Below are 57671 nucleotides of genomic sequence, written 5' to 3'. Positions count from 1 at the left end.
TCTAAATCAAAAAAACAATCGACAGGTTATCAAGGAGAAGCCTTATGAAGTTTAAAAAGCCGCTTTCCATTGTCCTCGGCTGCGTGGCGATACTCGCGGCTTTAATTCTCGTGGACGAGTTAGAACCCGCACCGGTGCTCCCAGAGTCCAAAGAGATTGTTCTTGCGCCTGTATCCATTATTGAAGTTGAACCGAAATCCTACGAGGCGTCTCTGACCTTGTTGGCTGTGACTCAATCGCGCTGGCCAATACAGTTGAAAGCGTCAAGCAGTGCTCAATTAGCCTGGGTTAATTTGGAAATGGAACCCGGTACTTTAGTGAAAAAGGGCGATGTGCTAGCCAAATTAGATAATAGTGCGTTGCGTTCCAATGTGGCGATGACACTGAGTCAGGTCAAACAAGCTGAGCTGAATCTTAAGCAGATAGAGCATGAACAAACTGTGGCACTCAAAATGCTAAACCCTAGTAAAAGCTCAGCGTTTGCGCGCAAAGAGCCGCAAGTAGCTGCGGCCAAAGCAGAGTTAACACAAGCAAAACAGGCTTACCAAAGCGCAACAAAACTATTGGAAGAGTCGACCATTGTGGCTCCCTTTGATGCAGTGATTATGAGCCGTCATGTGAGCCCTGGTGAATGGATAGAAGCGGGGCAAGCTACCTTTGACTTAGCAGCTAGTGATTCGATTGATGTTGCTCTTCCTGTGTCGGAATTGCATTGGGCAAGAGTGCAGCAAGCGGTGATTACTGGGCGTGAAGCTTCTCAACCAGAGATTACTGTGGTTGGTCGCTCTGGGCAGAAATGGCCTGCAGAAGTGCGTTACGTGTCTCCAAACATTGATAGCGTTACTCGCCAAAGACAAGTGGTGCTCTCGGTTCAAAATCCGTATCAGGTACCACGTTTGTTCCCGAATCAACAAGTCGAGGTAAAAGTGAATCTTGGTGAGCAGAGCGATGTGAGCTCGCTTCCTATGAGCAGTTTAACGCGTGATGGCTATGTCTGGACGCTAGACAGTCACGATCAACTACAAAAAGAGCGCGTGACCTTGGTAGAAGAGACTCAAGATCAAGTGCACGTGAAGTTTGCTCAACACCAAAACAAAACTCGTTTTGTGGTTAAGTATCCGCTGTCTTCAATGTTAGCAGGTAAGCAAGTTGCGCCGATTCGCACGGTAGAGAGCTTTGAAAGCAACACGGCTATTGCTTCTAAAGCACCTCAACAAGTGGAGGTAACCCCATGAGTTGGTTAACCAGGTGGTTTATTCATAACCCTGTCGCCGCCAACTTACTCATGATGGCGATTGTGGTGAGCGGAGTGCTCTCATTTGGGCACTTAAGAGTAGAGTCTTTTCCGCAGGTCGCTCCTTCTTCTGTGGTCATCAACGTCGCGTATCCTGGCGGTACCGCGAAGCAGATTGATGAGAGTGTTACGCAGCGAATTGAAGAATCGATAAGTGGGATTGCGGGTATTAAGCAGATCACCAGTCAATCCAGCGCTGGTGAGTCTCAAGTGGTGGTGCGCAAGACCAGCTCCACCGATCTTGATAAGCTGTTGGATGATGTGCGTAACCAAGTGAATGCCATCAATGGCTTTCCTGTTCAGGCTGAAAAACCGCAAGTCGTGCGCAATGAATTTACCAACTTAGCAGTGTTTGTGATTGTCTCTGGCCCACGGTCGGATGCTGAACTGCAGCCTATTGCTAGGCAAGTCGAGCAGGCGTTAAAAAAGCATCCACAGATCTCAAAAGTATCGAACTGGGGATCTCGCAGTCCTCAATTAATTATTGAGCCTAAGCCGCAAGAGCTAGAGAACTTAGGGATTACCCTAGAAGATCTCGCAGGGATGATTGAGCAGCGCTCATTTGAGTCCCGCACCGGTGAGCTGCTTAGCAGTAAAGGACGTGTGATCATTCGTGGTGACGGCTACGCCGATGACTTACAGAAGCTAAATGATTTGGTTGTGATCGCCAATGCAAACGGCAAGGTGCGATTGGGCGATATTGCAACGCTTAGCCGAGGCTATGAGCAGAGCGGATCGATCGTGCGTAACAACGGTTCCAACGCGATTGCCTTGCTGATCAGCACGAGTCAAAGCGACAACCTATTAAAGGTGAGCGAAGCCGTACAATCGGTACTCGATGAGCAGCGAGCAGTGCTACCGTCGGATATTACGCTCGACACTATGGCGGACATGGCACCCTACATTGAAGATCAGCTGTTTCGTTTAGGTGATAATGCTTGGCAAGGCTTGCTGATTGTTATCGTCCTGCTTGGCTTATTTTTGGAGCTTAAGCTCGCATTCTGGGTTGCAGTCGGGATTCCAGTTGCATTGGCCGGCACTTTGGTCGCGATGCAACTTGCTAACTACAGCGTCAATGACATTACCTTGTTTGGTTTTATCTTAGTGCTCGGGATATTAGTGGATGATGCCGTGGTTGTGGGGGAAGCAATACATGAAAAACGCGCGTCAACACCAGCGGGGAAACCTATCGATCCTAAGCTCGCCGCTTGGCAAGGCGTACATTCTGTTTCGATTGCAACAGTCTTTGGTGTGCTGACGACCATAGCAGCGTTCTCACCGATGCTTTGGATTAATAATGAACTAGCCAAAGTGTTGGCGGGTTTCTCTGCGGTGGTGATCTTTGCTCTGCTTTTCTCATTGGTAGAGAGTAAATTCATATTGCCATCGCATCTGGCACATATCTCGGCCAAGCCGAAAGAGAACTGGATAAGTCGAATTCAGGGTATGGCGCAGAGTGGTTTGCAGACGTTCAACCTTAAAGTGTACAAGCCAGTTCTAGAGCATGCATTGAACTATAAACTGGCTTCACTAATGGGTTTCGTTGCGATGATCACCTTGGCTTATGGCATGTGGTCTAATGGCGCGATACGCAGCTCACTGTTTCCGGAAATTCCAGGGCGCTACATCACCGCCAAAATCGAACTGGAAGATGGCGCGCCAATTCCACTGCAACAACAGGCTTTGTCTCAAGTTGAGTCTGCGATGGATAAGGTAGAGAAAAGCTTACTCGAAGACTACCCATTGAGTGAGTCACCTGTTGTTAACTTGCTGGCATGGTCGGACGGGTATGGTGAGGTTGAGGTAACGGCGGAGCTTACCAACGAATCACTGACCGTTTTACCGAGCAATTTGCTGATCAACCGTTGGCGAGAAACGACGGGTGTGATTGAAGGCGCTTACTCAACCCAATTTAGCGCAGCCGAAGAGCCTGCTGGTGGAACCTTCATTACGGTGTCCGCTGATGATAGAGCTCTGGCTAAGTTGGTGAGTAACCAGCTTGCACAAACGCTGGTGAACTTAAATGGTGTTTCAGATGTGTATGACGATGGTCAAGCTGGATCGCCTCAGGTTCGAATTGTAGTAAACCAATTTGGTGAGCAGCTAGGCCTGACTCAGGAGAAGCTCGCTAAGCTGGTGGGGCAAGCTTACGGTGAACGAGAAGTTCATCGCCTACTTGAGAAAGGGCAGGAAACCAAAGTACTACTGCAATATGCGCGAGAGCAACGTCAGACTCTGTCTCAACTTGAGCAAGCCTTGATTCGCTTACCTAATGGAGGTTCGGTATTGCTAGGTGATGTGGCGACCCTGCAATATGAGCAAGAACCAGAAGTGGTTTATCGCCGTAACCGTGAACAGGTGCTTAACCTATACTGGAAGCAAAACCGAGACATACAGTCGCCTGAGCAGACGTTGAAGCAGCTAGATGAAACTATTGTTGCGTTGGAATCTCAGTACCCAGAGGTGACGATAAAGGCAGGTGGCGAGTTTGAAGAGATTGGCGAGGTATCATCTGGCTTCAAAACCGCAATGGTTCTGACCTTGTTACTGATTTATATTTTGTTGGCAGTACCGCTTAAATCTTACTGGCAACCCTTTATCATTATGGCGGTAATTCCGTTTGGGTTTGCTGGTGCGATCTTCGGCCACTACATTATGGGTTTGCCAATCAGCTTGCTCTCGATGTTCGGTATGATGGCGATGACAGGCATTGTTATTAATGACTCATTGGTATTGATCACGCGCTTCAATAGTGAGTACCGAAGTGGTGTTCCACTGCAACAAGCTTTGGTGACGGCTGGAACGAGCCGTTTAAGGGCGATATTCCTAACAACAATTACGACGGTTTGTGGTTTGTTACCACTACTCAGTGAAACTGCTGAGCAAGCGCAGTACCTCAAGCCTGCAGCGGTATCCTTGGTGTTTGGTGAATTGTTCGCGACCGCTGTAACCTTGATTCTGATTCCGGTGTTACTGGGGCTGTTTTGCCGCAAAGCACCTAAAGTCGAGCGAACTGAGTTGGTATTGGAGGGGGCTTCATGAAAGTTGAAGCGCAAACAAAGCAATATAACCTAAAGAACCACATACGCCGCAACGGGAAAGATATGAGTCGCAAGGAAGAGAATGAGTTAGACAATTCGACAAGGCAGCCAGCATTTCAGTTAGTGCCAGAGGTAGCTTTGTTGAAGTCGCTTCCAGAGCACTTACAAAAGCGCTTTACACAAGCATTGACTATGATGCATGAAGAGTGGGCTGATCGTCGCTCTTGGGAAGAAATCGCGACCGAATCAGCGATCTCGCCTTACCATTTTCATCGTCAGTTTTCTGAGCTGTTCAATGAAACTCCCGGTCAATATTTAGCGCGAATTCGCCTGCAAACGGCGGTAGGGTTACTGCTGAATGATGAACCTTGGAGCACCATGGAAATCGCGCAATATTGCGGCTTTTCATCATCCCAAGCTCTCGGCAAAGCTCTAAAAAGAGATCTTGGCGTGACGGCAAAACAGATCCGAAAAATGGGCTACGAAGCGACGCCACGAGAGACGGCAGATTTCCTTAAGCAGCTTGCTCACCCAAGTGGCGAGGAGTCAATGGAGAGCGAATTAGCTAAAACGATTCCGACTGAATTGAAATGGTTTCCAGAACGAGGTATGAAAGACCTCAAGCTGGATGATCCGGATTGGGATACGGTATTTGAATTGTATGGTAAGAAGTCGACCAAGTTGATGAGTATTACACCGCTGCATCAAATGCGAAAAACATGGGATGAAATTGACTTGTGTGTGGGAAACAGGGATGTCGATCCTGCGCTGTATGATGTGGTTATTCCTGAAGGGCACTACTTGTGTAGCGAAGTGTATTTGGTATCGGATGTCGGCTATAGCGCTGCGTTGGAATCTTTGTTTGACTGCGTTGAGCAGCAAGGGCTAGAGCTAGACCCAGAGCGCCACTTAGTTGAAATGATCTTAGGTATAGATACGACAGGAGTGGAGGGGGTGACCTTTTCTTTCCAGTTACCTGTTTCAACCACACAAAGCCGCGAATAATAAAAAGGCTCCTCAAATGAGGAGCCTTTGTTCTGCTAACGAGCAGCTTTATAGGAGCTTAATGGAGTGGGGGTTAAGCTTCTGCAGTTACCTTTGAATCGCTCATCTTTTTAAGCGCTGCGTAACCGAAACCAGTTACCGCTGTACCCGCTGCAATCGCCACTAGGTACATAAGTACAGGAGAGATAGCACCTGGAATCAGTAGAACGAATAGACCACCGTGTGGAGCCATCAGTTGTGCACCGAACAGCATTGATAGCGCACCAGTCAGAGCGCCACCCGCCATACACGCTGGGATAACACGCATTGGGTCTTTCGCTGCGAATGGAATCGCACCTTCAGAGATGAAACATAGACCAAGAACGAATGATGCCTTGCCTGCTTCACGCTCGCCCGCTTCAAACTTGTCTTTCACTAGGAAAGTCGCAAGGCCCATGCCTAGAGCTGGAACCATACCTGCTGCCATGATAGCTGCCATTGGTGCGTAAGTTTGAGAAGCCAGTAGACCAACACCAAACGTGTAAGCTGCTTTGTTTACCGGACCACCAAGGTCGAAACACATCATTGCACCTAGAATCACACCCAGAAGAATCGCGTTAGACGTACCCATGTTGTTTAGGAAGTCTGTCATCGCGCTCATCACGCCAGAAACAGGGCCACCTACGATGTAAACCATCACAAGGCCAGTGAACAAGCTCGCGATAAATGGAATGATAAGAATTGGTTTCAGTGCTTCCATAGATTGTGGAAGTTGAACCTTGTCAGCAATGAATTTCGCTGAGTAACCTGCAATGAAACCTGCCGCGATACCACCCAGGAAACCTGCGCCTGTTGAGCTAGCAAGCATACCACCGATTAGACCCGGAGCCAGACCCGGACGGTCAGCAATTGAGAACGCGATAAAGCCAGCAAGCACCGGAATCATCAGTGCGAATGCTGAACCACCACCGATAGTCATCAGTGCTGCAGCTAGCGTACCTTCTTCTTTAAACGCTTCGATACCGAATACGAAAGAGAGTGCGATGATCAAACCACCCGCTACAACAACAGGCAGCATGTGAGATACACCTGTCATTAGGTGTTTGTACACGCCTTTCTTCTCGTCAGCAGGTGCTGCTTGTGAAGAAGATGCTGTGTGTTGGTAAGGTTTTGCTTCAGCGAACGCTTTTTCAAACTCTTGAGTTGTCTTTTTAAGCGCAGGACCCGTTGTTGTTTTGTACAGTGGCTTACCATCAAAACGGTCGAGTGGGACGTCGATATCCGCAGCGATGATGACAAGATCCGCCTCTGCAATCTCTTGATCCGTCAGTTGGTTCTTCGCACCTACAGAGCCACGAGTTTCAACCTTGATTTGGTGACCAAGACGTTGGCCCTCGTTCTCTAGCGCTTCAGCAGCCATGAAAGTATGCGCAACACCTGTTGGACAAGCTGTAATCGCAACAATCTTCTTAGCGCCGCTTGCTGCTACTTCAGTTGCAGCGGTCGTTACTTGTGAAGCGTCCAACACAACTGCGTTGGCTACTGCGCTTTTAAGAAATGCTTTTGCGTCTGCAGTACATTCAGAGATTGGCGCTTGGTAAACCTTTTTGCCAACAAAGCGCTGTGTGTCTACGTCTGTGTTTGCGGCAATAACGACAGCGTCGCTGCTTGCAATCGCTTCTTCAGAAACGGCTTCACTTGGAAGAACGCTTGACTGGCACTCAATATTGGCACTCCAACCTAGCTCTTTTGCGGCTTTCTCAAGCAGCCCTGCTGCGATGATGCTGTTTGCAACGCCACTTGGGCATGCGGTGATAATGGTAATATTCATAGTAAACCTTTGTCCTATTTGCTTGACTCAAACTGGTCAGTTGGAGTGGTAAGCGCCTGTAATTGGATATTTTGTAGTACTGAGTCCAGCTCTTTTTGGCTAGTTAAACCCACGCCGACTTGAGACACAGCAAGTGCCGAAAGGGCGGTGGCAAATTTGATTAATTCTGCTTTAGGCATCTGTTGCATGTGACCCCAACATAGGCCAGCAACTAAGGTGTCGCCTGCGCCAACTGTGCTCACGACTTGCATACGTGGTGGCTGTGAGTGAATCCACTCACCATTGTTTAGCCACATCACGCCATCTGCTCCTAGAGAAACAACAATGTTCTCAATGCCTTTTTCGCTCAGCGCTTGGCCTGCTTGTTGGCACTGTTTAGGCGTTGTAAGTTCTGCATTGAACAGTTGAGACAGCTCTTCATCATTTGGCTTAATCAGCCATGGCTGAGCGTTGATACCTGCTTTTAGTGCGTCACGGCTGCTGTCAAACAATACCTTTTTACCTAGGTCGCGTAGGCGTTGTACCCAAGAAGCGCAAAGTTCTGGAGATACGCCTTGAGGTAAGCTACCTGCAATCACGAAGTAATCGTGGTCTTCTGCAAGTTCTAACAGTGTTTTTTCAAATGCGTTGATCGCATCTTGATCAACGGGTACACCCGGGAAGTTAATGTCACTCACTTGGCCGGAGGTTTCCACTAGCTTCACGTTGATGCGCGTTGCGCCGTCGACACGAATGAAGCGGTCGGTTGCACCCATTTCTGCAAACAGTTGGCAGAACGCTTCTTCATTGTTGCGACCCAAAAAACCCGTAACGGTTACTTTTGCGCCCAGCTCAGACAGCACTTTTGCTACGTTTACGCCTTTGCCCGCAGCGTGTAGCGAACCTTGGTTTACCAAGCTCACTGAACCTACGTTTAGCGTATCAACGCTACCTGTCAGGTCTAATGCTGGGTTCAGCGTTACCGTAACGGCTTTGATTTGCTTTAATTCAGTCATTACCAATCCTTAACCTTCACCAAGGCCAGAAGCGATAGCTTTACCAATTGATTCAATAGCTTGTGCTGCATCGTCACCTTCAGCCGTGAATTGCAGCTGGTGGCCATGTTTCACGCCAAGCGCGATAACTTTCATTAGGCTCTTTGCGTTCACTTCTTTTCCGTCGCCGTCTAGGTTGGATACACGAATTGCTGCATCGAATTTCTTCGCTTCTGCAACCAGCATCGCGCCAGGGCGAGCGTGTAAGCCGTGTGCGTTTTTGATCTTAAAGATTGCTTGGTTATCTGAGCCTTCAGCAGCAGTGCTTGGTGCTTCGCCTTTTAGTTGAGCAATCACACCTTCGATGTCTGAATCGATCAGTGCGTTTTGCTTACCTTCAAAAACCAGTTGGCTTAGATTAGATAGAATGTTCTGGTGTGCGCTGTTACATGCTGCGAATGCGACAAGCGCTTTCACTTGAGTGCCTTCAAACTCACAATCATTAGCTGTTGAAACAAATGACACAGCAGTGCGAGTCACGCCTTTGTCGCTACCGATAAGCCATAAACCTTGGCCTAGGTGAGTTGGTGCTTTAGTCACTAGGTCAGCAACGAATGCATTATCTGCACAACCTGTGTTTTTCAGTAAACCACCTGCAACGGCAGACATTTGTACCATGTCGCTTGCTGGGAACTTAAGTTGAACTAAAGAAGCGTCTAGGTCTGCTTCAAGCTGAACTTCACCGTGAAGTAGGGCGATGATTTCGTCTTCTGTTTTTGCTTGTTTCAGCTTTTGCTCAACGCCGTCAGCAGAAAGAACTTTGGTTAGCTGCTTTAGAATGCCTAAATGCTCGTCTGATTTTGCTGCAATACCGATCGCTACGTAAACACGGTTGCCATCTGCCCAGTCGATGCCTTCAGGGAAGTGGTGTACTGCAACGCCAGTCTCTTTTACTAAACCACGAGTGTCTGTTGTGCCATGAGGGATAGCGATACCGTTACCAAGGAAAGTTGAGTTTTGATTTTCACGGTTCAGCATTCCTTCTACGTAACCTTCATCAACCAGACCTTTGTCAGTCAGTTTGCCAGCGATGTTACGAATAGCTTGGAACTTATCTTGCGCAGATTGACCAAGCGAAATGTCAGATTTAGTTAATTTAAGCATGTTGCCTCTTTAGCTTATTGCTTTGTTTGAGCGTGTCGCTTCATTGTTGCTGTTATCCCGATTCAGGTTCTGCTTATTGAGTGCTGAACACCTTGCTGAACGTTAAGCTGAATCGGTTCAGCAAAAAGAGTAAAAAAATTCAGCAAAGCCCAGTTATCTTCATAAAACTGATATTGCTGCTTAGCGTGCCTCGTTTCCTTTTAAAGATAGTCTTAAAAGATAGTCATCAATCTCAAAGTCGCTAAAAAAGATGATTGGAGTCACTTTTCAGATTTTGCTGAATCCTTTCAGCTTTCATACTGAATCGATTCAGCATATAATTCAACTATTCTGAGGATCCGAACTTTGGTTATATGATCCTACGCACAAAATACAGGCCCTTGATATGACACTTGATGAAATAGCGAAACTGGCGGGTGTATCTAAAACCACCGCAAGCTATGTGATTAATGGTAAAGCTCAGAAGTACCGTATCAGTGAGAAAACACAGCAAAAGGTGATGGCTGTGGTGAACGAGCACAACTATCGCCCAGACCACGCAGCATCGTCATTGAGGGCAGGTAACAGCCGTTCATTTGGTTTGATTATTCCAGACCTAGAGAACAGCAGTTATGCACGTTTAGCTAAGTTGATTGAGCAAAACTCTCGCAAAGTGGGGTATCAGATCTTAATTGGCTGTTCAGACGACGATGCTGAAACCGAGCGAAAAGTGGCGGAAGCTCTTGTTAGCCGTCGTATCGATGCTTTGCTTGTCGCAAGCTCGATGCCGGACGCTAACGAGTTCTACCTGCAACTTCAAAATTCAGGAACGCCAGTTATCGCCATTGACCGTCCGTTAGACGATGAGCACTTTGCCTGTGTGATCAGTGAAGATTTCGAAGCTGCGTTTGAACTGACGCACTCCATTCTTGATGACAATATCCAAAGCATTGGCTTGATTGGTGCCTTGCCTGACCTAAACATTTCGCGCGAGCGTCAGTTGGGTTTTGAAGCGGCCAATAAAGCGCATACCCAACAAAACGGGCTGAAAGAGAACAAACCTACGGTTGTAGGTTATGGTGAACACTTCGATAGAGAATCAGGACGCGAAATCTTTGAAGAGTGGATTGCGAAAGGCACGATACCTGATGCGATCGTCACTATGTCCTACACCTTGTTAGAAGGGGTACTGGATGTGATGGTTGAAAAGCCTGAGTTGGTTAATCAAGTTAAGCTAGCGACTTTTGGTGACAACCGTTTGTTGGATTTCCTACCGTTTAAAGTACATTCACTGCCGCAACAGTTTGAGGTTATTGCAGACAGCGCATTCGCCTTGGCATTGAACGTTTCAGCAAAACGTTACCAGTCAGGTATTGAACTGGTGCCGCGAAGCCTTGTAAAGCGTAGCTAACCTAGTCAATGCAGTTAGCGTAAGCTCTAATTTCTTATCAAAGCCTCAGTGCCATTAAAGTGCTGAGGCTTTTTTATTGGATCAACAAACCGAATTCGACCAGTGCAACAATCCCTAATAACAGGGTCAGCACCTTCCAAAACTGGATTGGATTGCGGTTCAACAAGGGTTGTCTAGTTTTACGCTTCACCAGCTTCGAGTTCGGGGTATAGAGATCAGAGATAAAGTCACCGAGCACTGAGTAACGCTCTGTTGGCTGCTCTGCACAAGCTTTCTGTAACACCAAGTCAAACCAAGCGGGTAAATCTGAACGCAGGCGCGTAATAGGCTGATAGTGCCATTGGTGATGACGAGATTGAGCCAAAGATCGCGGCGTCATTTCTGGATAAGGCAGTTGTCCTGTCAGCATTTCATAACCAATTACCGCTACTGAGAACAGGTCGGAGCGCGTGGTCGCAACATTCTGCTTAATGGTTTCTGGAGCGATATAATTTACGGCGCCAAGGGGAACCGCATCTTCTTCAACGGGTAAGCCCTCTTCGATGCCGCGAATCAATACTGCACCAAGGTCGATGAGCTTAATATCGCCATTCGGTAATAACATAATGTTTTCGGGCTTCAGATCGCGATGAACCATGTCAGCACGCTGCAGTACACGAATGCCCTGAATGATCTTTTCTAGAATCGTGCGCACTTCTGGCAGGCTTGGTTTGGGATTGTCGTACATCCATTGTCTTAAGGTTACGCCCTCAACCATCTCACACACTTGATAAAGAAACTGCGAACGTTCGTCAGTCGGATATACCTTCATAATGCGTTTGTTGTTAAGCAGCATGCCTGCCCATTGCTCGTTGTAAAACGCTTTGAGCTGCGCTGGATCGTCGTGATATTGCATTGAAGGTATTTTAATCACGAACTCGGTTTGGGTCTGGGTTTGCATCACACGATATACGTGGCTGCGGGTGCCAGAGTAGAGCACTTCCAACACCTGAAACTGGTCGATCATCTGCCCAAGTTTTAATACCGGAGGAATGACGCGTGTCGCGAGCTTTTCATGAAACTCAATCAATGATGGCTTAGGCAATTGTGTTACTTCGATCATCAAGCAGCTGACGTTGTCCTTGCTGTGCATTGCCAGGGCTTTATTGCAGATCGCCTGAGTTGCCAGTTCAAAGTCATGCTGGTTATTAGTTCCTTCGATCAGATCCTCTTCGTCAATAAACTCATGCACACCGTCGGTTGTCAGAATGAACCGGTCCTTTGCCTTAATAGGCAGGGCTTGGTAATCAACGTTCAGTTGGCTATCCATACCGAGAGCGCGCGTGAGGTAGTGGGTATTCACCAAGTTTTTACGAGTATGATCGCGGGTTAGCTGCTGAATTTTGCCATCACGCAGTAAGTAGATACGACTATCGCCAACATGGAAGATATGAGCAGTATTAGATTTGATGATCACCGCGCTGAAGGTCGAGACCATGGTGTTGTGGGCGAGCTGCTTATCGTCATCCAGTTCAGAGAACGAGGCGTTGAACAGCCAAGAGTTCAGCGACGTCAGCACCTTCTGGGCCGAGCGTTGAATGCTCCAGCTTTCCGGCGTTGCGTAGTAGTCAGTAATGAACTGCATCACGCTGGTGTGACTGGCTTTTTGCCCCTGTTCACTGCAACTCACACCATCGGCAATACATGCCACGCTGCCTTTGAACTCTTGTTCGGCACGGGTTTTAGGGTGCTTAACGATAATCGCATCCTGATTTTCGTTTCTTACTCCTTGATGTGAGTAACCACCATAGTTGAGCTTGAGTTGATTGCTTGCCTGCGGATGAATACCTTGTTCCGCGTCTGGCGCTGCTGTTTGGCTTTGGCTAAATGAGAGAGTCATAACGTCCTTGCTCCTATCTACTCATTGTTTGAAAAGGAAGGGAAAGAACAAAAGCTCCGGTCATAAACAAGAGCTTTTGAACGAAGTAACCGAGTGTCGCAGTCCCGGTTACTTCTCCCGATATCATTCAATGAGTGATTAGCTCGATACGTTAATCAGCGTCACACTACCATCGTCATTTACTTCAGCAATTTGACCATTTGGCTCTTCCATAAACATCAGAGTTAGGAAGCCAAGTACCGCCGTTGCTGCAATCACAAGGAAGAACGTTTGGTAGCTAACAAATGAAAGCACTGTTAGGTAAACTACCGCACCCACGTTACCGTAAGCACCTGTCATACCTGCGATTTGACCCGTCATACGACGCTTAATCAGAGGTACTGTCGCAAATACTGCACCTTCACCGGCTTGTACGAAGAAAGAGCACGCCATTGCTGCCACAACCGCTAGCCATACTGGCCATGTGCTGTCGACTTGACCCATTGTGAAGTAACCCACAGCTAGACCTGCAGTTAGGATAAGCAGCGTTGGCTTACGGCCGAATTTATCTGAAATCCAACCACCACCTGGGCGAGACATGAGGTTCATAAAGGCGTAGGCCGAAGCCACCATACCTGCTAGAACTGGCGTGAGCTCGAAGGTTTCAGAGAAGAACAGTGGCAGCATAGAAACAACAGCCAACTCTGAACCAAATGTCGCGAAGTAAAGTACGTTAAGTACCGCAACTTGCTTAAATTTGTACTGGTGAATCTCTGGTACTTCTTCCTTGAAGACGTTCTTATTCACTTTCCAAACTTGAGATACTTCATACACATACAGCGCAGCCAGTACCGCATACACACCATATACTGCTGAGTCTGACAGCATGCCGATACCTGATGGAGAGAGTTTCCAAGCCAGTAGCGCAAGAGCCGCGTACATAGGGATCTTCATGATGAGTAGAAAGAAAAAGTCACCCTTTGACGTTACTTCCATTGCTGTAACTTGCGCAGGTTTGAAGTAAGTAGAACCTTTTGGTGTATCCGATACGTTTTTGTAGAAAATAACTGAGAACAGAAGGCTCATTGCACCTGTCACACCAACGGCATAACGCCAGCCATCTTCGCCGCCGAATACTAGTGCTAATGTAGGAAGTGTAAATGCCGCAGCTGCTGAACCAAAGTTACCCCAACCGCCGTAGATACCTTCTGCTGTACCTAGTTCGTTATGTGGGAACCACTCAGACACCAAGCGAATACCTACTACGAAACCAGCACCGATGAAGCCCAGTAAGAAACGTGCGATAGCTGCTTGCATGAACGAATCAGCGAGCGCGAACATGAAACACGGAATCGAACAGATTGCGAGTAGAGCAGAGTAGACCAGTCTTGGACCATAGCGGTCGGTCAGCATACCGATGGCGACACGCGCCGGAATGGTTAATGCTACGTTTAAGATTAAGAGAGTTTTGATCTCTTCAGTGGTTAAGCCTAAAGAGGTTTTTACCATTTGCAGTAGTGGCGCAAAGTTGAACCAGACTACAAAGGTGATGAAAAAGGCAATCCAGCTAAGGTGTAAGATTTTCATCTTACCTGTAAATGAGAGCAGCGAAAATTTTGAGTTATCCATGTATTAAATCCTTTAAATATGGAAAGTGTCTAGAGTTCTTCTAGCCGTTCACATGCCAACTCCGTAGCGAGCCTAAATTCTTAATTATAGGCGGCTAAGGCATGAGTATTGGGTGATTCTGAAATACGACCTAATCCGTGATTAGCTTGCTAACGCTTCGGGTGCCAGTACTTGAATATCGTTACCTTGTCTGCGCACTTCAAAGCGAGTCAGAGCGTGTTCAGGCTCTTCCAAGCAAGCTCCTGTCTCTAGATGGTAATGCTGCTTGTAAAGGGGAGAAGCGACGTACGGCTCTCCACTTAACGAGCCAATAATACCACGTGACATGACATTGGCTTTACCAATTGGGTCGAAATTTGAAAGGCCATAGATCTTGTCACTGCGCTTGCAGTAAAAGATCGCGACTTGATGATCAGCCACTTTGGCACACACACCCGCGTTGGGCGTTAGATCCTCTTGGGAGCAAACAGTGGTCCAGTTTTCCATGACAGTCTCCTTGTCAATTTGTTGAGTCTTAGATTTTGTTCAATTTCCTAAAAATGAAGGTCGTAAAGAAAGAAGGTCGCTAGCAGAGTATTGCGTAGTGAAGGGCCTGCTAACGACCAAACTGGCTACGAGACTTCCGTAATTTCAATCTGTTCAGAGCTATTCAATGCTTGAGTGCGTTCGGCATCGTGGTCAGTGTTGATGCTTGGTTTCGGGAAGCGCTGTTCGCGTTCGGTAATGAACGACAGGCTCTTATCCATCTCGTCACTGTTGATGTAGTGTTGGAAGCGTTTCATCTTCACTGGATTCTCGATGGTGGTCTTCCACTCACATTGGTACTTCTCGATGTTGAGCGCGATGTCCGCTTCCAGTTCAGCCGCGACATTGAGTTTGTCTTCAATCACCACTTCTTTGAGGTAGTCCAAGCCGCCTTCTAGGTTCTCCATCCACACAGAGGTACGTTGTAGGCGGTCGGCAGTACGGGTGTAGAACATCAGCACGCGGTCGATGTATTGAATCAGCGTTTTCTCGTCGAGGTCGGTTGCGAATAGGTCGGCGTGACGTGGACGCATACCGCCGTTACCACACACATATAGGTTCCAGCCTTTGTCGGTAGCGATAACGCCAATGTCTTTGGATTGCGCTTCGGCACACTCACGAGTACAGCCAGATACGGCGAATTTGATCTTGTGAGGTGAACGTAGGCCCTTGTAGCGGTTCTCTAGTTTGATTGCTAGGCCGACACTGTCGTTAACGCCGTAGCGACACCAAGTGCTGCCGACACAAGACTTCACTGTACGAACCGATTTACCGTAGGCATGGCCGGTTTCAAAGCCTGCATCAATCAGCCTTTTCCAAATAGCGGGTAGTTCATTAAGTTGAGCACCAAATAGGTCGACACGTTGGCCGCCAGTGATTTTGGTGTAGAGGTTGTACTCTTTTGCTACTTCGCCGAGCACAATTAGTCTGTCTGGGGTGATTTCGCCGCCAGCAATTCGTGGAACCACAGAGTAAGTGCCATCTTTCTGCATGTTGCCAAGGTAGATGTCGTTGGTGTCTTGTAGCTCGATGTGCTCATCTTCAAGGATGTAGTCATTCCAGTAAGAGGCGAGGATAGAGCCAATCGCAGGCTTACACACAGTACAACCTAAGCCTTGGCCATGAGATTCCAACAACTCGTCGAAGGTCTTGATCTTGTTGACGCGGATAATGTCGGTCAGCTCTTGGCGAGAGTAGGCAAAGTGCTCACAGATATCGTTAGAAACCTCAACACCTAGGTTGCTGAGTTCGCTGTCTAATACTTGTTTTGCAAGAGCAGAACAGCCACCACAACCCGTCGAAGCATTGGTCGACTCTTTCAGTGCAGCCATTGTTGTACAGCCAGCTGAAACCGCTTCTTTGATATCGCCTTTGGTTACGTCGAAACATGAACAGATCACGGCGCTGTCTGGTAGCGCCTCAACACCCATCGCGCTGCCAGAGTCGTCTGCAAGGTTCGGGAGAATCAGTACCGATGGGTTCTCTGGCAGTGGCATATCATTTTGCTTGATTTGCAGCAGTGAACCGTAAGCTTCCGCGTCACCCACTAACACCGCACCAACGATCTTTTTGCCATCAGCAGAGATGATCAGGCGTTTGTAAACCTGTTCGATTTCATCGTTGTAGGTGTATGACTGCGCACCTTCTGTTTGGCCGTGTACTTCACCGATACTGGCTACATCTACGCCTAGAAGTTTAAGTTTGGTGCTCATGTCTGCACCGGTGAAGCTGCTTTCATCTTCACCATCAGAAAGGATGTGGCTAGCCGCAACCTTCGCCATAGAGTAGCCCGGTGCCACTAAGCCGAAGATCTTGTTATCCCAAAGGGCACATTCACCAATCGCGTAGACATCATCGATGTTGGTTTGGCAGTAATCATCAATCACGATACCGCCACGCTCGCCAATCGCGATATCAGAACTACGAGCCAATGCGTCTTGAGGGCGAATACCGGCAGAGAACACAATCATATCGGTTTCAAGGTGTGTACCGTCTGCAAAGTTCATACGGTAGCGAGCGGTTTCACCGGCCACAATCTCAGAGGTCGCTTTCTCGGTGTGAACCTGTACACCCAAGTCTTCGATCTTACGTCGTAGCAGTGCGCCGCCACCTTCGTCGAGTTGAACCGCCATTAAGCGAGGCGCGAACTCGACCACATGCGTTTCTAAGCCAAGGTTTTTAACCGCGTTCGCTGCTTCTAAACCGAGCAGGCCACCGCCGATTACCACGCCCGATTTACTCTGCTTACTCGACAGTTCAATCGCATCTAAGTCTTCAATGGTACGGTAGACGTGACAGTGTTCTTGGTCGTTACCCGGGATTGGTGGAACGAATGGGAATGAGCCAGTAGCAAGTATCAGTTTGTCGTAGCTTTCACGATGTCCACTGTCGGTTATTACCGTTTTGTTTTCGGTATCAAGCTCAGTCACCTTGGCATTCACCAAGTACTTAACGCCATTCTCTTGATAGTAGGCTTCGCTGGTGAGGGCTAAGTCGTCTGCTGACTTGCCGTTGAAGTAAGCAGTGAGCTGAACACGGTCGTAGGCAAGACGCGATTCCTCACTAAAGGTGATGACTTCATATTGTTCTGAGTCAGCTTGAATGATGTTGTCGATAAATTTGTGGCCAACCATGCCATTACCAACGACGACAATTTTCTGTTTGCTCATAGTAAATTCCTTTTTTGCTGGCTTCCTAGCGTTTCTAAAAACAGTCCACTCTCAGTGGTGGGTAATTTGCTGTTCTTCCAATGAACTTAAAAACTGTGAATTTTGGGTTGTTGGTATTTAGGGCAGCAAGTAGGGTGCCAGATAAAAAAGGCGTTCGTAAAAAATAATAATAGCTAATAAATTCAATCAATTAACTAAATAACAAACGACTCAATTACCCCTAAAGTGGTAGATTTAAAAAGTGAGAGATTTATGAAAATGAGCCTTTGTGGTGCAAAATTGATCAACATGGTGCAAATATCTCAATATTTCTTCGGTTGGATTTAATTAACCTCAAGCTTTGTAATTGTATGGATTTTAAATTATTGTAATTTAACTGGTTTTTTATTGTCTTGCGTTGGGTTAAATAGTGGTGCGCAAATTGCTTTATTAAAAAAGAGAAATTTTCACTACTGAGAGAGAGCTGAAAATGGCTTTCTGAATACTCTGGTGGAAGAGATAAAAAAGAACATTGCACGAGGGAAGAGTGATGAGTTCAAACAAGGATTGGATCAAATCAACGTGTGCTTACTGTGGCGTAGGTTGTGGCATTGAAGTAAGGCCAACTGCTTCAGGTAAATTGGAAGTGCGTGGCGACAAAGAGCACCCATCGAACTATGGCAAGCTATGTACTAAAGGCGCAGCACTGGGCGATACCGTCACGCCGATAGGCCGTTTAACCCAACCGATGAAAAGAGTCGCAAGCGGACAGCAACTCTTACCTTGGGGCGAAGCGTCGCAGCTGGTGGCAGACAAGTTCAAACAAGCCATAGAAGAGCATGGCCCAGACTCGGTCGCCTTTTATGTATCAGGCCAACTTCTGACTGAAGATTATTATGTTGCCAACAAACTGATGAAGGGCTTTATTGGTAGCGCCAACATCGACAGTAACTCACGTCTTTGTATGGCTTCGAGTGTGGTAGGGCATAAACGCGCATTCGGCAGCGATACCGTTCCAGTCTGTTATGAAGACCTTGAACAAGCGGAGGTGGTAGTGATCACAGGCTCAAACCTCGCTTGGTGTCACCCTGTTCTGTTTCAACGCCTGCGTGCGGCTAAGCAAGCTAACCCAGCAATGAAAGTGATCGTGATTGACCCGCGCTATACCGACACCTGCGAAATTGCCGACATCCACTTGGCGTTAGAATCTGGCTCTGACGTCGCTCTGTTTAATGGTTTATTGGCTTATCTCGATGATCACGATAACCTCGACCAAGACTACATTGATAAGCACACCCAAGGCTTTACCGAAGCGATTCGAGCAGCGACGCGATATCGCTATACCGAAAATGGTTGGGGTGACAAAAGCGTTTCAAAGCTAACAGGGTTAACCGAAGCGCAGCTTAAGCAGTTCTACTCTCTGTTTGCATCTAACGACAAGGTGCTCACTATTTACTCTCAAGGCGTAAACCAATCGACTCAAGGGTGCGACAAGGTTAACGCCATTCTCAACTGCCATTTGGCGACAGGCAAAATCGGTAAGGCAGGTATGGGGCCATTCTCGGTTACAGGCCAACCGAACGCGATGGGTGGCCGTGAAGTAGGTGGCTTAGCCAATACCCTAGCAGCGCATTTTGAATTTGGCGATCCTGAATCACACCAAATGGTGAGCGAGTTTTGGCAGACCAACAGCTTAGCAACCCATGCGGGCTTAAAAGCCATTGACCTATTCGATGCCATGAACGACGGCAAGATCAAAGCGGTGTGGATCATGGCGACCAACCCAGTGGTGAGCCTGCCTGATAGTGAGAAAATCAAAACCGCATTAGAGAAGTGCCCATTTGTGGTGGTGTCGGACTGCATTGCTGATACGGAAACCACACGCTTGGCTGATGTGGTGTTACCCGCCCAAGGTTGGAGCGAAAAGTCGGGTACTGTAACCAACTCTGAACGCAGAATCTCGCGCCAGCGCCGAATATTGCCAAGCCCAGGTGAAGCCAAGCCAGACTGGTGGATACTAAAAGAAGTGGCGCAAAAGATGGGATTCCAAGACCAGTTTGATTACCGTCATGAAGGTGAAATCTTTAAAGAGTATTGCGAGATGACCGCACTTGGTAATGAAACAGGCAAAGCACGTGATTTGTGTTTGATTGGATTAACCAAACTCGATGAGAAGGGCTATGGCGAACTCACCCCGCAGCAGTGGCCGGTGCTTGAGTATCAACCAGAGATCATCGAGCAGCGCATGTTCACCGACGGCGAGTTCTTCACAGAATCTGGCAAAGCACAGTTCATCGCGGTGGAGCATGACAAACCCATTGCCGATACCAGTGTCGAATTCCCTCTCATCATGAACACTGGTCGTATCCGCGACCAATGGCACACCATGAGCCGAACTGGTTTGGCAGCTGGCTTAGGCGAACATACACCAGAGCCGTTTGTTGCCATGCACCCAGATACGGTTGCTGAATTAAACCTTGATGAATTTGGCTTAGATGCTTTCAACCACGCGACCGTGAACCCAGTTGTGAAAGTACGTAGCGCACAAGGGGAGTGCCAAGCGCGTTTAGTGGTCACCAAAGAGATGCGCCGCGAACAAGTGTTCATGCCGATTCACTGGAACGCGCCAACCGCCAAAGACAGCAAGCCGTGCGATCTTATTCTGCCTCACACCGATGCCGCATCTGGTCAGCCGGAATTCAAGCACACCCCAGTCATGGTAGAAGCGTGTGGTTATCGCAGTGAGGCTGCTCTGGTGAGTGACAAGGTGATGGATTGCAGCGGGTTTGATTACTGGGTAAGACAAAGAGTGGAGGGCGGCTTTTTGTATCGCATATCTTCATCTAAGAACCCAATGGAGCTGGTGATTCAGTTGGCAAATACCCTTGATGCACTGCCAGAACCTGACGCCGATGCGATTAAGTCGCTTCACTACCACGGCAATAAATCATTTAAGAATTATGGCTCTGCCAAGTTGGATCAATTCGGCGTGAAGCAGGCTTTTGTGGTTAATAGTAAGCTCGACCATGACAGCATTGACTGGCTGGTGGCGTGCCTGACGCGTGAAGCTGATGAAGAGTTTGAAGCAGAGTTTTTAAGTACGTTAGCCAAATAGTCGATGCGATGAATGATCTCTAGCACGTAATATTGGCCTGATAAATCAATGATTAGTGAGCTTTTACAACGGAAAATATTGATTATTAACTTACTAATGAGTTGAAAAGTAGAGGAATCTTCTATTTGTAGTGATCTTGTGAACAACCTTTGTTAAATCTTAGGCAGTTAGATATCTAATGATTGCATTCTTTAATAAGCGGTGATATTCAATGCGCTGAACCAATTAAAGAATCAGACTTATCCTAAACTGATATTGATTGGATACTGAGAAGCGCTGTTGAACCATGACAGCGCTTTTTTGTTGTTGTCTTGCTGCTTGTAAGCGCAGTTACGATAGGTAGAGTTCATGAGTCAGTTAAAGGCTTTATTCCATAAATACACCCACTTGATGTCTGATCAATCAAAAGGGGTGGCAGCATCGATACTTTGTTCAATGCTGTTTGCTTGCATTCCTGCCTACGTACAAATCCAACCGGATATGGGGCCAAGTTTAATTTCTGGTGGTGAGAGTCACTGGTTGGCTACGCAACGTATTATTTGGAGTACGATGCTGTTCTTCATCTTGCTGTTCTTCACCAAGCGACTGCCGCTGTTGTGGGATGCATTGAAGCAGTGGCGTAAGTGGCCAAAATACATAACTTCAGCTGTGCTTGTCACGCCGCAGTACTGGATATTTGTTTGGGCTCCAGCCAATGGGGAAACGCTTAACCTTGCACTAGGCTACTTCACCATGCCTATCGTGATGGTGCTGATTGGTTGCTTTTATTACAAAGATAGCCTCACCAAGCTACAAAAAGTGGCGTGTTATTTCGCTTTGGCAGGGACTATTTATACCTACGTGTTGGCATCGGGCCTGTCTTGGGTGGTATTGGTCGTAGCGCTTGGCTATCCGGTCTACTTTATGTTTCGTAAAACCAACCCAATGCCGACTGATATCGGTTTGGCCGTCGACCACATTATGATGCTCCCTTTGGCTATCTTTGGGATGTTCTATCTATACCCAGCCGATCATTTTATGAACCTGCCAGCCACGTCATACCTGTATTACCTTGGCCTAGCGGTAGTTTCGGTAACGCCAATGCTTCTCTACCTATTCGCCTACTCAAAGTTACCAGTGTCTCTGTTTGGTTTAATGGGTTACGTAGAGCCGACCTTCATTTTTATTGTGGGGTTACTCATTGGTGACAACATTGCGCTACACGAAGTACCAACCTACCTGTTAATTTCGTTCGCCTTAATCGCCTTAGTGATGGATGGCTACAAACGAATGAAAGCCAGCAGACTCGCCAAAAAAGAGCGTTCTTAACCAGCTAGCTCTTAACAACGGAGCAGTCACCCTTCTACACATAAATGCCGACGATCCTGTCGGCGTTTTTTCGTATTAAGTATGAAATACTGATTGATTAAACATCAAGTTTTACATACCATACTTCGTGTTGGCATGCTGTACCATATAGTTGAGTTAATGCCTTCTGTTTGCTGTACATTTGACGAGTTGGTTTCAAGTTAGATCGAGGTAAGTTGATGTCTAAATTAGCGATTTCTAAGTTCTTTGAACAAAAACTGGAGGCTCCACTTCACAACACTGTATGGTCGTGGGGAAGTGAGAACGCCAAAGGGATCTACCTACGTGCATGGAACCGCACCAAAGTCGGAGACAAGTTCGATATTGCCAGCAGCGGCATGGAAACCGACGACGATGGCCGAACAAGAGCGGGTGGCGTAGAGCGCGCGAAACACGTTAAAGCCATTGCTCAAGGCAAACCGGGCTACATTGTGGCGATTGATGGTTACGTCGATGACGAAGGCAAATCTCATATTGTTGATTACAACGATAAAGCGGTATTTCGCATTGTGTCGCTAACGGTAAACGAGCAGGGCAAAACCTTAGCTGAAGTAGACTACGATAACCCAGTACTCATCGACATGATTGGCGAAGAGACAGACGTCACTGCAATCATGGAAAGCCTAGCAGACAAACCCAAAGCCCTAGCAACCTTAGCCAAGGCAGAAAAGCTCGGCTGGCAAATCACAGGCTTAAATGCGCAGGGTGTGACCATTCTTCTTAAAGGTAAGAAAACCGGCCTTATCTCATACACCGGCGAATTCAGCGCTGCTTAGGAGTGACCATGTACAACGAAGGCGATCTATGCCCACACTGCGGCTTAATCATCATGTTACCGCCAGACCTAGAGCCAAAATGCCTAGGCTGCGGCGAAGAGATCAACCAAGAAGATGATGATTAACCATGTATTGAGTACGTTTCTGTGTCTTGACGAAACCATGTTGGATTTTTCTGCTTTTCGTCACATTAGGAACAACGAGAAGTAGGTAAGGTGCTGTTATTAAAAAGGTTAGTTAGGCAGAAACAAAACAGCACAGATTACTAGACAGAATTGATTCAGGGCGAAAATGCAGAATTATTCAATCTAAGAGCTGTTAACTTTATTGGGACATTATGGAATACGAAAATAATATAAGAATTAGTAATCTCCCTCGGGGTGATTTAGCTGATCTTTGGCGCATGTTACCTCCGCATGAGTTGAACGAGCTAATTACGAGAAGTAACGACAAAGAACTATCTCTTCTTATGGGGCACCTTTCTGAGAAAGGGGTGCAGACTCTTATTTCAAATCTAAACGAAGATTCTGCGAATAGGTTGTTCTCTTCAATTTCTAATAGAACAATTAATAAGGTTTTATTGCTATGTTCTGCCAATGCGCTTTCTAAGCTGCCTAGAGTGCTCAGTCGTGAAAATCTCATTCGTGTTATTCGAAGCACGAGCTCAGATGTAAGGGATAGGTTGCTTAAAATGTTGCCGATCGAAGATCGACACATGATCATGGAAATAACTGAAGAGCAGACTGAACTGGAAGGTAACTATAAACATTATCTGAGTCAAAAATTTGAAAACTCAATTGAAAAAGATGCTTTTGAGCGGATAAAAGAGCTTGAAGATAAAGAGAGATACCTAGAGCGTCGTCAGCGAGCACGTGAAGAACAGTTGGCTGAGCAACTGGAACACATTCGTAATCAGATATCTGTTGCCGAAAAGGACTTCCATCAACGTCAAAATAAACTCAAAAGTATTGAAAGTAATTATGCTAAACGTGAGTTAGAACTTAAGGACAATATAAGGCAGTTACAAGAAGAGCATCAAAGACAAGTACAAGAAAAAATCGAAATTAAAGTACCTGAGTTCGTTAAATCTGCGGTTGAAGTTTTGGAGAAGAAAGAAAAAGAGTTTTCTGATAAATCGAGAAACTGGAACTTACAAGGCTCTTGCGCTTTAGGCCTTGCAATAGCGTCTGCTGTTGGTGCTCTGATCTATGGTGGTTTTGCATTCCATGCAGCATCTAAGGAAAATATTGATTGGTTCTTTTTCTCCTTTTTATTACTAAAAGGGCTGATTGTGGTTACGTTGTTCGGGGCTTGGGCAAAGCATGCGTATAACCTAGGTAATGCTTATATGCATGAGTCATTAAAGCGCAGTGACCGTATGCATGCTATTAACTTTGGAAAGCTCTACTTAGAAGTATACGGCAATGATGTTAGCCAATCGGATATGAAAGCGATATTTGAAAATTGGAACTTGGACAGCGATAGTGCTTTTACTAAAGTACAGCCTACAAACTTTGAACCAAAGGTCGTTGAGCAAGTTACTCAAATGATTGCGGCAGTTTCTAATGCAACGAATAAGCAAAATTCAGAAAGTAAGCCACAGCAAACATAAAGTTAACAAACTGTCTAAGAATGATTCGTAACGCGTGGCATTTTTACTGTGCGTTGCGTTTGGTCTTTAAGGTGGAATGCGGAAGCATTGGTATTGCGTTGCTCACATATATGGTCTCCCCCAGTTTTGCAAGTCAGCAGTATGACCAAAAGCGCAGGTTAACTTCCATATATACGGCCTGTTGAACGGGTATTGCCTTGGTCAAGGTGAGGAAGTCGAACACGAAGTCCTAATCACCTTATCGACTTAAAAAGCCAGTGTGAGAAGAAGGTTTTCAACGTGTAGGATTTATCCTGTTATTCATCTCACTACGTACTTTGCAAAGGTTTGTGATGCTTGTTTTATGCAGAGTCATGGTCTTTTCCTGTTACTTCGACCCTGAACATTCCAAGCATGGCTCACAGTCATGTGAGGTGGTCATCTTATCAACTTAATTCTGTGTTATATGCAAGGTGTACATTTATATGGTATGATGTTCTAAGTTAAGTGTTCTGAATATGGGTATTCAAATGAGTCTAAGTAAAAATAAGTTGATCAAGTCATTTATCAGTACTCTTGTTGTTTTTATGATATTAGGTCTAGTAGATGGTACTGATGCTGTTTGGGTCTTGAGTACGATATTTTTTGCTGTTTCACTCTTATACTTATCTATTCAGAAAGATGATTCGACTACTTTTTTCTCTAAGCCAATTTTAAGTACTTTTAAGTCTAAAGACATTTCGACAGAGTTATTGGAAGTTAAAAAACTATATGATGAAGGGATATTGACTGAAAGTGAATATGACGAGAAAAGTAATAAACTGAAGTCACAATACTTGAAGTAAGCATGTTACAACCTTTTTTATCTTACCATTTTATTATGCATTGCAATTAGTGTTAAAGGTAACTTGTAGTGGGCCCTGTATTGCATTGTTCACGCCTTAACTAGACGTCATACTTTTCGGAGAGAGATATGCCTAAATATTTAGTTTCTAACATTGTGGATCGACGCCATAGAAAAATATATGGCGCGGGTGCTTTCTTTGACTTAGAAGCTTCACAACATGGTTGGGAAGAGTACAGCCAAGTTCAAGTTGGTGATAGTGTTTATATAATAAACAAGAATCGAAACGTAGCTGTAGAATACAAAGTGACAGAAATTAAAGATAACCTATTGCTAGAGGAAGACCCAGTTTGGGGTCATAAAGTCATTGCAATGCAAGGTGGTAATACCCGGGTATTGTTTGGAAAGCCTGTAAATCGAATCGACCAAGAATACTCTGCATTTGTTAAACAAAATAGAGTTAGTAACAGCAAAATAAACAGAGAAACAGGCTTGATGCTACAAGGTTTTAACTGCGCAGCCTTTGAGTAACAGTATAACAAGCGTTTAGGACAGACTATCAATGCTTGCTTTGACTCGAGTGTTGGGTTTGGGTTCAGTGGTGGCGCTGTCTACTATTTAACACGGTGCCATGTGGCGAATTGAGTTCGAGTATTTGAGACTGGTGTAAAATAATGTTTGAGTCTTTAGATAAACTAAGTGAAATCTGCGGTGTTTATGAATCTGCCGACAGATATTTAGTCCGTGTTTATAGACAATCGGGAAACCTTTATCGTGATGATCGCTTTTTTGAACTAAAAAGTGAGGCTCTTTCGGCTGCAATTTCTACCCTAAGACGTTCTCGAAGAAACTCTGTGATAGTTCAAGAGAATAAGCTGTCAATTTTTGCTATTCAAGGCATGCATAATGCTCGGGGTAGACAAGAGGGAAAGAAAGTTGGGCGTGTAGAAATTCATGCTATTGGTTCAGATATTCCAGAAGATCCAAGTAGCATTTCGGTAAGTAGAGCACCTAATGATCAGTGCTACAAAAATATAAAAGTATTCTCGAAAACCCAGAGAATCAACTGGAATAAGGCGCTACCATTTGCTGTCTTGTGTATGTTTATCATAGGCTTTTTGACGTTTTGAGAACAGTCGCATACGTGTGTTATTTTTTAAGGAGTGGATTTGAAGACTAGAACTGAAGTCACAGAATTGATCGAGCAAGAATATACGGTTCTTGAGAAGACTATTCGGAAAAATAGTGGCAGCCACTCTTTGAAAGTAGAAGAGTTTGCTGCACTTGGTATTCGCCGAGTCATGATATCGAAAGCTAAGAAAAAAGGTATTTGCCTTGAATTTTGGTCAACAGAAGAACAGGCAGAGTTTTTAGCAGAAAAAACAGGTATCACTCTAGGTAAAAATTCAGCTTCGCATGGTGTTTGGAAATACCTTGATTCATTAGACAGCGCTAAGAGTCTCTTGAGTGACATTCTTCACAGTGCTCAAGAGTATGATGAACATGAGACTGTTGAAATAGATGAAGAATACAACCGTTCAGAAATAGAAGATTCAGCTTTAGCCAAAATGAGCAATATAGACAAAGCAAAATATGATGGTTTTTGGGAAATATCTCGTAAGCTAAATGCATGTCTAGGAAGTATCTTTCATGTAGACCATGCGATATCAATCAAGAAAGGTCGAGAATCAGCTATATCATATAAGAACCTACAAATTTTAGTTAAGGGCATCAACACAAGTAAAAATGACTCATCTTGGGCAAGACTGTCATACGATGCTCAGCGTGAGCATATACTTAGTTGCGCTAAAGTTGTGCCGCACTCAGATACTGAATACATAGAATTTTTAATTCAACAGCTTGCACTTTATTGGGATTAAGCATTAGAAGCGCGTCGGAAAGATCCACATCGCTACTTCCACCAAAGCCTCATTCATCAATAACCTCGAAACAGGCACCCCAAAACACTCCATGCCATTGTTGTGTGCTATTCTCCTTGCTTTGGAATGGGCAGGGGAATGACATGTCAGAAATGTATACAAAACATGCCGCTAAGTATGCGGAAGTAGTAAAAGACAATATTTACAATGCATTGTTGGAGCGCCCATCAACAATCGCCTTGTTAGACGACCTACAAGGTAAAAGCGTGATAGATATGGGGTGCGGTCCGGGCGAATATGCGGATTGGTTTTTGAAACAAGCGGTCGGCCAACTCACCTGTACCGATTTATCCGACGACATGATCACACTGGTCAAAAACAAGTTTGGTTCAAAGGTTTGAGCGTATCGCCAAGATGCAGCGGAAGGCTTGCCATTAGAAGCTGACAACAGTGCAGATGTGATCGTTTGTCCGTTGGTGTTGCATTACATTGAAGACTTAACGCCTGTATTTGAATCCGTCGCTCGTGTGTTAAAGCCCGGTGGCTATATGGTTTTCTCAACTCACCATCCTTTTGCCGACTTCGAGTGCTCTGAATCTGGCAACTACTTCAGCCGTGAGTTTGTCGAAGAGGATTGGGATACCATTGGCACACCAGTCAAGGTCAGCTTCTACCGCCGTTCTCTCACTGAAATCAGCGAAGCCATCACCAATGCAGGGCTTGTGATATCTAGAATCAGTGAAGGCACAGTGGATGAGAAGGCCAAGGAACTGTGCGAAGTAAGATATAACCGCCTCAAAAACAATCCTAACTTCATCTTCTTCAGGTGTGAAAAGCTACCAGCCTAACAAACCTCATAACGCCAGACCTAGTGCTGGCGTTATGTGATCTTGGTGTTTTATAAATTGTGCATATATTAGTCGTTTTTGCTATTGTAGTCAGCAGGTTAGGGTGAGTGGCTGATTTATGCAGAATGGCCTTGTCTGTTAGGTCTACAACATAAGGTGATTGAATGTCAGAGGGAAATAAAATTAAACTACTTAATTGTTTCAATATTCAATGGATTGGTTTTGTTCTATTCTTACTATGTCTTTTATCAGCTTTAGTTTTGACAATTTTAAAAAGTACTAATATATTAGATTTGTCAGATTATTCATATATAGGACTGTATTTTACAAGTTTAATGATAATTTGTGGTGTGGTTCGTGAATCGTACTTTAATGAAAATGGCATATTGTGGAATGGTTATTATAATCGAAGAGTAGTTAAAGCTCTATCTGAATATGAGAGTTTCGATGTTGAGAAAGAGATTGATAATACAGTGATAATAAATGGCACTGTGTTCTTGATTTCATTTTGCTTCGTTTTAGGTTTTTTTTTAGAAAGTTCTCACGTGTTCCTTAGTATTTTTGTGCCTGTTCTTTCATCAGTTTTTGTTAGCGTTTTTTACAATAATGGGAAAATGAGTAATATAGATAAGTTTGTGTTGGTTATTTTAATTCTATCAAGCATATGGTTTTATTATCATGGCTATGGAGTTGATGACGCAGTTAATTCCAGCCCTTATGGTTATTTGATTGGATTCTTATTATGGGTATATGGAGGTGCTTTAGGAGGTTATTTTCTATCTATGTATATCTATTTGGCTAAGAGATCACGTAGATTAGTGCAATCATAGTTAAACATTTGCGCTAAATAAGGATAGTTTATGTTTAGAGTTATCTACGAGTGGCGAGTCTCTATCGATAAGATGGAAGAGTTTCAAAGTGTGTGGCGCTCTGCGACTGAATCCATTCACGAATCGGTAGAAGGCGCGCTCGGTAGCTTTATGCTTCAATCGTCTGACACGCCAGAAAAGGTACTAACCGTTGCAAAGTGGAGAAGCCGAGAAGATTGGAAGCTGTTTTGGGGAAACCGAAACCCAGAAAAAATGCAAAAGATGCGTGATATCGCCGAACGCATTTCAGTAGAAGCGTTCGATGAAATTGAAGACAGAACCAAATAGAACGCTTTGTTCACCTCATTAAGATTGAATCACAACACTTGGTATTTAAGCTGTGGCGTAGTTTGATGTTTACGTTAGCTCATCATGGTATAAACAATGGGTTCTTTCGCCTTATTAGGGCGTGATTTAATCGGAGACATACCTGGCTATGAAGTTCAGACCATATCAACCAAGTGACAAGCAAGCCGTCGTTAATATCTTGCTCTCAAACTGCCCTAAGTACTTTATTGAAAGTGACCAGTCGGACTTGGTCGATTTTCTAGACAATTACGCAGATGAAAATTATCTGGTTGTTGAAGCGGCCGACCGCGTTATTGGTTGTGGAGGACACTACACCAAAGGTAATGCACATGGCATCGCTTGGGTAATGTTCGAACAAGGTTCTCTTGGGCATAGGAACCTGCTAATAACAGCAGACAAGTTTTATCACGAGATTGAACGTCGCATTAAAGCGGAGGGGAACCTCTTCGATATCCATATTTCGACCACTCAGTTAATGGAAAAGCTATTCAATCGCTATGGTTTTAGAACGGTTGCAATAGTGGAAGATGGTTTCGGTCAAGGATTACACCAATATGACATGATAAAGTCGCTCGTGCGCTAAAACTGGTATACAAAGGTTTTGAGCCAATAGTTTAAGGCTGGAACCTATACCCAAATCGACAGGATACGAGAGATTATAACATGGTGGACTTTACAGTTGGTCAATGGCTTTTCGAGCCTAAGGTAAGCGAAGTTACAAAAGAATTTGTTTCGATAACAACCGAGCCGGAAACCGACTTTTGGCAGCGCTCATACTATGGTTTTCGAAATGATAATGCGCCTGCATTACAGATTGAATCTGAGGAAAATTTCACGTTTATAACCAAGGTTAGTTTTGAGTATCAAGCTCAGTTTGACCAATGCGGCCTAATTATATACTTGGACAGTGATAACTGGTTCAAAGCCTCGATTGAGTATGAGAATGAAGAGTTTTCAAGGCTAGGAAGCGTAGTGACTAACTTAGGGTATTCAGACTGGGCGACATCGGATATCCCATTGCCAGATTCAATTTGGTATCGTCTTAGCCGCCGTGGTCCAGATTTCTTAATCGAGTCATCGTTTGATGGAATCCACTTTAAGCAAATGCGAATTTTCCACCTGCATAAGCTCGGTGAAACAACAGAGGAAATGGGCAAATGCAACCCACCAATGCCAGCTAAGAATACAGTGAGCTTTGGCGTCTATGCGTGCAGCCCGCTTAAATCATCTTTCACTGCGAAATTTACTGATTTCTCTCTAGAACCATGTAAGTGGCTGGCGCACGAAGCCTAAATTTAGATAGTAGGAGTCTGTGGCGTCCACAGCTGAATGTTGGCGCCACCTTCGCCCCGTATTACTTCTTTTTTGTTGTCTAGTTCAGTTAAAACCAACCCTCTCAATCCGGAAGTCATTGATACTTTTCCTATCTCCCTGTTGTAATTGGCTTTTTATAAACAACTTTGAAACTTATAGAGCCTAATAGTGTGCACAGTTACACATTTCATCACCTATACGCATGATGGTCATTCCTGTTATTGTTTCTGTGAATTTATTGCGTGTGGTTAACGTATAAAGTATGGCATTACATTTACTTTACAGCATTAAGCTAAACAGGCTTTCGGCTAAGTTAATACCCAAAAAAATATAGACAAATAGACATTGTGCCTCCACTGAGTGGAATTAAACGCAACCTTTGCAGACGCTCGTTGCGGAAAATCAATGTCGTTCGTTCGCTCACCATATTCAAAAATATTAGGTCAAATAAGTGGATAAATTAAAAATGGACGTTGGTATTCCTGAGGGCATGACTATTAACTCAAGCTTTGATGGGATGAAAATTGAACGTAGATGGTTTTCAAATCAAACGTTGTTTATGACGGTGTTTGTTGTTGTCTGGGATAGTTTCCTTTTTTACTGGTATAGCAATGCTCTAAGTTCGGGCGGGTTTACGAAAGAGAATGCTGTGACATTGGCGTTTCCTATAATACATCTTGCAATCGGAATATTTCTGACTTACTACGTTATTGCTTGTTATCTAAATAAAACAACGGTTTCTGTGAGTCATAGTTTTGTTGAGTCTAAGATATCACCAGTACCATTTGGTTTTAAAAAACTCATACCTTCATCATCGATCGAACAAGTTTACTGTAAAGAGGTTGTCAAGAAGTCAAAAGACGGCTCAAGTGTAACGTTCGAGGTACGAGTCATATTAAAAGATCGTAAAAATATACGTTTGGTATCTGGATTGGAATTAAGTGAACAAGCGTTGTTTCTTGAACACGAGATTGAATCGTACCTCGGTATCAAAGATGTCGAAGTGAAAGGCGAGTTGAGCTGATATAAAACCACTGCGTCAGTTGCTGAATTCTGGCGCTGTAAAATCTGAGGTGGATGTGAAATTTATATCACTGTTTATGGCGGTATTGTTGTCTGGCTGCGCTGGATTTATGGAAGGAGTCGACTTCACCGCTTATGAAGACCTTAAGGTGAGAGAGCGAACCAACCCTAGGTACCCTAAAGTTGCGGTCGAGAATGGGTTATCGGGCTATGTCGAGATGACATTTAACGTAACCAGCCAAGGGGATGTAACGAATGTAGTCGTTGTAAAATCTTTCCCTAAAGGGCTGTTCGAGGAAGTAGCCGTCCGAGCTCTAACCCAATGGAAATATGAGCCCTTCGAAAGTGTAGAATCAGTCCCTCAACAAATTCGTTTCGATTTTAAAGCTGGGTTGAGAAATAACATAGAGGCTAGAGTGCCTGCTTTGTTTAAACATAGACAAGGAAATCATGAAGTTTAAAGTTAGGAAGGCGCTATTAAGCGATGTCGATGCAATTGCGAATATACACGTCAGTTCATGGATAAACACTTACAGCGGATTGATGCCTCAAACTTATATCGAGAGTTATACAGTAGAGAAACGTAAGAAATTATGGTCAAACATAATTGAAAAGAGCTTAGCAGAGGTTATTGTCGCAGATGTTGATGACAGATTGACTGGTTTCTTATGCTGTGGGCAACCAAAGCCGTTAAAAGGGACTGATGTATTTGACCTTAGTTCTATCTATATTGAACCTGACAAAACCGGTTCTGGTATTGGGCAGGCGTTATACGACGAGTGCGAAGGGATACTCATTACGTTAGGGGCTAGAAAAGTGTCTGTATGGGCACTTGATGGCAACGAACGCGCAATAAACTTTTATATTAAGCAAGGCTTTGTACCTACAGGCAAAACCAATGACGAGTATGTAGGTGATGTTGCGCTGAAGGATATCGAATTAGCCAAAGAGCTCCCCCTATAGTAAAGCGTCATTACACCATAATTCGCGCTAACACTATCGAGAAAATGGAAGATCTTCATGCGCACTGTTACTAAAAAGGAAATTATCAATGCAGGTCATTATTAACGGACGAAAAATAGAAAACCCCTTCGCAATTGCATTGGTCATGCTGTTTGTGTTGTCAGCGATTGGTGGAGTCGTTGCGTTGTTTTTGTTTGTGTTTCTTCCGCTAATTGGTGTTTTTGTGTCTGGAGTCATCGGGTTGATATTAGTAGTCGCTGTGCCAATAATTCTATGGTTTATAGTGCCTGTACTGTTTCTATCAATGATCAACTGGGTGTTTGGCAAAATACTAAAGTAGGTGTAATTCAGTGATAGAACGATTGCCGAACACTGAGCCGTCTCTTGTAGCACTTTCGAATACAGTGTTTAGCGAATTACGAAATATCTATCGCCCAACGGTGCTGGCTCAACAGAACAAAATGGCGTCAACAGATGACTGGACCTATTTCGGCTATTACTCGGAACAGCGATTGGTTGCGGTCGTGAGCGTTATGCTCATCGGTGATACTCTCCATTTGAGTGCACTTGCCGTAGCATCCACTTCGCGCCGAAAAGGAGTTGCGAGACATCTGATCTCGGAAGTTCAGCAAATGTTCCCTCATGCTAATCAAGTATCGGTTTGGTGCGTTGAACAAACCGGTAACGTTAATGTTTTTGAGTCACTTGGCTTTAAAGTGGTCGAGAGAATAGAGTCCGACTATTTTGAATTGACGAATACGTCAGACGAAAAAGCCATAGAAGTACGACTTGAATGTAAACTTGTGAAGTAAAAGCAGCCCATCAATAATCGCTGGTTTTTCATATCACACCATTATTGATGACCCTGTAAATAATTCTATATCACCTTTTGAAAATAGGTTTGCGAGCATTACATATCTATGCCTATCGATGTTCGTTCAACCTTTTATTGTTACCTCCTTTATTCATCGAGCTTCCCTGTCGATTTCACCTCTGGTTTACCTATAGGTATGGAGAATGGTCTGAGTATTAAAAAGGAGATACATCAATGAATTATCGTATGTTATTGCCTCTCGGGCTGCTTTTGAGCACTAACGCCTTCGCTGAACTTGGCCGAGGTGGGTTGGAAGGGGAAGTGAGCCTACTGGTTGGTTACGGAAGTGAAACGGGCGACTCAGACAAGACGAGGAAAGGTAGTCTTAATAGCAAGGGTGAAACGGAGTCGAGTGCGGTGTTTGCGCCTTTAGGGCAATTAAGATACACATTTGGCCAAGAGAACGATCAGCAAGTTTTCCTTGGTACTTCTAGAGGAGATATCATTGAAGGTATTTTCGCATTGGAAGTGGGATATATGGTTGAATATGGCGAAGAATCCTCGGTTGCTTTCTCGTATCTACCTACGATTGCGAATGGAGAAGTTTGGGAAGACCCGTTCATTGCCAATTCCCCACGAAAGAAGACGGACATCTCAGGTGATACTTTCCGTATTCAGCTCGACGGGTTTCTAAATCTACCTCTGACTGGTGATTTTGCTTATTATCAGCAGGATATTAAGAACGAAAAGTCGGGTGAATTTTTAGCTGTTCCTACAAAAGAACTTAATCGAGACGCAAAAGGTTACTATGCGAGTTTCGGTATGGGCGTACCTCTTAGCAGTACCACTTTTATTGAGCCCTCGTTTTCTTATCAAAGACATTTAGCTGATGGTAAAGCTGTTTCCTTTTCGCGTTATTCTGGGTCGCTAACCTATCTTAAGAGATTTGGTGACCATGGTTTATCGCTGAATGGCGACTATTCCGTGACTTCATATGACGCGTCGAACCCTGTATTTGGAAAGACGCGAGAAGATAATGGCTATAGCTTTAACCTTGGTTATGAATACCAAGGCATTCCAGGTTGGGAAGATTGGGGCTTTAATGCTTTAGCTGGCTACTCAAATAATGATTCCAACATCTCGTTTTATGACACGAGCGGCTATTTTGTCGGTGTCGGTTTAAGCTATCATTTTTAACATGCGCTTTAAGGATTGGTTCGTACCAATCCTTAATTTTATTGGACATCTACTAGGGGCAAGTGTAACTTCGCGATGAAACGACCTTGTGACTCATCTGTCTCCAGCTGCCAGCCAAGTTTGGTGCATATTTTTCCATTTAGGTCTTGTCCAAGGCCAAAGCCGTCATCAAATTGGCTACCAATCTCTTGTGAATTATAGTTCTCAACGACAATACAGTTGTCCTCGTATCGAATGCTTATCTGCCCGATGTAGGTGTACTGAAAGGCATTCCGAACCAAATTTCCAATAACGATTTCAAAAGGGCCTTTAGGCAAGGGAACGGTTGGGGCATGCGCGTAATCTTGAGTAATAGAGACGTCGTCGGCGTTGATTAAGTACATCGAATTCTCTATCACGTTATCTAGCATAGATGGGATGGATACCTCTTTTACTGCCGGCGCCATGTTGCTCTTTCGAGCTAGCCATAGCATTGTCTCTACGATTTGCTGCATGTTTTTGCTAGCTCTATCAATTCGTTGGATCGATCTCATCGAGTTACTGGGTAAATCAACGCGTTCTAAGATCTCCATATTGGCTCGAACAATGGCAATGGGTGTCCGAAGTTCATGGCTGGCATGAGATAAGAAACGCTTTTCCCTTTCGGCGAGCCTTGCATTTCGTCGTAATGCCTTTTCGAGAAACAATGCGACACGATTGTATTCATCGAACTTGAAGTTGGGTACTGGGTTTGAAGTGAGATCGTTTGATACCTTGCCTGCCCAGTCGACCAGTTGTTCTGTTCTTTTGCCTATTTTGTAGCTGAAAAAAGAGAGTGCTGCCAGAATGATAAAAACGTAGGCAGAAGCTATGAGCAAGATAATGTTGAAGCGACTGTCGAACCAAACATCGATTGTATCGCTAATGAGTCGATAGTCGTATTTTACGACTGCATAGACTGCGCGGCCATTAGGCTTCTCAAATTTATAGATGCCAACCGTGATGTCATCTTCGATATTATTATCCAAGACTTCATCGACATCGATGACTTTGAACTCTTCATTTTCCATCTCTATGTTCTCAAAAACATTGAAGTCGTTGACGATCATTGGAGGTAAGTTGTCATAGTGGAACGACACCACATACGAACTTGGAAGAGGGAGTGTGTTGTCCTTTTCGTAAGCTTCGGAATAAGCTCGCCATTCGGTCAGCATTCTCATTTTCACCGAGTCCTCGATCCCGTATTCAAAGTAACGAATGAGAAGCTCACCAAATAGGAAAGCACTGATGATTGAAATCGTCAGGAAAAAATAGGTTAAATGTCTTCTTAAAGAGATCGCGCGTTTTGATTTCATACTTCGCTCTTAATGCGTATGCCTTGGCCGATTTTGGTTTCTATCATGTGGAACGAATAGGGTTTGTCGATCTTCTGTCTTAGTTGGTACAGCTGGACTTTTAGGTTGTTACTTTCTGGACTGTCGTCTGGCCATAGGTATTGCTCTATCTCTTCACGGGGTACGATATTGGGGCTACGGCGCATGAGAAGCTGTAACAGTTTTAGGTTCAGTCGGTTAAGCTCAAGATACTGTGATTCGCGAGTTACTTGTTGGGTCTGCAAGTCGTAGATGAGATCACCCACGACTAGCTTCTTGGATTGCGCACTTCTGCGTTTGGAAAGGGCCTTAATTCTCAAGGCGAGCTCTTTCATGGCAAAGGGTTTAACCAGATAGTCATCGGTACCGGAATGAAAGCCAGCTTCTTTATCTTCCAAGGTGTCTTTTGCCGTTAGCATCAGGATTGGCGTGTCTGAACCTTCTTCTCGGAGCTTTTGACATACGGTTAGGCCATCAATTTTAGGCAGCATTAGATCAAGCAGTATCACATCGTAATAGTTTTGATTCGCGAGCGTGTAACCACCTAATCCGTTGTAGGCATGGTCGCAGTGTATGTTCTCATACTGTAAATACTCAGCGACCGAGGCGGCTAGGTCTTTATCGTCTTCAACTAATAGAACACTAATCAAAGGTTCAGATTTCATGTTGTTGCGCCTCTTGGCCATTGTTAAATAGATAAATCATCAGTTTACTTCCGATTTGTTTCGCGTCTTCTTGGATCATGACTAGTGCAGGTACAAAAATAAGGGTTATGGCCGTCGCAAATAATATCCCGTAACCCATAGACGTTGCTGCGGGAATAAGGAACTGAGACTGAGGAGAGGTCTCAGAGAGCAGGGGAACCAAGCCAAAATAGGTTGTTGCAGATGTAAGTATGATAGCTCTTAGCCTGCCGGTTCCTGCTTCAATGATGGCTTGGCGACTATCAAAGTTTTCCGCTCGCATTGTATTGAAACGAGAAATTAGTAGCAGGCTGTCGTTAACCACAACTCCTGTCAGTGCGAGTATTCCAAACAGCGACAAAATACTCATTGGTATTCCTTGAATCAAATGTCCAAGCAGCGCGCCGATAATACCAAATGGAATGGTACACATGATCAAAACGGGCTGAAAGTATGACTTCAATGGGATGGCAAGCAGTGCATAGATCCCGATGAGAGCAATGGTGAACACGCTGTAAAAAGAGTTGGAAATCTCCTCCTGCTCTTTCTGCTGGCCTGAGATGACTATCTGAAGGTTGCGATAGTTGCTTTTCAGCTCTTTAAACACAGTGTTTTCAAGCCTCGAGAATACTTGATCAGGAGATGTTGTTTCTTTATCTACGTCAGCAGTGATCACATTCACTCGCTCGCCATCAATACGCTCAATATTTTTGGAAACATAATGGGTGGAGATATCTGCCACAGAAGTAAGAGGGACAACCTTACCATCGCTCAGTCGAATTTTTGCGTAGTTAAGGTCCGCGATGGATTTGCGCCTCTCTTCTGGGTATTGAATTTTAACTTTTACCTCATGTTCACCTTTTTGAAAGCTCTGTACTTCATATCCTTGATAAGCGAAATTTAACTGTTGAAGTAGGTTCGATGTGGTTAAACCAAGAGACTGCCCCAATGGGTTTACATTGATATCTATTTGAGTCTGCGCTTGTGAAAGTGTTCCTTTAATACCAAATACGCCATCTATGTTGCTCAGATAGTTGGTGAGAGTGCGTCCTGCTTGCTCTATTGTCTCTTTATCTTTGCTGCGTAATTCAATGCTTATTGCTTTGTCTGTAATCATATCCGCTGCGAAGATCGCGCTCTCGATCCCTTCGAGCGTTGGAACTAAGGATTGCCATTCTTTAGCAACATAAGCTGCTGAAAAGGGTCTTTCATCGTTGCTAGAAAGCCCGATGATAAGCTGCGTACTTTGCTCCGATACATCGGTGAGTACACTTTGGATAGGGGGTGTCAACAATTCAAATTCTTCCGTTAATTGTTGGCTTAGTTGATTAGCGATCGATTCGACTCTAGCGGTTTCTGATAGCACTAGGCCGAAGCCGGCATCTTCCTGAAAAGCCAGATCAATCGTAATGTTGTCGGTTGATATTTCGGGGAAAAATACGGTTTTTAGTTTGCCTGTTACCAAGGTGCCTGCAATCAGAACAAATAGGGAAAGGAAAACGCACACCACGGCATATCGATAATCTAAGACCTTTTTCAAACAAGGTTTGTAGATATGAAAAGTGAAATATTTCAGCATTGAAAGCACTCGTTGCTGAAGCTTATTCCACAACAAAGGTAGTCCGGATTTAGCTCGTGAATCCATACGTAAATGTGCTAAGTGGGCTGGCAGTATTAGCTTTGACTCTACTAATGAGAAGAAGAGACAGAATGCCGCAGCAAGAGCAAATTGTGCGAATATCTTACCGAGTTCTCCCTCAATCAGGCTCATCGACATAAATGCCACCATTGTTGTTAACACACCAAACGTTGTGGGTGTGGCGACTTTTTGTGCGCCAGCAATTGTCGATTGTAAGCTTGCGCCATGTTTCTCTCTATGTTCGTAGATACTTTCGCCAATGACTACTGCATCATCGACCACGATACCAAGTGCCATAATAAAACCGAAGGTGGTGAGTTCATTAAGTGTGAGTCCCCAAAAGGAATCTCCCATTAGCACCATGGCTCCGCCAAAGGTAACAGGTAAGCCAATTCCAACCCAAAATGCGACGCGAATGTTGAGAAATAGAGCAAGTAGCAGAATCACTAAAAAGATGCCTTGTAAGCTGTTATCAAGCAGTAGCGATAGGCGACTTTTGATCGGCTCACTTTGATCGTTCCAAAGGGTGATTTGTATATCGGGGGGCATTGTGACTTGGTAGGTATTCGTTATATCACGTACGGTACGTGCAACATCATTGATGTTTGACTTGCCATACATTTTAACCGTCAAACCTGTAGAAGCGTGGCCTTCATAGTATGTTCGCGCACTATTATCTGCATACTGTTCTTTCACTTCTGCTATGTCTGATAACAGCAATACACGACCATTGGTCATGTGCTTGATTGGCAGGTCTGCGTATTGGTGTGCGCTGTATTTTTGCTGCTCCGCTTTTAAAATGAGTGTGCCTTGATTGCTTTTGAGCTGGCCTCCGGTTTGGTTTAGCGACTCCGCAGCAATCTGATTGGCGACTGTTTCTAAGGTTAATTGGTGTTGGATTAATTTACCTTCATCAACTTCGACGACGATTTCTTCGTCTCTTCTACCTATGTAGTCGACTTTCTGTATTTTGGGTGAAGCCAGAAGCTTCAACCTTAGGTCATCGGTGTAGTTTTGGATCACACCTTGGTCAATATCGCCATACAGGTTGATTGAAATAACATCTTCAAGCTCGAGTTGGCGGGTAATTACCGGTTTTTTCGCTGTAGAAGGGAGGTCACTGATTGAATCAACCTTTGTTTTAACGTCTTGATAGAGAGCATCCAGTGTGTAATTACTCAATTTTGTTATGGTGACGGTTACGTCATCACCCGTCGAGGTGCTCGATAGGCTCTTGATGCCTTCTACGCCTTGCAGGGCGTTTTCGATTTTCAGAGCGACCCCTTCTTCTGCCGAGCTGGCAGAGCCACTGTCATAACTTACACTAACGGTGATAGATGTTGGTGGAATGCTCGGGAAACTCTCGATTCTAGCGTGGTAAACGGCAAAGGCACCGGCGACAAGGATTAAAACCATTAATAGGTTGGCAGCGACGGGGTTACAAACAAACCATGCGATCACGCCTTTCGCTTGAGTATTATTATTCATTGCTTGGCTCCGGCAGGTGTGCTAGTGACGCGACTTTCATTCCGTCTACAAACTGAGATAGAGGCTTTAAAACCAGCGCTATGTCTGTTTCCATTGCACCTTTTTCTATACCAATGCTGTCGGTTGAACTGAAAATAAGATTGGGTTGAAAGTGCTTAAGTTTGCCATTTTTGACATACCAGAGCGCACCGTCTGCGGTGAGTGACGATGGCGAAATTACAAAGCTGTTTTGATACGGTTTCCCTTTGATTTCGACGGCAACAAAGCTGCCGAAAAGCAGAGCGGGGGATTGTGTTAGCGGAGACTTAACCCTAAGTGTCAGTGTTCTCATTCTTGTTATCGGATCGACAAGCTCTGACAGTTGCATTGCTTGAGCCGACCAAGTATGAGCATGGCTGCCTTGAGATCGCATCAGAACCTCGGTTGATTCCAGCTCAGAAGGTAGTTGAGTCCATTCGTTCTCTGATAAGGAAACTTGGATTTCCGCAAACTCCGTTGATTGTATCCGGCCTAGCGTTGAACCGGTCGAAATATAGCTTCCTTTTGTTATCGCCGCCTCGCTGACCACTGCATCAAATGGCGTGATGACTTGGGTTCGCGCTAAGTTAACTCTGGCTTCTTCGACGGCTTCTTTTGCTGCGATGTGATTTGCTCTCGCGATCTCAAGTTGAGGTTCGCGTAACACAAGAGGGTTCGGTTCTTGGTTGATACCAGATTTCTTCCACTCTTTTAGAGCGCGGCTCTGTTTTCTTTGCTCTTGAAGCAGCGCGAGGTGCGCTTCAGCGAGCACCTTCTTGGCGTTCGCAAGTGCAACTCGATATGTTGTGTCTTCGATCTTTAGTAATACATCCCCTTGTTTCACAAGGTGTCCAACTTTAAAGCTTGGAGATTTCCAGGTCACTTCGCCAGAGACCTGTCCGAATAACGACAGCTGTTCGTCAGAGGTGACATTGCCAAAGGTTCTTATGGTGGGAGTGTGAGTGCCGGCAGTGAGGGTGACTGTGGTGACTTTCACCTCATTTTCTATCTGTTGAACGAGTGTATCGTTAAAGTCGTCAGGCTGTGACCCCATCACGTAGTAAACGCTTAAAGGCAATGAGAGAACGCCACAAAGGGAGATCCAGAGGGTACTTTTCTTTGCCAATTTCATCTTTACACTCCCATACCAAGTGCCAGACCCAACGAGACTCTATTCGAGAAACGAGCTTGTTGAGCTTGCAAAAGCTGGATGGTTGACTGATAGACAGATTGCTTAGCAACCAGTAACGCAATGATGTCACTGGCCCCTTCTTGGTATAGGTTTTCGTAATTTTTCATACTGGAATTCGAATATTCTTTGGCATCTTTATAGTGCTGCTCTTGGAGTGTTAAGTAGTACTCTTTATCGAGTGCGGTACTTACCTCATTGAGCGCAGAGACAAGCTTTTTTTCGTAATTGATGAAGGACTCTTGTGCCTTTAGTGCTGTGACTTTGGCGTTAGTTTCGATTGAATTTTGATTGAAAATGGGAGCTGTAATCCCTCCCATTAAGTTCCATAGAGACGGGTTCTGGCTCATCGCGTTGGGGGATGTTCCCGAGCGATACAACGAAGCGCTTAAGGTGATTTTGGGCAACAGTTCCTTGTAGGCTATCGATGTATCTGCATCTGCGGCCAATAAGCTCTGATAAGCAGCCAGTAAATCTGGTCTAGAGCCCACCATCTCACCCGGTAATTTCAATATGGGTGTCGGGACGCTTGGTAAAGAATGGGCTGAAATTTGATGGTCTTTACTGATATTACCTCGCAGTGCGTTTAGGTCTCGGATCGCGGCAAGCTGTTGCTGCTGTCGAGAGACTAACCCTGCTTTCACTCTTTCAGTCGCTGCTCTTGCTATATCAAGGTCTGCGTGTTCTTTAGAGCCGTCGAGCACTTGAGATGTAATCACCTCTTCGGTATCTAAAAGGCTTACTATCCATTGTTTTTCAACATTAATGATTTCGGCTCGGTATTGAATATCAAGCCAGGCCTGAATCACTCTTGCTGCAAGAGAGTTCCTAGCATAAAGATAATCTAGCTGCGCGCTCTGTGCTCTTGATGATGCTGCGCTAGACTTGTCGGCAAGCCTACCCCAAACGTCCAATTCCCAGCTTAAATCCAAGGAGAGTTTATGGTTGTTACTGATTTTCGGGCTTTTGTCACGAGATGCTTGGTAGCTGGTGGACAGACTAGGTTGAAGGTAATTACTGCTTTGTGAAGCGAGTAAGTCAGCCTGCTGCAGTCGCAAGGCTGTTTGTTTTAGGTCGTAGTTGCTCTCTAACGTCTCGAACACAAGTGCTGATAACTCATCATTATTCACTAGCTCTAAAAGCTGAGTTGAAAAGTTGGAGTTAACATAGGGTTGGGCATTGTCCCATTGAGCGGGAATAAGAGGGTTTAGGTTGCTCTCAGAGTGGTTCGGTGGGTTAAACGAAGAACAGCCTGACATGAAAGCCAGACTGCAAAGTGTCGCCAATCCAAGAGGGCTCATTTTTATTAACATCGTATCTAACTCCGGTATCAATGGGGTAGATATAACGTGTGAGAAGTAAATTGGAGGTGAAATTGAACTACTTGTGCGGTTAAGTTGTTAATCAATCGACTTTTTTCGGCCAATTTTCGTTCAAGTTCTACGACCATAAAGGTCAAGGTCTCATTCTATTTAATCATTATTTGATTTTATAAATTTGAAGAAACCAACAAATACGAACAATGGCTAATGCGTGTCTTATAAAACTTGTTACTCTTTGTTTTTGATTGAATTGTTTTAAGCGATCGCTTTAACAGGCGTGAAGGTCATTAAGGAAAAGTAGTGGAAATCTGGAAGTTACTATTTTTTATCCCTGCGTGTTTTGCTCTGAATATGACGCCTGGCCCGAATAATTTGCTGTCGATGAATAATGCGCGTTGTTACGGCTTTAAGTCTGCCTTTATGGCTGGTCTTGGTCGAATTGCGGCGTTCGCAGTTATGATTGGGTTGGCTGCTTCAGGGTTAGCTGTGGTCTTGTATGCATCGCAAACGCTATTTCTCACCATCAAAATTGTAGGGGCTGCATACCTGCTATGGATAGCTTTTAATCTCTGGCGCTCTGAAGCAAGCCCTATATCAGAGATCGATACTGTTCAGAGCCGTTTAGGCTTAGCTAAACAAGAGTTTTTACTGGCCGCCGGTAACCCGAAAGCGATTCTCATCTTTACTGCATTTCTTCCTCAGTTTGTCGATGTTTCGGCTAATGTAAACGAGCAGTTTTTGATTCTTGGGCTTACATTCTTAATCTTGGAATTAGGCGCAATATCTCTTTACGCCATATTCGGTATTTACCTGAGACAATGGTTCACCAAGCCGCAAATGGCCAAACGATTTAACAAGGCATGCGCTTCCTTTTTGGCGCTGTCGGGGGCAAACCTATTAATCAGTCGTCAATAATTTATCCGTTACTCACAAGGAGTTTGAAATGAAAAAGACATTTAAGAATGTAAGTCCTGAATCAGGCGAAATCACGGTTCAATTGGAGCAAGCTAAACTGAGCTTTCATGTAGAGTCTGGCGCAGAATTCACGTTGGAATCAAACGAAGGAGCTGATGTGGTGTTTTCTTCGGCTAGTTCAGATGTAAACCTCGTCATTGAACCCGTGTGATTTACGTTTAACCTGTGTGATTTACGTTCAAAGAGTTAAGCCTGCTAGGAAGATGTACGATGAATATTAAAGAGTTTTCTAACTTAGTGGGTTTGTCTGCTCATACGTTGCGGTACTACGAAAAAATCGGTTTGCTGAAAAATGTTCAGCGCACCTCTAGCGGACACCGTGCTTATACATCGAAGGATCAAAAGTGGATCGAGTTTGTGGTGCGTTTAAAAGAGACCGCTATGCCACTTGAAGAGATTCTGGAATACGCGAGTTTGAGAGAACAAGGGGCGAGTACGTTACTGCAGCGCCAAGCCTTGCTGGAGAAACATCAACAGAACCTCAAAGCTCATATTGAGCAACAACAGTCACACCTTATTGCGCTAGAAAACAAAATCGACCTTTATAAAAACAACAAAGTTAGTTGACTTAGAGTGAACTCTAACTTGTAAGCTTTTCTCTTATTTGAACCAATAGGAGAACAACCATGGAAGCATCACGTTTTGATAAAGGTCTAGACCTACTGACCAAGATTGATGGAGAAGCGGGGCGGAATGTTATCGAAAGCTTACAAGATATTTGCCCTGACTTAGCCAAATACACGATTGAGTATCCATTTGGTGATATATACGCACGTGAAGGACTTGATCTGAAATCCCGCGAAATCGCGACAGTTGCTGCATTAACAGCCTTGGGCAATTGCACACCTCAGTTAAAAGTACATTTGAATGCGGCACTCAATGTAGGGTGTAGTGACGAAGAGATCAAAGAGGTGATCCTTCAGATGTCGGTGTACGCCGGTTTCCCAGCTGCGTTGAATGGTATGTTTGCGTTTAAAGAGGTTCTAACCGAACGTTCTGAATATCAATTGAGTTGATGCTTAACACATGGTATTTACATAAGTGTTGGGCGTGTTGTTTCAGACCTGATGATTTAGGTTAGGGAACTCAATTGCTTTATTTTTATACAGAATTGAACGAATAAGAACATAAAACAAGGAGGTGATATGTTTCCGTTAGAGGTACTCATTACCTATACGCTGGCTTGTCTGCTGCTGGTGATCTCGCCGGGGCCGGACAATCTACTCGCTATTGGGAGAGGGTTAAGCCAAGGCCGGCTTGCCGCCATTGTGTCTGGGTTCTCGTCGGGTGCTGGGATTTTGTTTCACGTCGTAGCGGCTACGTTCGGCTTAACATTGCTTATTCAAACCTCTGAAGTGGCCTTCTATGTGGTGAAGCTGGCGGGTGCTGCTTACCTTATCTGGCTCGGCGTAAAAGTGCTTCGTTCACGTAATCTGTTCTCGTTAGAGCCAGCTAAAAAACAATCTCTGAAGGTAATATTTTCAACCGGATTTCTTTCTGCTGGGCTGAATCCAAAACCGGGTATGTTCGTGTTAGCTTTCGTCCCTCAATTTGTTAACCCAAGCTTGGGTTCTGTGACAATACAAATGATTGGTTATGGTGTGTGGTTTGCTTTGCTAACGGCAATTGGCTTTAGCTTGATGGGAGTGTTCTCGTCTCAGTTGTCTGAATGGTTCAGAAACAAACCTAAGTTGGTGTCGGGGCTTAATATTGGCGCAGGCGTGACCTTTGTATCATCAGGGCTGGCTGTGGCTTTCATGAAGCAGCGATAAGTTCTGTTGCAGTAAGTACAGCAAATGAAATGAACATGAATGAGAGAGGGCGTCGTAATGACGCCCTTTGTGTTACTTAGAGACACTGAATGTGTCGTAATCGCGAAGTAAGAATAGGGCGATACAAGCTGCGAGCATTGGCCATGAAGCGAAAAACAGTAAGTTATTGAATGGATCCATATACTTACCAAAAGATGAGAACGTTGAACCTGCATGAAGGACTAAAATCGCACCATAGGTGTACTTCTTCCACATACCTGCGAGAAACGCCCCTAGAAATGCGAGTTGTGCGACACCCAGAGCCATCATCATGCCCATGGATATATCAATCCCGTAAAAGCCAGACAGCACTTTTACCGCGTGTTCAGGAACAAGGATCTTATCCAGTCCCCAAAACAGAAATACGATGAAAATGCCAATCCTCAGAAGCAGTAAACTAGTAGCCAATTTCGTTTGAAGTTTCTTTTCCATGATTTTCCTTTTGATGCACTTTACGGTGCAATGCTATGAATTACTCCCCAAAGCAGACCTACTAGTTTCGAGTTTTATTTCGAGGATTTTTGATGGTGTGTGTAACAAGGCATTTCATAGGCACATAAAGGGGGAAACTATTGCTGATGTCATGCTGATGCTGATGCTGATGCTGATGCTGTTGGGGAGTATGCGGCCGACAGTGAGCCGACATTTTTAACTCGGATTAGAGTTCTGATACCACTTGGGTTAGTCTGATCTATTCAATAAACGCAACGAAAGGACTGAATGCGTATGATCACTTGTTATGTTCGCTATGTGATAGATCCAAAGAAAGTAAAAGAGTTCGAAGAGTATGCCAAGATGTGGATACCACTGGTGGAAAAGTTTGGTGGTCAACATAATGGTTACTTTTTGCCTTCTGAAGGCGCTAACAACATCGCGCTGGCGCTATTCACTTTTGAGAGTTTGACGGCTTACGAAGATTATCGAATCAAATCTTTAAACGATCCTGAGTGTATTGAGGCATTTGCTTTTGCCGATAAGGCGGATTGCATCATCAGCTATGAACGCAGCTTCTTCCGTCCAGTTCTGAAATAACAGATATTAGACCTCATACATTCACGATTGACATAGGAATTAGACATATATGGTCACTATCGAGCGACTCACTGAAGCTCAAATTGAGTCGGTAAAGAAGGTCAAGTTAGCTGCAGAACAAGTCAAGTTTGCAGGCACAGCAGAAGAATTCTTACAAGATGGTAGTGAGACGACTCATCTACATATTATTAAGCTAGATAATGAAGTTGTCGGATTTTTTAAGTTAGATATTGCCTATGGCGAAAGTTACGAGTTCTGCCCGGAGTCAGGTCTTGGATTAAGAGCGTTCGCATTAGATAAGAATCAACAAGGTAAAGGGCTGGGTACACGTGCTGTAAAAGCTCTGTTTCCGTATCTAAAAGAACAGTATTCCTCATTTGAGTTTATCTATTTAACCGTAAACCTGAAGAACCCTGGTGCGATTGCTTGTTATGAAAAGGGTGGTTTTGAAAAGACCGATGAGCTGTATCTCGGAGGCGCTGCGGGCCCGCAACATATTATGCGTGGGTGGATACTGGCTAAGGATAAAAACACGAATAGCCTTCAACATATTTAGTAATACACACTATTTAATAGAGTATAAATTCTGCTTTAAGTCACTAATTTTAAAGACTTAGATTGACGCTTTCTGGGAGGTGTTGTTGTAATCGCAACTTTGAAATTATAAAACAGGCTTGAGTTATACAAAATGGAAATGAGTCAAGAAAGCAGGATAATCGACGGGAAACCATGGGTTTGCAACTTTGGCATACGAATCTTCGCACTTATTATCGATTCGTTAATCCTCGGTGGTGTAGGGTTCGTCCTAAGTAGTTTTTTTGAACAACATTTCATTCAACTCGGCGATCTTGCTTGGGCTGTTGGCGCGCTTGTATCTATCTCTTACTTTAGTATTTTTAACAGTTCGTTAATGGGCGGACAAACCTTAGGTAAGAATGCTACCAACATAAAGGTTGTTGATGCCAACAACAAAACACTGAGCTTTCCAAGATCATTAGCGAGATACTGTATTTTCTCAATTCCTTACTATCTTGGGAGTGTAACGGCCAGTAGTGAGATGATGCTGCCTTTTACTGATACGATTGTCTCGTTTCTGGTAATAGCTGTGTTCTTTGGGACAGTTTACCTTTATATCTTCAATAAAGTGACGCGTCAGACTTTGCATGACGTCATCGTTGGGTCATTTGTAGTTAATCTAAATAGTGCACCCGCCGTAGCCCCGACGAAAGTGTGGAAAGGACACTTAATCATTATTGTTACGTTAGCATCGTTATTGACAGTGGTTCCTGCATTTTTGTCAGAAGAGGAGACTGTGGATCGTTTAACTGTTACGCAAGAGATTTTGAATGACTTTGATGTTGTTTCATCATCTTACGTTGCGTCTGGGACACGTCATTTCAGTTCTTCAGAAACAGGCTCTAGAACTACAACTTACGTAGATGTGAGCGTAACTCTGGTAGAAGACGATGTTCTCAATGAGTCTATAGCTCAAGCAATTGCTCAGGAAGTGGTTTTTAGTTATCCAGAATCTATCGATAAGGATGTAATGAATGTGACTCTTTCCTATGGCTACGATATTGGCATTTGGTCTAATTGGAATAGCAAAACATATCGTTTTAACCCCAAGGAGTAGTAATGCTTCGTAGGACCACGTACTGCTAGTATTGGTTGTGATTTTTAGGTTCTGTCATCGAAGAAGCCGGTTAGGGCATCTTCGATAACAGGGCAATGTTATAGAAACGATGGCGTCAGTTTACTTTTAAACTGGCGCTTTTTGTTTCTGGGTTAGTCACGTTCAAACGCAGTGAAAGCGTAGTCTTGGTGTAGGCTTGCTTGATATTCACCACTTTCGATTTGTTCAACTAGTACATTTGAATCGCCTAAACGTACGTTACGCACCATGTGATGGAAATTTGTTGGTAATGTTGCTTTAAGTTCTTGGTTGCTCATCGTGTTTAATGAAGAAGCAAACTCTTCAGCAGCACTTTGCGCTTGTTCTTGAGTTGCAAAAACACCCACGTTTAGGTCGGCTTCACGCTCAATTTGAACCCAAGAAGATGAAGCGAAAGAAGCAGAAGTGAATGCTAGAGTTGCTGCAAGAGTAATAATGCGTTTCATAATGTAATCCTCAAATAATCTGTTTTCTTGAGGCGCTTTGCCTCGGTACAACGCCATTATTATGCAAAACATAAGTGTGATAAATATCACATTGTTCTTTTCACTGATGCCAAAAATACACGAATAAAAACTTGGTTTTCCATTTTTTGCCCCAAATATGGCTGAGTTTTGAACGTAGAAGGGGCGCCTTGATGTACTTTATAGATCTTATATAAGCGATGGTATGGCGAGACCGCATTGTGATAATAAAGCTACAGGTATACGCTCGTTACAACCGTAATATTTATTTACTCTCTATATGGGAGGTATAAGATTGGCGGTAATAGGAATTTAATGGATAAAAAAAGAGCAGCAATAAATTGCTGCTCGAATCTTTCGGAGTTAATAAGTAACTTTCAAAGGCAGTGGGGAAAGTCAACGAAGAAGATAATAGTTTAAATACAGTGGTTTGTCTCGATAATAAATAGCCATACATTGTGGTAATAATTGCATGAAACTGTCTTTAAATATAAAAAAGCCCACAATAAGTGGGCTTTTGACTAGCGGCTTTATATTAGAACGAGTAGCGAAGTGCCAATGCTAAAACATCATCTTCACCATCTACGTCAGTGATCTTGTATTCAGCAAGTGTTTTGAAGTTAGGAGTTAGGTTGTATTCACCACCTAGCGAGTAGTAATCAACTGTCTCTACGCCGTCTTTCTCTAGGTTGTTGTAACCGATAAGAGCGTTAAGCTCTTCAGTTACCTGGTAAGTAACGACTGCTTCAATACCTTCGTAATCAATACCGTTATCTGTACCGTCTTTTTCCCAGTTCTCGCCATCGCTGAACAGCACTGCAGCGTACAGATCTTCATAAGTGTATGAAACTGCTGCCGTTACAAGCTCAGAATCCGCACCAGCTGCAGCGCCTTCACCTTCGTTGTAGCCCAGTGCCACTTTTACGCCGAATGGCAGTGCGTAGTCTGCTGCAATGCCGTATGAAGAGGCATCAGTTGAAACTTGATCGTTTTCGCCTTGGTAGCTTACGTGTACGTTAAGAGCATCGTAAGAACCCGTTGCCTTGAATACAGAATCTGAACGGCCGGTACCGAATACATCAGCACTTACGCCTGCAGCTTCGTTACCAAACTCTGGGAAAATATCTGTGTAATCAGACACTAGTGTTACTGCACCAAATTGGCGACCGTAGCTTACAGCCCAGAATTCAGAGCCCACACCTACGTAACCTTTACGTACGTCGAACTCGTCATCGTTATTCGCATCGCTGTTAGATTTGAATTGCAGTTCGTACAAACCGAATGCGTATAGGTCATCATTGATTTGAGATTTACCGTCTAGGCCAACACGGATGTAGCTTTGGTCTCCGTCGATGTTTTTATCGCTAGAAAAGTAGTAAGCACCTTGAGCTCTGCCGTGAATATTCAGTTCAGTTTCTGAATCAGAGTAAACTTGTGCTGCATTAACTGCAGAGCCAAAGATTGCGGCACCAATCGCCAGCGAAATGATTTTCTTATCCATATTTTTAATTACCACTACATTGTGTTTGAAGTCGAAGTAATTATCTATACACATGGATTATTTAAAAGTGAGTAATTATCAATTCACTATGGTAAATAATAAGCACAAGTATTTGGAATAAACTATTCTATTTTGTTATTTTTCGAACAATTATACAAAGTGATATGTGTTCGGTTACAACAAACGAAAAGTGTTTTGCTACAATAGATGTGATTATATTTTTTCTCTCAGTAATATGATGCTAGAGAGAAGAAAAGAATAACCGAAGAATTCCAGTCCTTCTTCAACCAGTGTTTTTATATCTCTGTTGTAGCCATCCCCTAGAAACTCCATCCAGAACCCTTTATAGCCAGCAATTCGAGAAAATATAAGGAACATAAAAACACCGATTATCCAAACAAGGAAACTATCGGTTGCTGTAAATCGTTTCGCTGCAACAATTACGCTTTTTCGGTGAGAGAACATTTGATAGGCAATTGTTGCCACTATGGCACCAGCGGGAACCTTCCAAAAGCCATGAAATAGGAACAGCTCAAATACTTGGTCAAGTTCTCTCGACACAAGTAGTAGCATGAGCAGAGCATGAATTTTCAATATCGATGAAAAGGTACGACTTTCTTGGGCTTTAATGTAACTAATTAGCGAGGTACCTAATAGGATAGCAACTTGGCTGATCTCAAGTACAGAGCTCTCTTTGGTGTGAGAGTCAAAGTGAATACTAATGTAAGCAACGACTAGTGTGAGTAAGAAGCTATGTAAAATAATGAATGTATCAAAGACGCGGTCGCTGCGTCGCTCGTCATAAATTGGGCTGATGTATTGCATTGCGTAAATCCAGAAAGTGGTAGAACGATAGAGTAAACGAGAGTCTTGTTATAAGTAGGTTTCCCAAATTGGCGTTGTACCAATTTCACTCTGTATTGAGTCGATAAACAGTTTTGCCAAAGGTTGTTGATTGCGATGTGAGTACATAGCGAAGATATCGCTGTGAGTTGATAGTTGGTACTCAGGCAGAAGTTGTACAAGCCCTTGTATTTCTATGTCTTCCTGTAGCATGAATTGTCCAATAACTGCATAACCAAGGCCGTCCTTTACCGCGTCCATGATCAGATCAGTTTCGTTTACCTTATATTTAGCATTCATGTTGAATGTTTTGATTTCACCTGGTTGCTCGTCATCGACAATTCTGATCTTGTCTGATAGGAAAGATTCACTTGAATACACGACCGCTGGTAGCTTTATCAATTCTTCTGGGGTTTGTGGATTGCCGTGTCTTGCTAAGAAATCTTCTGAAGCAATGATGGCCAGCTTATTGGTCGCTAGCTTGCGGACAATCATATTGGATTCGCGAATCGGACCGATGCGGAATACAACGTCGTAACCTTCACTGATCACGTCAACTTTGTGATCAGACAGTAAAACTTCGACAGTAATGTGGGGGTACTTGTGCATGAAGCTTTTGACGGCCTTTTTAAGGTATGTACGGCCAAAAAACGACGAGCTTGAGATCTTCAAATGACCACGGGGCTCAGCGTGAAAAGTGTCTGCTAGCTTTTTGGTCTCAGTCAGCAGCTCACGTACTTTTTTCGCCTGTTGGACCATCTCTTCGCCAGCATTGGTGAGTGATAGCGATCGGGTAGAGCGGTTGAGTAGTCTTAACCCTAGGCTGTCCTCTAGTTTTTTTATCTGTTTAGACAGTGCGGAACGGTCAATGTGGTTCCTATCGGCCGCCTTTGCAAAGGTGCCGTGTTCAGATACGTCGAGCAGTAATTCCAGTTGAGTCGCTAAGTCCATGCTCACACTCCTAGTCATATTTTTGTAATTAGATGTGATGGAGAACGCATTTTACAAAACCTATTCGCAAAAATTATGGTTTTATTGGCACTTCACTAGTGTGTTTTATGCACCAATGCTGGGCTTATTCGATAACTTTGCCGATAGACCTTGAAAGTGTGCAAGGAGTACACAAATGCCCCCCTAGTTAGACGTAATGGTTATTTTGTAGATGAAAATACAATAACGGTAATAGCTTGCTGGTGAATAGGCTGAAAAGGGCATTGAAGCCGTTAGACCGTGGCCGAGCGATTGAGCCGGTATCTCAATCGTGCAAATTGGGCATTACTAAATGTCTGAATTGGGGATTTTTCCGCATCACCGCATCTTCTTAGAATAGCCGCCGCAAATAGGTGAGGTTATTTATGTATAAAAAGATGATTGCTGCTAGCGTGTTGTTAGCAGTGCTTAATGGATGCAGTGATGAAGAGGCTCAGACCTTAGCACCGCTAAAAGTTCTTCCTGAGCTCGATATTGCGCAAGTGGCGCAAGAGCCCGTGCAGCAGTGGTTCACTTACACCACACGCTTAGAAGCGCCGAAAGAGGTGGCTTTGATGCCACGAGTGTCGGGAATGATCGAGACGATTGAGTTTCAGGATGGTCAACGAGTAGAAAAAGGCGATCTGTTAGTGACACTCGATGCTCGCCCTTTTGCCGCTCGTGTTGAACAGCTCAAAGCTGAGCAGGCGAGTGCATTAGCTGCGCTTTCCCAAGCAAAGAGCGAACGTAAGCGTGCGGATGAGCTGATTAAACGTAAAGCCATATCTGCAGAGCAGGCTGAAACGCGTTCGACAGCGGTGAAGCAACGTGCTGCGGAGTTATCAGCGATTGTGGCTCAATTGAAATCAGCTCAATTAGACTTAGATTTCACGCGTATCTATGCGCCTATCAGTGGCACTATTTCTCATGCATTTATCACTGAAGGCAATAACGTTAATGCCAACCAAAGTGTTCTTACGGACATTGTTTCTAATGGAGAGGTGTATGCGTACTTTAATGTGGATGAGCGTACTTGGAACCGATACTTTTCTGAAACGACCGTAGAGTCTGCATTACCAGCTCGTCTTACTCTTTCTGGACAGGCAAATAAATCGGTAACTGGTCGAGTTGATTTCGTTGATAACGCCATTGATGTTAATACAGGGACATTAACGGTGCGCGCTGTTTTCGATTCGAACAAACATCCTCTGTTAGTGGGTTCATTCGGCCGAGTGCAAATCACAACCAGTGATGAGCAAGATGTTTTATTGGTTCCAGAGCGTGCAATAGGTACAGACCTAGAAAATCGTTTTGTTCTCACTATGAATGAGGCGAATGTCTTGGAGTACCGACCTATCGAGTTGGGCGAGCGTTACGGTAAGTATCGAGCGGTTATTAATGGCTTAGAGAGCAGTGATTACATCGCGGTAAATGGTCCCGCAAAGGTTGGGCCAAACACTGAAATTACTCCACGCCCTGTGAATCTTGACCTTTCAAGTACGCCATTGACATTGGCGAAGCTAGAAACGCAAGGGCAAAATGCCTCTTCGGTTCAAGGTCAATAGGAGTCGAGAAGTATGAAATTTGCACACTTCTTTATTCAGAGACCCATTTTCGCATCCATGCTTTCTCTACTCATTCTTATTGCTGGTAGTATCTCTCTGTTTCAATTGCCGGTTAGTGAGTACCCAGAGGTAGTTCCTCCAACTGTGGTAGTAACTGCCAACTATCCAGGTGCTAACCCGAAAGTGATTGCCGAAACCGTTGCTACACCTCTAGAGCAAGAGATCACAGGGACTGAGAACATGCTGTACATGTTTTCTCAAGCAACGAGTGACGGCCGCATGACGCTAACGGTGACTTTTGCGCTCGGGACTGACTTGGATAAGGCTCAAGTACAAGTACAAAACCGCGTCAACAGTGCGCTTCCGCGTCTACCGCAAGCAGTTCAACGTCTGGGTGTTATTGCAGAGAAAGCCTCACCTGATTTAACCATGGTCGTTCATATCTATTCTCCAGATGAGAGCAGAGAGATAAGTTACTTGTCCAACTACACAAACCTCTACATCAAAGATGAAGTGGCAAGACTAGGTGGGGTGGGTGACGTTCAGCTCTTCGGTGGCGGTGAGTACTCGATGCGTCTTTGGTTGAACCCGGATGAGCTTGCGTCTCGCAACCTAACCGCAATGGACGTGGTCAATGCTGTACGAGCACAAAACCAGCAAGTTGCAGCCGGTTCGTTGGGGGCGCAACCTGCAAGTATCGATAATCAGTTTCAGATTCTTTTGAATGTAAAAGGTCGTTTGGCAGACCTTGATGAGTTTCGCGATATTGTTGTCAGCGTTGGTGAAAACGGCGGGATAACGCGTCTTCGCGATGTCGCAGAGGTCGAGTTAGGCCAGAATACCTACGCGTTGAGAGCGATGTTAAATGGCAAGCCAGCAGTCGCGATGCCGATTTTCCAGCGACCGGGTTCTAATGCGATTCAGCTTTCTGACGATGTTCGCTCTGTTATGGCTCGTCTGTCTGAGAATTTTCCACAGGGTGTCTCTTATGAGATCGCGTATGACCCGACCGTTTTTGTACGAGAGTCTATTGATGCGGTAATTCATACGTTGTTGGAAGCGATCGTTCTTGTTGTGATCGTGGTGATACTGTTCCTGCAAACATGGCGAGCATCGATCATACCGATTATTGCGGTACCAGTATCTTTGGTCGGAACATTTGCCGTTATGCAGTGGTTAGTCGTCTCTATCAATACCTTGTCTCTGTTTGGCTTAGTGCTTGCGATCGGTATCGTTGTCGATGATGCTATTGTAGTGGTTGAGAACGTTGAGCGTAATATTCATAACGGTCTTTCCCCATTGGACGCAACAAAGCAAGCCATGTCCGAAGTAACGGGTCCGATTATTGCGATCGCTTTGGTTCTATGCGCTGTATTTGTACCAACGACGTTTATTACAGGTTTGTCTGGCCAGTTTTACAAACAGTTCGCACTGACGATCACGATTTCGACCATCATCTCAGCGTTTAACTCTCTGACGTTGTCACCTGCGCTTTCTGCACTTCTGCTTAAAGAGAAAGGGGCCAAACCAGATTGGTTGACGCGTGTATTGGATGCAATCTTTGGCCGTTTTCTGTTCGCGCCGTTCAATAGACTGTTTGATGCAAGTTCAAATCAATATCAGAACTTAGTTAAAAAACTGATTCGAATGAGCGCGATTGTTGTTGTGATCTACTTTGGTTTACTCGGTAGCACTGCAGCCTTGTTTAATGCTGTGCCGGGAGGCTTCATTCCGCAACAAGATAAGCAATACTTAGTTGCGATTGCTCAGTTGCCTGATGCGGCGAGCTTAGACAGAACAGATGCAGTCATTCGTGAAATGGAACAAATGGCGCTCGAAACACCTGGGGTGGCTCAGACGATCTCTTTCCCTGGGCTTTCAGTGAACGGTTTCACTAACAGCCCTAACAGCGGTATTGTTTTTGTTACTTTGGAGTCGTTTGATAAGCGTACAACGCCAGAGCTTTACGCGAATGGTATTGTTGCTGAGCTAAATAAGCGTTTTTCTGTCATCGATGAGGCGTTTGTTGGGATCTTCCCACCACCACCAATTCAGGGATTGGGCTCTACGGGTGGATTTAAACTGCAAATCGAGGACCGTTCAAATAAAGGATTCGAAGAGCTGTTCAATCAACTGAACCAAGTGATTATGGAAGCACGTGCTCGCCCTGAACTTATGGGCTTGTACTCAACCTTCAGGATTCAAGTTCCGCAAATGGAGATCAACATTGATCGTGAGCAGGCTATGTTGCAAGGCATTCCACTTGAGCAAGTGTTTGATGCTTTGCAGGTGTACCTTGGTTCTTTATATGTCAATGATTTCAATATGTTTGGTCGTACTTACCAGGTTAACGCGCAAGCGGACGCGAATTTTAGGGTCGACCCGAGCCAGATTTTGAAATATGAAGTGAGAAACGCTCGTGGTGACATGGTGCCGTTAGGAGCTGTACTGGAAGTCGTCCCATCGATTGGTCCTGATCGAGTGATGCATTACAACGGATACCCTAGCGCAGAGCTCAACGGTAGCCCAGCATTTGGTTACAGCTCTGATCAGGCCCAAAGTGCGATTGAAGAAGTTCTGGCGCAAACTCTATCGGAAGGTATGGTCTATGAATGGACAGAGGTGACGTACCAGCAGATCATTGCGGGAAATACCATGGTCTATATTTTCCCATTGGTTGTGCTACTGGTATTTATGGTTCTGGCATCTCAGTATGAGAGCTTAACGCTACCATTCTCAATCATTTTGATTGTCCCAATGACTATCTTATCGGCGTTAGCTGGGGTTTGGTATGTAGGGGGAGACAACAACATCTTCACTCAAATCGCCTTGATTGTATTGGTGGCATTGGCAAGTAAGAACGCGATCTTAATGGTTGAGTTCGCAAAAGAACTTAAAGATCAGGGACAAAGTCCACTAGATGCGATTTTAGAGGCGTGCCGATTGCGTTTACGTCCAATCTTAATGACTTCTATTGCTTTCACAGCGGGCGTTATTCCATTGATGCTTGCAACCGGTGCTGGTGCAGAAATGCGTCAAGCGATGGGAACCGCAGTGTTCTATGGCATGCTAGGCGTAACCGTATTTGGGTTATTACTCACGCCAGTGTTTTACATGTTGGTGAATAGAAAGAGCAGCTAAGCACGAGCCTAGTTGAAACGAAAATCAAACCTTAAACAAAAAGCCCCTAACGTTTGTCGTAAGGGGCTTTGCTTTTGATATCTGTTGGCCGTTGAATAAAGGGGCTACCTTTCTCGGTAAAGCATATCATTGATCGTTTGCTGCGCTAGCTCGCTGACTCTATTGAGGTTTTTCTGTTTGTCTCGTTCTAATTTGGCTTGCTGGCGTTCTTTTTTCTGGTCTTGTTTGGGTTTAGTAGACTGCATTCAACCCTCCTTGCGTATTCAACGTTTTCGTTGCAATGCATAAAACTTGACCAATCGTCTCACGACTTGGGCTTGAAGATTAGCCACATAGTACTTATTACTGTATTAGGCTTTGCCTAATAATTTTATAAATTCAAGTGATGCTTCATGTGCGGTAACATCGTGTACAAAGTGTCGAAATTGGACAAAATAATGGATTTAGCAACACGATTAGAACTGCTTCTTGAAGTCTCTAAAGCTGGCTCTTTTGCCAAAGCGGCAGATAGGCTCAACGTTGATCGTTCTGTTTTATCAAAGCAGGTTAAACAACTAGAAGAGCACTTAGGTGTTAGGTTGATCAATCGAACAACACGTTCACTTTCGTTGACTCATGTAGGAAAACAGATCGTAGAACAAGCAGTGAAAGTGAGTGAATTGCTTGAAGAGACGGAAAAGATAGCGGCGTGTTTCTATAAAGAACCTATTGGTAACCTTCGCATCTCGAGTACCACACTGTTTGGCCGTCGGTTTTTACAAAAAGCGGTTGAGGAGTTTCTCACTCGTTACCCAAGAGCGTCGATTGAATTGATATTAGATGATAGTCGTGTTGATTTGGTGGGCGAGGGGTTTGATATTGTTTTCCGTATTGGCCCAATGAGAGATTCATCGATGATTGCTAAGAAGCTTGCTGAAAACAAAACAGCGATAGTTGCCTCAGAAGCGTTTATTGCTAAACATGGAATGCCGCGCTGTCCTGAAGAGCTAACTATGTTACCAAGTATTATGTATTCCCATGGTGGCTTTGTGCTAGACAAGGTGCAGTTCTATCCGGAGGATAACACCGGAGAGCTTGAAACTTATGCACTGAAAGGTAACTATCGAGTGAATGAACCCGAGTTGATTGTTGAAAGTGTAAAAGCTTCACTTGGGTTTGCTCAAATAGGCCAGTTTATGCTGAGTGAAGGGTTAGCTGAGCAAGGCTTAGTACAACTGTTGCCAGAACGCGAAATCCCATCTTTTGGTGATATCTACGCAATGTACACTCATCGAAAGCAGTCGCCGCTTGTTTTGGCTTTTATTGAGATTGTTCAAGAGATCATCGGCACACCACCAAGTTGGGAAAAGCACTTTGCTTGAAGAGCACGAGCAAACATGCAATTTTCTTTATGATAGCTATTGACCTCAAGTTAACTTGAGGTCTTGTTCTCTCTTTAAACATACAAGGAGAGAATGTTATGCAGAATGATTATATCAAAGCCCTAGCGGTCAAAACCTACCAAGAAGAACGTACACGAGAGTACGTCATATCTAAGAAACGTCCATTCCATCCATCGAGCTTTACGTTTGGGTTTATCGTTGCACTGATGTTTGTTCAGCTATTCTAGTTCTAAAGTTAAACCGATTGATATTGGGTAAATGTACTTACATATCAATTTGTTAGTGGTTGGAGTTGAATTAACACTAAGAAAGTTATATAACGCTCGTAAATTTATAAATGTTATTAATTGCATATCATTAATCATTTCGTGGGTACTTTAGAAGTACAGTTCAAATC

General features: G+C 44.4%; 53 protein-coding genes and 1 pseudogene (1 of these 54 running past the window's edge). 36 read left to right on the top strand and 18 right to left on the bottom strand.

The window, feature by feature from the left end:
- The 4 genes from AC6R05_RS05520 to AC6R05_RS05505 form a co-directional block, all read left to right on the top strand.
- On the top strand, positions 1-55 hold the end of the coding sequence (locus AC6R05_RS05520) for an ABC transporter six-transmembrane domain-containing protein (RefSeq protein ID WP_500646805.1). Its footprint begins 833 nt before the window's first position; only the last 55 of its 888 coding nucleotides appear in the window; the start codon falls outside the window, past its left edge; it ends in the stop codon at positions 53-55.
- Positions 45-1235 carry an efflux RND transporter periplasmic adaptor subunit gene (locus AC6R05_RS05515; protein WP_500646804.1) on the top strand — a complete coding sequence of 397 codons (1191 nt, stop codon included), beginning with the start codon at positions 45-47 and terminating at the stop codon, positions 1233-1235. Before AC6R05_RS05520 ends, AC6R05_RS05515 begins: the two co-directional genes overlap by 11 nt.
- A complete protein-coding gene (locus AC6R05_RS05510; protein WP_500646803.1) occupies positions 1232-4336 on the top strand; it encodes an efflux RND transporter permease subunit in 3105 nt (1034 codons plus the stop codon). The genes AC6R05_RS05515 and AC6R05_RS05510 overlap by 4 nt, the downstream gene beginning before the upstream one ends.
- A gap of 62 nt (positions 4337-4398) precedes the next feature.
- Positions 4399-5340, top strand: coding sequence for a helix-turn-helix transcriptional regulator (locus tag AC6R05_RS05505; protein WP_500646822.1), 942 nt, complete (start codon positions 4399-4401; stop codon positions 5338-5340).
- Positions 5341-5413: 73 nt separating this feature from the next.
- On the opposite strand, the gene fruA is transcribed toward AC6R05_RS05505, so the two are convergent.
- The 3 genes from fruA to fruB are packed head-to-tail and all read right to left on the bottom strand — an operon-like array spanning position 5414 to position 9288.
- Complete coding sequence (gene fruA / locus AC6R05_RS05500) at positions 5414-7150, bottom strand: PTS fructose transporter subunit IIBC (RefSeq protein WP_285464326.1); 1737 nt, start codon at positions 7148-7150, stop codon at positions 5414-5416.
- A gap of 14 nt (positions 7151-7164) precedes the next feature.
- Complete coding sequence (pfkB, locus tag AC6R05_RS05495) at positions 7165-8145, bottom strand: 1-phosphofructokinase (RefSeq protein ID WP_500646802.1); 981 nt, start codon at positions 8143-8145, stop codon at positions 7165-7167.
- A 9-nt stretch (positions 8146-8154) separates the two neighbouring features.
- Positions 8155-9288 carry a fused PTS fructose transporter subunit IIA/HPr protein gene (gene fruB / locus AC6R05_RS05490; protein ID WP_500646801.1) on the bottom strand — a complete coding sequence of 378 codons (1134 nt, stop codon included), beginning with the start codon at positions 9286-9288 and terminating at the stop codon, positions 8155-8157.
- Between the two features lie 385 nt (positions 9289-9673).
- Between fruB and cra the strand changes: the two genes are divergently transcribed.
- On the top strand, positions 9674-10678 hold the full coding sequence (cra, locus tag AC6R05_RS05485) for a catabolite repressor/activator (protein ID WP_500646800.1): 1005 nt from the start codon (positions 9674-9676) through the stop codon (positions 10676-10678).
- A 73-nt stretch (positions 10679-10751) separates the two neighbouring features.
- Here the strand turns inward: cra and AC6R05_RS05480 are convergent, their stop codons facing one another.
- From AC6R05_RS05480 to nirB, 4 genes are all read right to left on the bottom strand, one after another.
- The gene (locus AC6R05_RS05480) at positions 10752-12557 is read right to left on the bottom strand and encodes a bifunctional protein-serine/threonine kinase/phosphatase (RefSeq protein ID WP_500646799.1); all 1806 of its coding nucleotides are present in this window, start codon (positions 12555-12557) and stop codon (positions 10752-10754) included.
- Between the two features lie 138 nt (positions 12558-12695).
- On the bottom strand, positions 12696-14165 hold the full coding sequence (locus tag AC6R05_RS05475) for a NarK family nitrate/nitrite MFS transporter (protein ID WP_500646798.1): 1470 nt from the start codon (positions 14163-14165) through the stop codon (positions 12696-12698).
- Between the two features lie 141 nt (positions 14166-14306).
- Positions 14307-14651 (bottom strand): nitrite reductase small subunit NirD, encoded by a 345-nt coding sequence (gene nirD, locus AC6R05_RS05470; RefSeq protein ID WP_032552319.1) that lies wholly within the window; start codon positions 14649-14651, stop codon positions 14307-14309.
- 125 nt (positions 14652-14776) lie between these two features.
- On the bottom strand, positions 14777-17359 hold the full coding sequence (gene nirB, locus AC6R05_RS05465; protein ID WP_285464336.1) for a nitrite reductase large subunit NirB: 2583 nt from the start codon (positions 17357-17359) through the stop codon (positions 14777-14779).
- 529 nt (positions 17360-17888) lie between these two features.
- Here nirB and AC6R05_RS05460 point away from each other — a divergent pair.
- The 19 genes and pseudogenes from AC6R05_RS05460 to AC6R05_RS05370 all read left to right on the top strand — a co-directional run bounded on the left by AC6R05_RS05460 (position 17889) and on the right by AC6R05_RS05370 (position 34228).
- A complete protein-coding gene (locus tag AC6R05_RS05460) occupies positions 17889-20453 on the top strand; it encodes a molybdopterin oxidoreductase family protein (RefSeq protein WP_500646797.1) in 2565 nt (854 codons plus the stop codon).
- A 348-nt stretch (positions 20454-20801) separates the two neighbouring features.
- A complete protein-coding gene (rarD, locus tag AC6R05_RS05455; protein ID WP_500646796.1) occupies positions 20802-21761 on the top strand; it encodes an EamA family transporter RarD in 960 nt (319 codons plus the stop codon).
- Between the two features lie 218 nt (positions 21762-21979).
- Positions 21980-22576, top strand: coding sequence for a hypothetical protein (locus AC6R05_RS05450; RefSeq protein WP_500646795.1), 597 nt, complete (start codon positions 21980-21982; stop codon positions 22574-22576).
- Positions 22577-22913: 337 nt separating this feature from the next.
- Positions 22914-24188: a hypothetical protein gene (locus AC6R05_RS05445; RefSeq protein WP_500646794.1), complete on the top strand. Its 1275-nt coding sequence runs from the start codon at positions 22914-22916 to the stop codon at positions 24186-24188.
- Positions 24189-24697: 509 nt separating this feature from the next.
- Positions 24698-25012 (top strand): SHOCT domain-containing protein, encoded by a 315-nt coding sequence (locus AC6R05_RS05440; RefSeq protein ID WP_500646793.1) that lies wholly within the window; start codon positions 24698-24700, stop codon positions 25010-25012.
- A gap of 128 nt (positions 25013-25140) precedes the next feature.
- Positions 25141-25542, top strand: a complete 402-nt coding sequence (locus AC6R05_RS05435) for a hypothetical protein (protein WP_500646792.1) — start codon at positions 25141-25143, stop codon at positions 25540-25542.
- A gap of 143 nt (positions 25543-25685) precedes the next feature.
- On the top strand, positions 25686-26141 hold the full coding sequence (locus tag AC6R05_RS05430) for a hypothetical protein (RefSeq protein WP_500646791.1): 456 nt from the start codon (positions 25686-25688) through the stop codon (positions 26139-26141).
- A 39-nt stretch (positions 26142-26180) separates the two neighbouring features.
- Positions 26181-26891: a hypothetical protein gene (locus AC6R05_RS05425; protein ID WP_500646790.1), complete on the top strand. Its 711-nt coding sequence runs from the start codon at positions 26181-26183 to the stop codon at positions 26889-26891.
- Positions 26892-27034: 143 nt separating this feature from the next.
- A pseudogene (locus AC6R05_RS05420) lies at positions 27035-27739 on the top strand (class I SAM-dependent methyltransferase).
- A gap of 164 nt (positions 27740-27903) precedes the next feature.
- A complete protein-coding gene (locus AC6R05_RS05415) occupies positions 27904-28569 on the top strand; it encodes a hypothetical protein (RefSeq protein ID WP_500646789.1) in 666 nt (221 codons plus the stop codon).
- A gap of 30 nt (positions 28570-28599) precedes the next feature.
- Positions 28600-28896, top strand: a complete 297-nt coding sequence (locus tag AC6R05_RS05410; protein WP_500646788.1) for an antibiotic biosynthesis monooxygenase family protein — start codon at positions 28600-28602, stop codon at positions 28894-28896.
- A 148-nt stretch (positions 28897-29044) separates the two neighbouring features.
- Positions 29045-29500, top strand: coding sequence for a GNAT family N-acetyltransferase (locus AC6R05_RS05405; RefSeq protein WP_500646787.1), 456 nt, complete (start codon positions 29045-29047; stop codon positions 29498-29500).
- 80 nt (positions 29501-29580) lie between these two features.
- Positions 29581-30210 carry a DUF1349 domain-containing protein gene (locus AC6R05_RS05400; protein WP_500646786.1) on the top strand — a complete coding sequence of 210 codons (630 nt, stop codon included), beginning with the start codon at positions 29581-29583 and terminating at the stop codon, positions 30208-30210.
- Between the two features lie 472 nt (positions 30211-30682).
- The gene (locus AC6R05_RS05395; protein ID WP_500646785.1) at positions 30683-31255 is read left to right on the top strand and encodes a hypothetical protein; all 573 of its coding nucleotides are present in this window, start codon (positions 30683-30685) and stop codon (positions 31253-31255) included.
- 55 nt (positions 31256-31310) lie between these two features.
- Positions 31311-31715, top strand: coding sequence for an energy transducer TonB (locus AC6R05_RS05390; protein WP_500646784.1), 405 nt, complete (start codon positions 31311-31313; stop codon positions 31713-31715).
- Positions 31705-32217 carry a GNAT family N-acetyltransferase gene (locus AC6R05_RS05385; RefSeq protein WP_500646783.1) on the top strand — a complete coding sequence of 171 codons (513 nt, stop codon included), beginning with the start codon at positions 31705-31707 and terminating at the stop codon, positions 32215-32217. Before AC6R05_RS05390 ends, AC6R05_RS05385 begins: the two co-directional genes overlap by 11 nt.
- An 88-nt stretch (positions 32218-32305) precedes the next feature.
- Positions 32306-32557 carry a hypothetical protein gene (locus tag AC6R05_RS05380; protein ID WP_152470423.1) on the top strand — a complete coding sequence of 84 codons (252 nt, stop codon included), beginning with the start codon at positions 32306-32308 and terminating at the stop codon, positions 32555-32557.
- Between the two features lie 10 nt (positions 32558-32567).
- Entirely contained in the window at positions 32568-33029 is a 462-nt protein-coding gene (locus tag AC6R05_RS05375) for a GNAT family N-acetyltransferase (protein ID WP_500646782.1), read from the top strand.
- A 236-nt stretch (positions 33030-33265) separates the two neighbouring features.
- A complete protein-coding gene (locus AC6R05_RS05370) occupies positions 33266-34228 on the top strand; it encodes a DUF2860 domain-containing protein (RefSeq protein WP_500646781.1) in 963 nt (320 codons plus the stop codon).
- A gap of 38 nt (positions 34229-34266) precedes the next feature.
- On the opposite strand, the gene AC6R05_RS05365 is transcribed toward AC6R05_RS05370, so the two are convergent.
- The 5 genes from AC6R05_RS05365 to AC6R05_RS05345 are packed head-to-tail and all read right to left on the bottom strand — an operon-like array spanning position 34267 to position 41910.
- A complete protein-coding gene (locus tag AC6R05_RS05365) occupies positions 34267-35562 on the bottom strand; it encodes a sensor histidine kinase (protein ID WP_500646780.1) in 1296 nt (431 codons plus the stop codon).
- A complete protein-coding gene (locus tag AC6R05_RS05360; protein ID WP_500646779.1) occupies positions 35559-36245 on the bottom strand; it encodes a response regulator transcription factor in 687 nt (228 codons plus the stop codon). The genes AC6R05_RS05365 and AC6R05_RS05360 overlap by 4 nt, the downstream gene beginning before the upstream one ends.
- Complete coding sequence (locus AC6R05_RS05355; protein ID WP_500646778.1) at positions 36235-39390, bottom strand: efflux RND transporter permease subunit; 3156 nt, start codon at positions 39388-39390, stop codon at positions 36235-36237. Before AC6R05_RS05355 ends, AC6R05_RS05360 begins: the two co-directional genes overlap by 11 nt.
- Positions 39383-40540 (bottom strand): efflux RND transporter periplasmic adaptor subunit, encoded by a 1158-nt coding sequence (locus tag AC6R05_RS05350; RefSeq protein ID WP_500646777.1) that lies wholly within the window; start codon positions 40538-40540, stop codon positions 39383-39385. The genes AC6R05_RS05355 and AC6R05_RS05350 overlap by 8 nt, the downstream gene beginning before the upstream one ends.
- Positions 40541-40542: 2 nt before the next feature.
- On the bottom strand, positions 40543-41910 hold the full coding sequence (locus tag AC6R05_RS05345) for a TolC family protein (RefSeq protein ID WP_500646776.1): 1368 nt from the start codon (positions 41908-41910) through the stop codon (positions 40543-40545).
- Between the two features lie 309 nt (positions 41911-42219).
- On the opposite strand from AC6R05_RS05345, the gene AC6R05_RS05340 reads away from it, so the two are divergent.
- The 5 genes from AC6R05_RS05340 to AC6R05_RS05320 all read left to right on the top strand — a co-directional run bounded on the left by AC6R05_RS05340 (position 42220) and on the right by AC6R05_RS05320 (position 44666).
- A complete protein-coding gene (locus AC6R05_RS05340; protein ID WP_500646775.1) occupies positions 42220-42834 on the top strand; it encodes a LysE family translocator in 615 nt (204 codons plus the stop codon).
- A 28-nt stretch (positions 42835-42862) separates the two neighbouring features.
- Positions 42863-43045, top strand: a complete 183-nt coding sequence (locus AC6R05_RS05335) for a hypothetical protein (RefSeq protein ID WP_500646774.1) — start codon at positions 42863-42865, stop codon at positions 43043-43045.
- A gap of 59 nt (positions 43046-43104) precedes the next feature.
- Positions 43105-43461 (top strand): MerR family transcriptional regulator, encoded by a 357-nt coding sequence (locus AC6R05_RS05330; RefSeq protein ID WP_500646773.1) that lies wholly within the window; start codon positions 43105-43107, stop codon positions 43459-43461.
- A 59-nt stretch (positions 43462-43520) separates the two neighbouring features.
- Positions 43521-43910 (top strand): carboxymuconolactone decarboxylase family protein, encoded by a 390-nt coding sequence (locus AC6R05_RS05325; RefSeq protein ID WP_500646772.1) that lies wholly within the window; start codon positions 43521-43523, stop codon positions 43908-43910.
- A 129-nt stretch (positions 43911-44039) separates the two neighbouring features.
- Positions 44040-44666 carry a LysE family translocator gene (locus tag AC6R05_RS05320; RefSeq protein ID WP_500646771.1) on the top strand — a complete coding sequence of 209 codons (627 nt, stop codon included), beginning with the start codon at positions 44040-44042 and terminating at the stop codon, positions 44664-44666.
- Positions 44667-44738: 72 nt separating this feature from the next.
- Here AC6R05_RS05320 and AC6R05_RS05315 read toward each other — a convergent pair whose 3' ends face one another.
- The gene (locus AC6R05_RS05315; protein ID WP_500646770.1) at positions 44739-45137 is read right to left on the bottom strand and encodes a hypothetical protein; all 399 of its coding nucleotides are present in this window, start codon (positions 45135-45137) and stop codon (positions 44739-44741) included.
- Positions 45138-45431: 294 nt separating this feature from the next.
- On the opposite strand from AC6R05_RS05315, the gene AC6R05_RS05310 reads away from it, so the two are divergent.
- The 3 genes from AC6R05_RS05310 (at position 45432) to AC6R05_RS05300 (ending at position 47370) form a co-directional block, all read left to right on the top strand.
- Complete coding sequence (locus tag AC6R05_RS05310; RefSeq protein ID WP_152470686.1) at positions 45432-45737, top strand: NIPSNAP family protein; 306 nt, start codon at positions 45432-45434, stop codon at positions 45735-45737.
- Between the two features lie 49 nt (positions 45738-45786).
- Entirely contained in the window at positions 45787-46293 is a 507-nt protein-coding gene (locus AC6R05_RS05305) for a GNAT family N-acetyltransferase (RefSeq protein ID WP_500646769.1), read from the top strand.
- 132 nt (positions 46294-46425) lie between these two features.
- A complete protein-coding gene (locus tag AC6R05_RS05300) occupies positions 46426-47370 on the top strand; it encodes an RDD family protein (protein ID WP_500646768.1) in 945 nt (314 codons plus the stop codon).
- Positions 47371-47522: 152 nt separating this feature from the next.
- On the opposite strand, the gene AC6R05_RS05295 is transcribed toward AC6R05_RS05300, so the two are convergent.
- From AC6R05_RS05295 to AC6R05_RS05280, 4 genes are all read right to left on the bottom strand, one after another.
- Entirely contained in the window at positions 47523-47855 is a 333-nt protein-coding gene (locus AC6R05_RS05295) for a DUF3316 domain-containing protein (protein WP_500646767.1), read from the bottom strand.
- 553 nt (positions 47856-48408) lie between these two features.
- Positions 48409-49374 (bottom strand): porin, encoded by a 966-nt coding sequence (locus tag AC6R05_RS05290; protein WP_500646766.1) that lies wholly within the window; start codon positions 49372-49374, stop codon positions 48409-48411.
- A gap of 213 nt (positions 49375-49587) precedes the next feature.
- A complete protein-coding gene (locus AC6R05_RS05285) occupies positions 49588-50199 on the bottom strand; it encodes a hypothetical protein (protein ID WP_500646765.1) in 612 nt (203 codons plus the stop codon).
- A 48-nt stretch (positions 50200-50247) separates the two neighbouring features.
- Positions 50248-51168, bottom strand: a complete 921-nt coding sequence (locus AC6R05_RS05280) for a LysR family transcriptional regulator (protein WP_500646764.1) — start codon at positions 51166-51168, stop codon at positions 50248-50250.
- Positions 51169-51572: 404 nt separating this feature from the next.
- On the opposite strand from AC6R05_RS05280, the gene AC6R05_RS05275 reads away from it, so the two are divergent.
- Together AC6R05_RS05275 and AC6R05_RS05270 are read left to right on the top strand one after the other, a co-directional pair.
- Positions 51573-52751, top strand: coding sequence for an efflux RND transporter periplasmic adaptor subunit (locus tag AC6R05_RS05275; RefSeq protein ID WP_500646763.1), 1179 nt, complete (start codon positions 51573-51575; stop codon positions 52749-52751).
- Positions 52752-52763: 12 nt separating this feature from the next.
- A complete protein-coding gene (locus tag AC6R05_RS05270) occupies positions 52764-55892 on the top strand; it encodes an efflux RND transporter permease subunit (protein WP_500646762.1) in 3129 nt (1042 codons plus the stop codon).
- 104 nt (positions 55893-55996) lie between these two features.
- Here the strand turns inward: AC6R05_RS05270 and AC6R05_RS05265 are convergent, their stop codons facing one another.
- Positions 55997-56137 carry a hypothetical protein gene (locus tag AC6R05_RS05265; RefSeq protein ID WP_500646761.1) on the bottom strand — a complete coding sequence of 47 codons (141 nt, stop codon included), beginning with the start codon at positions 56135-56137 and terminating at the stop codon, positions 55997-55999.
- Positions 56138-56329: 192 nt separating this feature from the next.
- Between AC6R05_RS05265 and AC6R05_RS05260 the strand changes: the two genes are divergently transcribed.
- Both AC6R05_RS05260 and AC6R05_RS05255 read left to right on the top strand, forming a co-directional pair.
- On the top strand, positions 56330-57253 hold the full coding sequence (locus AC6R05_RS05260; protein ID WP_500646760.1) for a LysR family transcriptional regulator: 924 nt from the start codon (positions 56330-56332) through the stop codon (positions 57251-57253).
- Between the two features lie 98 nt (positions 57254-57351).
- A complete protein-coding gene (locus AC6R05_RS05255; RefSeq protein WP_172974297.1) occupies positions 57352-57501 on the top strand; it encodes a hypothetical protein in 150 nt (49 codons plus the stop codon).
- The last annotated feature ends 170 nt before the right edge of the window (positions 57502-57671 follow it).

The organism is Vibrio sp. R11-SG3-ISO9 (genome assembly GCF_059834255.1).
The sequence above is the reverse complement of the archived record's forward strand: the minus strand, read 5'-3'. Positions and strand labels throughout refer to the sequence as shown.

Excerpts from the sequence above, each read along its gene's own strand:
- AC6R05_RS05330 (WP_500646773.1), top strand. The coding sequence starts at position 43,105 with ATGAATATTAAAGAGTTTTCTAACTTAGTGGGTTTGTCTGCTCATACG.
- AC6R05_RS05440 (WP_500646793.1), top strand. The coding sequence starts at position 24,698 with ATGAGTCTAAGTAAAAATAAGTTGATCAAGTCATTTATCAGTACTCTT.
- AC6R05_RS05290 (WP_500646766.1), bottom strand. The coding sequence starts at position 49,374 with ATGGATAAGAAAATCATTTCGCTGGCGATTGGTGCCGCAATCTTTGGC.
- AC6R05_RS05255 (WP_172974297.1), top strand. The coding sequence starts at position 57,352 with ATGCAGAATGATTATATCAAAGCCCTAGCGGTCAAAACCTACCAAGAA.
- AC6R05_RS05345 (WP_500646776.1), bottom strand. The coding sequence starts at position 41,910 with ATGTTAATAAAAATGAGCCCTCTTGGATTGGCGACACTTTGCAGTCTG.
- AC6R05_RS05460 (WP_500646797.1), top strand. The coding sequence starts at position 17,889 with ATGAGTTCAAACAAGGATTGGATCAAATCAACGTGTGCTTACTGTGGC.
- AC6R05_RS05385 (WP_500646783.1), top strand. The coding sequence starts at position 31,705 with ATGAAGTTTAAAGTTAGGAAGGCGCTATTAAGCGATGTCGATGCAATT.
- AC6R05_RS05360 (WP_500646779.1), bottom strand. The coding sequence starts at position 36,245 with ATGAAATCTGAACCTTTGATTAGTGTTCTATTAGTTGAAGACGATAAA.
- AC6R05_RS05325 (WP_500646772.1), top strand. The coding sequence starts at position 43,521 with ATGGAAGCATCACGTTTTGATAAAGGTCTAGACCTACTGACCAAGATT.
- nirB (WP_285464336.1), bottom strand. The coding sequence starts at position 17,359 with ATGAGCAAACAGAAAATTGTCGTCGTTGGTAATGGCATGGTTGGCCAC.
- AC6R05_RS05370 (WP_500646781.1), top strand. The coding sequence starts at position 33,266 with ATGAATTATCGTATGTTATTGCCTCTCGGGCTGCTTTTGAGCACTAAC.
- nirD (WP_032552319.1), bottom strand. The coding sequence starts at position 14,651 with ATGGAAAACTGGACCACTGTTTGCTCCCAAGAGGATCTAACGCCCAAC.
- AC6R05_RS05505 (WP_500646822.1), top strand. The coding sequence starts at position 4,399 with ATGAGTCGCAAGGAAGAGAATGAGTTAGACAATTCGACAAGGCAGCCA.
- AC6R05_RS05415 (WP_500646789.1), top strand. The coding sequence starts at position 27,904 with ATGTCAGAGGGAAATAAAATTAAACTACTTAATTGTTTCAATATTCAA.
- AC6R05_RS05280 (WP_500646764.1), bottom strand. The coding sequence starts at position 51,168 with ATGGACTTAGCGACTCAACTGGAATTACTGCTCGACGTATCTGAACAC.
- AC6R05_RS05320 (WP_500646771.1), top strand. The coding sequence starts at position 44,040 with ATGTTTCCGTTAGAGGTACTCATTACCTATACGCTGGCTTGTCTGCTG.
- AC6R05_RS05515 (WP_500646804.1), top strand. The coding sequence starts at position 45 with ATGAAGTTTAAAAAGCCGCTTTCCATTGTCCTCGGCTGCGTGGCGATA.
- AC6R05_RS05295 (WP_500646767.1), bottom strand. The coding sequence starts at position 47,855 with ATGAAACGCATTATTACTCTTGCAGCAACTCTAGCATTCACTTCTGCT.
- AC6R05_RS05445 (WP_500646794.1), top strand. The coding sequence starts at position 22,914 with ATGGAATACGAAAATAATATAAGAATTAGTAATCTCCCTCGGGGTGAT.
- fruB (WP_500646801.1), bottom strand. The coding sequence starts at position 9,288 with ATGCTTAAATTAACTAAATCTGACATTTCGCTTGGTCAATCTGCGCAA.
- AC6R05_RS05285 (WP_500646765.1), bottom strand. The coding sequence starts at position 50,199 with ATGCAATACATCAGCCCAATTTATGACGAGCGACGCAGCGACCGCGTC.
- AC6R05_RS05300 (WP_500646768.1), top strand. The coding sequence starts at position 46,426 with ATGGAAATGAGTCAAGAAAGCAGGATAATCGACGGGAAACCATGGGTT.
- AC6R05_RS05310 (WP_152470686.1), top strand. The coding sequence starts at position 45,432 with ATGATCACTTGTTATGTTCGCTATGTGATAGATCCAAAGAAAGTAAAA.
- AC6R05_RS05400 (WP_500646786.1), top strand. The coding sequence starts at position 29,581 with ATGGTGGACTTTACAGTTGGTCAATGGCTTTTCGAGCCTAAGGTAAGC.
- fruA (WP_285464326.1), bottom strand. The coding sequence starts at position 7,150 with ATGAATATTACCATTATCACCGCATGCCCAAGTGGCGTTGCAAACAGC.
- cra (WP_500646800.1), top strand. The coding sequence starts at position 9,674 with ATGACACTTGATGAAATAGCGAAACTGGCGGGTGTATCTAAAACCACC.
- rarD (WP_500646796.1), top strand. The coding sequence starts at position 20,802 with ATGAGTCAGTTAAAGGCTTTATTCCATAAATACACCCACTTGATGTCT.
- AC6R05_RS05355 (WP_500646778.1), bottom strand. The coding sequence starts at position 39,390 with ATGAATAATAATACTCAAGCGAAAGGCGTGATCGCATGGTTTGTTTGT.
- AC6R05_RS05430 (WP_500646791.1), top strand. The coding sequence starts at position 25,686 with ATGTTTGAGTCTTTAGATAAACTAAGTGAAATCTGCGGTGTTTATGAA.
- AC6R05_RS05475 (WP_500646798.1), bottom strand. The coding sequence starts at position 14,165 with ATGGATAACTCAAAATTTTCGCTGCTCTCATTTACAGGTAAGATGAAA.
- AC6R05_RS05265 (WP_500646761.1), bottom strand. The coding sequence starts at position 56,137 with ATGCAGTCTACTAAACCCAAACAAGACCAGAAAAAAGAACGCCAGCAA.
- AC6R05_RS05335 (WP_500646774.1), top strand. The coding sequence starts at position 42,863 with ATGAAAAAGACATTTAAGAATGTAAGTCCTGAATCAGGCGAAATCACG.
- AC6R05_RS05315 (WP_500646770.1), bottom strand. The coding sequence starts at position 45,137 with ATGGAAAAGAAACTTCAAACGAAATTGGCTACTAGTTTACTGCTTCTG.
- AC6R05_RS05270 (WP_500646762.1), top strand. The coding sequence starts at position 52,764 with ATGAAATTTGCACACTTCTTTATTCAGAGACCCATTTTCGCATCCATG.
- AC6R05_RS05380 (WP_152470423.1), top strand. The coding sequence starts at position 32,306 with ATGCAGGTCATTATTAACGGACGAAAAATAGAAAACCCCTTCGCAATT.
- AC6R05_RS05450 (WP_500646795.1), top strand. The coding sequence starts at position 21,980 with ATGTCTAAATTAGCGATTTCTAAGTTCTTTGAACAAAAACTGGAGGCT.
- AC6R05_RS05365 (WP_500646780.1), bottom strand. The coding sequence starts at position 35,562 with ATGAAATCAAAACGCGCGATCTCTTTAAGAAGACATTTAACCTATTTT.
- AC6R05_RS05410 (WP_500646788.1), top strand. The coding sequence starts at position 28,600 with ATGTTTAGAGTTATCTACGAGTGGCGAGTCTCTATCGATAAGATGGAA.
- pfkB (WP_500646802.1), bottom strand. The coding sequence starts at position 8,145 with ATGACTGAATTAAAGCAAATCAAAGCCGTTACGGTAACGCTGAACCCA.
- AC6R05_RS05260 (WP_500646760.1), top strand. The coding sequence starts at position 56,330 with ATGGATTTAGCAACACGATTAGAACTGCTTCTTGAAGTCTCTAAAGCT.
- AC6R05_RS05350 (WP_500646777.1), bottom strand. The coding sequence starts at position 40,540 with ATGAAATTGGCAAAGAAAAGTACCCTCTGGATCTCCCTTTGTGGCGTT.
- AC6R05_RS05305 (WP_500646769.1), top strand. The coding sequence starts at position 45,787 with ATGGTCACTATCGAGCGACTCACTGAAGCTCAAATTGAGTCGGTAAAG.
- AC6R05_RS05435 (WP_500646792.1), top strand. The coding sequence starts at position 25,141 with ATGCCTAAATATTTAGTTTCTAACATTGTGGATCGACGCCATAGAAAA.
- AC6R05_RS05480 (WP_500646799.1), bottom strand. The coding sequence starts at position 12,557 with ATGACTCTCTCATTTAGCCAAAGCCAAACAGCAGCGCCAGACGCGGAA.
- AC6R05_RS05275 (WP_500646763.1), top strand. The coding sequence starts at position 51,573 with ATGTATAAAAAGATGATTGCTGCTAGCGTGTTGTTAGCAGTGCTTAAT.
- AC6R05_RS05510 (WP_500646803.1), top strand. The coding sequence starts at position 1,232 with ATGAGTTGGTTAACCAGGTGGTTTATTCATAACCCTGTCGCCGCCAAC.
- AC6R05_RS05405 (WP_500646787.1), top strand. The coding sequence starts at position 29,045 with ATGAAGTTCAGACCATATCAACCAAGTGACAAGCAAGCCGTCGTTAAT.